General features: G+C 53.1%; 55 protein-coding genes (2 of these 55 cut by a window edge). 21 read left to right on the forward strand and 34 right to left on the reverse strand.

Annotated elements, in window-relative coordinates:
• The 6 genes from SGR01S_RS18385 to SGR01S_RS18410 all read left to right on the forward strand — a co-directional run.
• Nucleotides 1–386: the 3' portion of a sugar phosphate isomerase/epimerase family protein gene (locus tag SGR01S_RS18385; protein ID WP_061808228.1), read on the forward strand. Its footprint begins 367 nt before the window's first position; only the last 386 of its 753 coding nucleotides appear in the window; the start codon falls outside the window, past its left edge; its stop codon occupies nucleotides 384–386.
• 5 nt (nucleotides 387–391) lie between these two features.
• Nucleotides 392–1,351 (forward strand): sugar kinase, encoded by a 960-nt coding sequence (locus tag SGR01S_RS18390; protein WP_061808229.1) that lies wholly within the window; start codon nucleotides 392–394, stop codon nucleotides 1,349–1,351.
• A 97-nt stretch (nucleotides 1,352–1,448) separates the two neighbouring features.
• Nucleotides 1,449–2,717, forward strand: a complete 1,269-nt coding sequence (locus SGR01S_RS18395; protein ID WP_017891160.1) for an MFS transporter — start codon at nucleotides 1,449–1,451, stop codon at nucleotides 2,715–2,717.
• Nucleotides 2,718–2,883: 166 nt separating this feature from the next.
• The gene (ghrB, locus tag SGR01S_RS18400; RefSeq protein ID WP_061808230.1) at nucleotides 2,884–3,861 is read left to right on the forward strand and encodes a glyoxylate/hydroxypyruvate reductase GhrB; all 978 of its coding nucleotides are present in this window, start codon (nucleotides 2,884–2,886) and stop codon (nucleotides 3,859–3,861) included.
• Nucleotides 3,862–4,022: 161 nt separating this feature from the next.
• On the forward strand, nucleotides 4,023–6,089 hold the full coding sequence (locus SGR01S_RS18405; protein WP_061808231.1) for an alpha-amylase: 2,067 nt from the start codon (nucleotides 4,023–4,025) through the stop codon (nucleotides 6,087–6,089).
• A 134-nt stretch (nucleotides 6,090–6,223) separates the two neighbouring features.
• Entirely contained in the window at nucleotides 6,224–7,477 is a 1,254-nt protein-coding gene (locus SGR01S_RS18410) for a valine--pyruvate transaminase (RefSeq protein ID WP_061808256.1), read from the forward strand.
• Nucleotides 7,478–7,511: 34 nt separating this feature from the next.
• Here the strand turns inward: SGR01S_RS18410 and SGR01S_RS18415 are convergent, their stop codons facing one another.
• The 3 genes from SGR01S_RS18415 to ibpA all read right to left on the reverse strand — a co-directional run bounded on the left by SGR01S_RS18415 (nucleotide 7,512) and on the right by ibpA (nucleotide 10,413).
• Nucleotides 7,512–9,170, reverse strand: a complete 1,659-nt coding sequence (locus SGR01S_RS18415; protein WP_061808232.1) for a putative transporter — start codon at nucleotides 9,168–9,170, stop codon at nucleotides 7,512–7,514.
• Between the two features lie 168 nt (nucleotides 9,171–9,338).
• Complete coding sequence (gene ibpB / locus SGR01S_RS18420) at nucleotides 9,339–9,767, reverse strand: small heat shock chaperone IbpB (protein WP_037421171.1); 429 nt, start codon at nucleotides 9,765–9,767, stop codon at nucleotides 9,339–9,341.
• 232 nt (nucleotides 9,768–9,999) lie between these two features.
• The gene (gene ibpA, locus SGR01S_RS18425) at nucleotides 10,000–10,413 is read right to left on the reverse strand and encodes a small heat shock chaperone IbpA (RefSeq protein WP_037421174.1); all 414 of its coding nucleotides are present in this window, start codon (nucleotides 10,411–10,413) and stop codon (nucleotides 10,000–10,002) included.
• 304 nt (nucleotides 10,414–10,717) lie between these two features.
• On the opposite strand from ibpA, the gene SGR01S_RS18430 reads away from it, so the two are divergent.
• The gene (locus tag SGR01S_RS18430; RefSeq protein ID WP_061808257.1) at nucleotides 10,718–11,062 is read left to right on the forward strand and encodes a YceK/YidQ family lipoprotein; all 345 of its coding nucleotides are present in this window, start codon (nucleotides 10,718–10,720) and stop codon (nucleotides 11,060–11,062) included.
• Nucleotides 11,063–11,095: 33 nt separating this feature from the next.
• Here the strand turns inward: SGR01S_RS18430 and SGR01S_RS18435 are convergent, their stop codons facing one another.
• On the reverse strand, nucleotides 11,096–12,376 hold the full coding sequence (locus SGR01S_RS18435) for a YidR family protein (protein ID WP_037421177.1): 1,281 nt from the start codon (nucleotides 12,374–12,376) through the stop codon (nucleotides 11,096–11,098).
• Nucleotides 12,377–12,546: 170 nt separating this feature from the next.
• On the opposite strand from SGR01S_RS18435, the gene SGR01S_RS18440 reads away from it, so the two are divergent.
• The gene (locus SGR01S_RS18440; RefSeq protein WP_061808233.1) at nucleotides 12,547–13,515 is read left to right on the forward strand and encodes a threonine/serine dehydratase; all 969 of its coding nucleotides are present in this window, start codon (nucleotides 12,547–12,549) and stop codon (nucleotides 13,513–13,515) included.
• Nucleotides 13,502–14,443, forward strand: a complete 942-nt coding sequence (locus SGR01S_RS18445; RefSeq protein ID WP_061808234.1) for an ornithine cyclodeaminase family protein — start codon at nucleotides 13,502–13,504, stop codon at nucleotides 14,441–14,443. The genes SGR01S_RS18440 and SGR01S_RS18445 overlap by 14 nt, the downstream gene beginning before the upstream one ends.
• A gap of 45 nt (nucleotides 14,444–14,488) precedes the next feature.
• Here the strand turns inward: SGR01S_RS18445 and yidA are convergent, their stop codons facing one another.
• The 5 genes from yidA to dnaA all read right to left on the reverse strand — a co-directional run bounded on the left by yidA (nucleotide 14,489) and on the right by dnaA (nucleotide 21,603).
• Entirely contained in the window at nucleotides 14,489–15,304 is an 816-nt protein-coding gene (gene yidA, locus SGR01S_RS18450; RefSeq protein WP_061808235.1) for a sugar-phosphatase, read from the reverse strand.
• Between the two features lie 122 nt (nucleotides 15,305–15,426).
• A complete protein-coding gene (gene gyrB / locus SGR01S_RS18455) occupies nucleotides 15,427–17,841 on the reverse strand; it encodes a DNA topoisomerase (ATP-hydrolyzing) subunit B (RefSeq protein ID WP_037421188.1) in 2,415 nt (804 codons plus the stop codon).
• Nucleotides 17,842–17,859: 18 nt separating this feature from the next.
• Entirely contained in the window at nucleotides 17,860–18,945 is a 1,086-nt protein-coding gene (recF, locus tag SGR01S_RS18460; protein WP_061808236.1) for a DNA replication/repair protein RecF, read from the reverse strand.
• A 161-nt stretch (nucleotides 18,946–19,106) separates the two neighbouring features.
• Nucleotides 19,107–20,207 carry a DNA polymerase III subunit beta gene (gene dnaN, locus SGR01S_RS18465; RefSeq protein ID WP_037421192.1) on the reverse strand — a complete coding sequence of 367 codons (1,101 nt, stop codon included), beginning with the start codon at nucleotides 20,205–20,207 and terminating at the stop codon, nucleotides 19,107–19,109.
• A gap of 4 nt (nucleotides 20,208–20,211) precedes the next feature.
• On the reverse strand, nucleotides 20,212–21,603 hold the full coding sequence (gene dnaA, locus SGR01S_RS18470; protein WP_037421193.1) for a chromosomal replication initiator protein DnaA: 1,392 nt from the start codon (nucleotides 21,601–21,603) through the stop codon (nucleotides 20,212–20,214).
• 682 nt (nucleotides 21,604–22,285) lie between these two features.
• On the opposite strand from dnaA, the gene rpmH reads away from it, so the two are divergent.
• The 10 genes from rpmH to SGR01S_RS18515 all read left to right on the forward strand — a co-directional run bounded on the left by rpmH (nucleotide 22,286) and on the right by SGR01S_RS18515 (nucleotide 31,233).
• Nucleotides 22,286–22,426, forward strand: a complete 141-nt coding sequence (gene rpmH, locus SGR01S_RS18475; protein WP_003849659.1) for a 50S ribosomal protein L34 — start codon at nucleotides 22,286–22,288, stop codon at nucleotides 22,424–22,426.
• A gap of 18 nt (nucleotides 22,427–22,444) precedes the next feature.
• Nucleotides 22,445–22,804, forward strand: coding sequence for a ribonuclease P protein component (gene rnpA, locus SGR01S_RS23895; RefSeq protein ID WP_025123954.1), 360 nt, complete (start codon nucleotides 22,445–22,447; stop codon nucleotides 22,802–22,804).
• Nucleotides 22,768–23,025, forward strand: a complete 258-nt coding sequence (yidD, locus tag SGR01S_RS23900; protein WP_012004505.1) for a membrane protein insertion efficiency factor YidD — start codon at nucleotides 22,768–22,770, stop codon at nucleotides 23,023–23,025. Before rnpA ends, yidD begins: the two co-directional genes overlap by 37 nt.
• 2 nt (nucleotides 23,026–23,027) lie before the next feature.
• Nucleotides 23,028–24,665 carry a membrane protein insertase YidC gene (gene yidC / locus SGR01S_RS18485; RefSeq protein WP_061808237.1) on the forward strand — a complete coding sequence of 546 codons (1,638 nt, stop codon included), beginning with the start codon at nucleotides 23,028–23,030 and terminating at the stop codon, nucleotides 24,663–24,665.
• Between the two features lie 101 nt (nucleotides 24,666–24,766).
• Nucleotides 24,767–26,131, forward strand: a complete 1,365-nt coding sequence (mnmE, locus tag SGR01S_RS18490) for a tRNA uridine-5-carboxymethylaminomethyl(34) synthesis GTPase MnmE (protein ID WP_061808238.1) — start codon at nucleotides 24,767–24,769, stop codon at nucleotides 26,129–26,131.
• Between the two features lie 158 nt (nucleotides 26,132–26,289).
• Nucleotides 26,290–27,090, forward strand: a complete 801-nt coding sequence (locus SGR01S_RS18495; protein ID WP_037421204.1) for an MBL fold metallo-hydrolase — start codon at nucleotides 26,290–26,292, stop codon at nucleotides 27,088–27,090.
• 120 nt (nucleotides 27,091–27,210) lie between these two features.
• Nucleotides 27,211–28,524 (forward strand): lysine N(6)-hydroxylase/L-ornithine N(5)-oxygenase family protein, encoded by a 1,314-nt coding sequence (locus SGR01S_RS18500; RefSeq protein ID WP_061808239.1) that lies wholly within the window; start codon nucleotides 27,211–27,213, stop codon nucleotides 28,522–28,524.
• Nucleotides 28,525–28,620: 96 nt separating this feature from the next.
• Nucleotides 28,621–29,346 carry a 4'-phosphopantetheinyl transferase family protein gene (locus SGR01S_RS18505; protein WP_061808240.1) on the forward strand — a complete coding sequence of 242 codons (726 nt, stop codon included), beginning with the start codon at nucleotides 28,621–28,623 and terminating at the stop codon, nucleotides 29,344–29,346.
• A 174-nt stretch (nucleotides 29,347–29,520) separates the two neighbouring features.
• A complete protein-coding gene (locus SGR01S_RS18510) occupies nucleotides 29,521–30,087 on the forward strand; it encodes an NADPH-dependent FMN reductase (protein ID WP_037421212.1) in 567 nt (188 codons plus the stop codon).
• Nucleotides 30,088–30,180: 93 nt separating this feature from the next.
• Nucleotides 30,181–31,233: an alpha/beta hydrolase gene (locus SGR01S_RS18515; protein WP_061808241.1), complete on the forward strand. Its 1,053-nt coding sequence runs from the start codon at nucleotides 30,181–30,183 to the stop codon at nucleotides 31,231–31,233.
• A 191-nt stretch (nucleotides 31,234–31,424) separates the two neighbouring features.
• Here the strand turns inward: SGR01S_RS18515 and SGR01S_RS18520 are convergent, their stop codons facing one another.
• Nucleotides 31,425–32,762: an NCS2 family permease gene (locus SGR01S_RS18520; protein ID WP_061808242.1), complete on the reverse strand. Its 1,338-nt coding sequence runs from the start codon at nucleotides 32,760–32,762 to the stop codon at nucleotides 31,425–31,427.
• 224 nt (nucleotides 32,763–32,986) lie between these two features.
• On the opposite strand from SGR01S_RS18520, the gene yieH reads away from it, so the two are divergent.
• Nucleotides 32,987–33,655: a 6-phosphogluconate phosphatase gene (gene yieH / locus SGR01S_RS18525; protein ID WP_061808243.1), complete on the forward strand. Its 669-nt coding sequence runs from the start codon at nucleotides 32,987–32,989 to the stop codon at nucleotides 33,653–33,655.
• Here the strand turns inward: yieH and SGR01S_RS18530 are convergent.
• The 23 genes from SGR01S_RS18530 to asnC form a co-directional block, all read right to left on the reverse strand.
• Nucleotides 33,652–34,392: an amino acid ABC transporter permease gene (locus SGR01S_RS18530; protein ID WP_061808244.1), complete on the reverse strand. Its 741-nt coding sequence runs from the start codon at nucleotides 34,390–34,392 to the stop codon at nucleotides 33,652–33,654. The genes yieH and SGR01S_RS18530 overlap by 4 nt on opposite strands.
• Before the next feature lies 1 nt (nucleotide 34,393).
• Complete coding sequence (locus SGR01S_RS18535; RefSeq protein ID WP_037421224.1) at nucleotides 34,394–35,107, reverse strand: amino acid ABC transporter permease; 714 nt, start codon at nucleotides 35,105–35,107, stop codon at nucleotides 34,394–34,396.
• Nucleotides 35,108–35,185: 78 nt separating this feature from the next.
• Nucleotides 35,186–36,025, reverse strand: a complete 840-nt coding sequence (locus SGR01S_RS18540) for an ABC transporter substrate-binding protein (RefSeq protein WP_061808245.1) — start codon at nucleotides 36,023–36,025, stop codon at nucleotides 35,186–35,188.
• A gap of 168 nt (nucleotides 36,026–36,193) precedes the next feature.
• The gene (gene phoU, locus SGR01S_RS18545) at nucleotides 36,194–36,928 is read right to left on the reverse strand and encodes a phosphate signaling complex protein PhoU (RefSeq protein WP_037421229.1); all 735 of its coding nucleotides are present in this window, start codon (nucleotides 36,926–36,928) and stop codon (nucleotides 36,194–36,196) included.
• Between the two features lie 11 nt (nucleotides 36,929–36,939).
• Complete coding sequence (gene pstB / locus SGR01S_RS18550; protein WP_369804765.1) at nucleotides 36,940–37,710, reverse strand: phosphate ABC transporter ATP-binding protein PstB; 771 nt, start codon at nucleotides 37,708–37,710, stop codon at nucleotides 36,940–36,942.
• Nucleotides 37,711–37,764: 54 nt separating this feature from the next.
• Nucleotides 37,765–38,646, reverse strand: a complete 882-nt coding sequence (gene pstA, locus SGR01S_RS18555) for a phosphate ABC transporter permease PstA (RefSeq protein WP_370452820.1) — start codon at nucleotides 38,644–38,646, stop codon at nucleotides 37,765–37,767.
• A gap of 10 nt (nucleotides 38,647–38,656) precedes the next feature.
• On the reverse strand, nucleotides 38,657–39,613 hold the full coding sequence (gene pstC / locus SGR01S_RS18560) for a phosphate ABC transporter permease PstC (protein ID WP_037421236.1): 957 nt from the start codon (nucleotides 39,611–39,613) through the stop codon (nucleotides 38,657–38,659).
• 91 nt (nucleotides 39,614–39,704) lie between these two features.
• Nucleotides 39,705–40,745, reverse strand: coding sequence for a phosphate ABC transporter substrate-binding protein PstS (gene pstS, locus SGR01S_RS18565; RefSeq protein ID WP_037421239.1), 1,041 nt, complete (start codon nucleotides 40,743–40,745; stop codon nucleotides 39,705–39,707).
• Between the two features lie 336 nt (nucleotides 40,746–41,081).
• Entirely contained in the window at nucleotides 41,082–42,911 is a 1,830-nt protein-coding gene (gene glmS / locus SGR01S_RS18570) for a glutamine--fructose-6-phosphate transaminase (isomerizing) (RefSeq protein ID WP_037421242.1), read from the reverse strand.
• Nucleotides 42,912–43,200: 289 nt separating this feature from the next.
• Nucleotides 43,201–44,571 (reverse strand): bifunctional UDP-N-acetylglucosamine diphosphorylase/glucosamine-1-phosphate N-acetyltransferase GlmU, encoded by a 1,371-nt coding sequence (glmU, locus tag SGR01S_RS18575; protein WP_061808246.1) that lies wholly within the window; start codon nucleotides 44,569–44,571, stop codon nucleotides 43,201–43,203.
• Between the two features lie 296 nt (nucleotides 44,572–44,867).
• Nucleotides 44,868–45,287, reverse strand: a complete 420-nt coding sequence (locus SGR01S_RS18580) for a F0F1 ATP synthase subunit epsilon (protein ID WP_004950490.1) — start codon at nucleotides 45,285–45,287, stop codon at nucleotides 44,868–44,870.
• A gap of 20 nt (nucleotides 45,288–45,307) precedes the next feature.
• Complete coding sequence (gene atpD / locus SGR01S_RS18585; protein ID WP_012004485.1) at nucleotides 45,308–46,690, reverse strand: F0F1 ATP synthase subunit beta; 1,383 nt, start codon at nucleotides 46,688–46,690, stop codon at nucleotides 45,308–45,310.
• 32 nt (nucleotides 46,691–46,722) lie between these two features.
• Nucleotides 46,723–47,586 (reverse strand): F0F1 ATP synthase subunit gamma, encoded by an 864-nt coding sequence (gene atpG / locus SGR01S_RS18590; protein ID WP_012004484.1) that lies wholly within the window; start codon nucleotides 47,584–47,586, stop codon nucleotides 46,723–46,725.
• 58 nt (nucleotides 47,587–47,644) lie between these two features.
• Nucleotides 47,645–49,186, reverse strand: coding sequence for a F0F1 ATP synthase subunit alpha (atpA, locus tag SGR01S_RS18595; RefSeq protein ID WP_012004483.1), 1,542 nt, complete (start codon nucleotides 49,184–49,186; stop codon nucleotides 47,645–47,647).
• 12 nt (nucleotides 49,187–49,198) lie between these two features.
• Nucleotides 49,199–49,732, reverse strand: a complete 534-nt coding sequence (gene atpH, locus SGR01S_RS18600) for a F0F1 ATP synthase subunit delta (protein WP_037421248.1) — start codon at nucleotides 49,730–49,732, stop codon at nucleotides 49,199–49,201.
• A gap of 14 nt (nucleotides 49,733–49,746) precedes the next feature.
• The gene (gene atpF, locus SGR01S_RS18605) at nucleotides 49,747–50,217 is read right to left on the reverse strand and encodes a F0F1 ATP synthase subunit B (RefSeq protein WP_004950476.1); all 471 of its coding nucleotides are present in this window, start codon (nucleotides 50,215–50,217) and stop codon (nucleotides 49,747–49,749) included.
• A 57-nt stretch (nucleotides 50,218–50,274) separates the two neighbouring features.
• A complete protein-coding gene (gene atpE / locus SGR01S_RS18610; RefSeq protein WP_004093904.1) occupies nucleotides 50,275–50,514 on the reverse strand; it encodes a F0F1 ATP synthase subunit C in 240 nt (79 codons plus the stop codon).
• Between the two features lie 49 nt (nucleotides 50,515–50,563).
• Nucleotides 50,564–51,385: a F0F1 ATP synthase subunit A gene (atpB, locus tag SGR01S_RS18615; RefSeq protein ID WP_037421251.1), complete on the reverse strand. Its 822-nt coding sequence runs from the start codon at nucleotides 51,383–51,385 to the stop codon at nucleotides 50,564–50,566.
• A gap of 20 nt (nucleotides 51,386–51,405) precedes the next feature.
• On the reverse strand, nucleotides 51,406–51,789 hold the full coding sequence (gene atpI, locus SGR01S_RS18620; protein ID WP_037421253.1) for a F0F1 ATP synthase subunit I: 384 nt from the start codon (nucleotides 51,787–51,789) through the stop codon (nucleotides 51,406–51,408).
• A gap of 640 nt (nucleotides 51,790–52,429) precedes the next feature.
• Nucleotides 52,430–53,050 carry a 16S rRNA (guanine(527)-N(7))-methyltransferase RsmG gene (gene rsmG, locus SGR01S_RS18625; protein ID WP_061808247.1) on the reverse strand — a complete coding sequence of 207 codons (621 nt, stop codon included), beginning with the start codon at nucleotides 53,048–53,050 and terminating at the stop codon, nucleotides 52,430–52,432.
• A gap of 136 nt (nucleotides 53,051–53,186) precedes the next feature.
• Nucleotides 53,187–55,076 (reverse strand): tRNA uridine-5-carboxymethylaminomethyl(34) synthesis enzyme MnmG, encoded by a 1,890-nt coding sequence (gene mnmG, locus SGR01S_RS18630; protein WP_061808248.1) that lies wholly within the window; start codon nucleotides 55,074–55,076, stop codon nucleotides 53,187–53,189.
• 381 nt (nucleotides 55,077–55,457) lie between these two features.
• Nucleotides 55,458–55,898: an FMN-binding protein MioC gene (gene mioC, locus SGR01S_RS18635; RefSeq protein ID WP_012147574.1), complete on the reverse strand. Its 441-nt coding sequence runs from the start codon at nucleotides 55,896–55,898 to the stop codon at nucleotides 55,458–55,460.
• Between the two features lie 97 nt (nucleotides 55,899–55,995).
• Nucleotides 55,996–56,457, reverse strand: coding sequence for a transcriptional regulator AsnC (asnC, locus tag SGR01S_RS18640; protein ID WP_004950461.1), 462 nt, complete (start codon nucleotides 56,455–56,457; stop codon nucleotides 55,996–55,998).
• Nucleotides 56,458–56,612: 155 nt separating this feature from the next.
• On the opposite strand from asnC, the gene asnA reads away from it, so the two are divergent.
• A complete protein-coding gene (gene asnA / locus SGR01S_RS18645) occupies nucleotides 56,613–57,605 on the forward strand; it encodes an aspartate--ammonia ligase (RefSeq protein ID WP_061808249.1) in 993 nt (330 codons plus the stop codon).
• A 3-nt stretch (nucleotides 57,606–57,608) separates the two neighbouring features.
• Here asnA and viaA read toward each other — a convergent pair whose 3' ends face one another.
• Nucleotides 57,609–57,671: the final stretch of an ATPase RavA stimulator ViaA gene (gene viaA, locus SGR01S_RS18650; RefSeq protein ID WP_037421264.1), read on the reverse strand. Its footprint extends 1,401 nt past the window's final position; 63 of the gene's 1,464 nt are visible here — the last part of the coding sequence; the start codon falls outside the window, past its right edge; its stop codon occupies nucleotides 57,609–57,611.

Genomic DNA, 57,671 nt, shown 5'->3' on the forward strand with positions numbered 1-57,671 from the left:
AGCATCCGGTCAGCCTGGTGGTGGAAAATGACCAGACCCCGGACTGCGGCATTCTGTCACTGCTGAATGCCTTTTTCCACGCTGCAGAAGATAACCGTCTGCCGGTCAGCATGACTTTCGATATGGCCAACTGGCACTGGGTGGGGCAAGACGCCTTCGCCGCCGCCGAACGTCTGGCTCGCCACGTTAGCTATGTCCACGTTAAAGCCGCAACCCATGGTCTACGCGGTTGGCGCGCCGTAGCGCTGGACGACAGCGATGGCAGTTGGCGTGATCTGCTGACCCACTTACCACTGGATGTACCACGCGGCATTGAGTTCCCATTGCAAGGCGACAACCTGGAAGACGTCACCCGCTACTACGTTAACCTTCTGCGTGCGGAGTAAACACCATGACCATGCTAACAGCCACGCATAACGGGCAATTGGATGTCGTCACGCTGGGTGAAGCCATGGCGATGTTCGTGGCAACACAAACCGGTGATCTGGCGGACGTGGAAACCTTCACCAAACGCATTGCAGGGGCAGAGCTGAATGTGGCGATCGGCCTTGCACGTCTGGGGCTGAACGTTGGCTGGGTCAGCCGCGTCGGCAACGATACTTTTGGTCGTTTCACCCTGCAACAGCTGAAAAAAGAAGGCATTAACGCCCAGCAGGTTAGCGTAGACGGCAATTACCCGACCGGCTTTCAGATCAAATCTAAAACCACCGATGGTACCGATCCCAGTGTGGAGTATTTCCGCAAAGGCTCGGCGGCCAGCCACCTGTCGGTCGACGATTTCAACCGCGAATACTTTGGTTCCGCTCGCCATCTGCACCTGAGCGGCGTAGCGGCAGCCCTGTCCGGTCAGTCGCTGGCGCTGTGTCACCATGCCGCGCGGGAGATGCGTGCGATGGGCAAAACCATTTCGTTCGACCCTAATTTACGTCCGGTGCTGTGGTCCAGCCAGCAAGTGATGATCGAGCAATTGAATAAATTGGCGCTTGCCGCCGACTGGGTGTTGCCGGGGCTGAAAGAAGGACAAATCCTCACAGGCCAATCAACCCCAGAAGGCATTGCCGATTTTTACCTGGAACGCGGCGTGCAGGCCGTGATCATCAAAACCGGCCCGGACGGCGCCTGGTTTAAAACCGCCGCCGGCGACCAGGCGGCTGTAGCTGCTATTAAAGTCGACAACGTGGTGGACACCGTGGGGGCAGGCGACGGTTTTGCCGTCGGCACCCTTAGCGCCCTGCTGGAAGGCAAAACGCTGAAACAGGCGGTTCAACGCGGTAACAAAATCGGCTCGCTGGCGATCCAGGCCATCGGTGACAGCGAAGGTTTGCCGACCCGCGCGGCACTGGCTGAATAAATATAACAAACATAATCGGTTAACCGACTTCTCCACATGACGTGTACCTCTGGCCCTACAACCAGGACCCGTTGAGAGAACACTGAGGAATCTGAACATGAACAAAGCGACTATCGCGGCTAAACGCTGGTGGTACATCATGCCCATCGTGTTTATCACCTACAGCCTGGCCTATCTCGACCGCGCCAACTTCAGCTTTGCTTCGGCCGCCGGCATTAATGACGATCTGGGCATCACCAAAGGCATGTCATCGCTGCTGGGCGCGCTGTTTTTCCTCGGCTATTTCTTTTTCCAGATCCCCGGCGCTATCTATGCCGAACGCCGCAGCGTTAAAAAACTGATTTTCTGGTGCCTGATCCTGTGGGGAGCCTGTGCCTCGCTGACCGGCATGGTCAGTAATATCCCCATGCTGGCCGCTATCCGCTTTATCCTCGGCGTGGTGGAAGCCGCGGTCATGCCGGCAATGCTGATTTACATCAGCAACTGGTTCACCAAATCAGAACGCTCACGCGCCAATACCTTTTTGATCCTCGGCAACCCGGTAACGGTGCTGTGGATGTCGGTGGTTTCCGGCTACCTGATCCACGCCTACGGCTGGCGTGAAATGTTTATCTTTGAAGGCATTCCGGCGGTGATCTGGGCCTTCTGCTGGTGGGTGCTGGCCAAAGACAAACCCGCGCAGGCCAAATGGCTGAGCGACAATGAAAAGCAGGCGTTGCAGCAGCAGCTGGAAGAAGAACAAAAAGGCATTAAAGCGGTGCGTAACTACGGTGAAGCCTTCCGCTCACGCAACGTTATTCTGCTGTGCGCACAGTATTTTGCCTGGAGTATTGGTGTGTACGGTTTCGTGCTGTGGTTGCCTTCCATCCTGCGCAGCGGCATGCAGATGGGTATGGTGGAAGCCGGCTGGCTGTCGGCGGTGCCTTATCTGGCGGCGACTATCGCCATGATCCTAGTGTCCTGGGCTTCCGATAAAATGCAAAATCGTAAGCTGTTCGTCTGGCCACTGTTGCTGATTGGCGCGCTGGCTTTCTTCGGCTCTTACGCCGTCGGCGCCAACCATTTCTGGGTCTCTTACACTCTGTTGGTGATTGCCGGTGCCGCCATGTATGCCCCTTATGGGCCTTTCTTCGCCATCATTCCTGAAATGCTGCCGAAAAACGTCGCCGGTGGCGCTATGGCACTGATCAACAGCATGGGTGCGCTGGGCTCCTTCTTCGGCTCGTGGTTTGTCGGTTACCTGAACGGCGCTACCGGTAGCCCGGCAGCTTCTTATATGTTTATGGCCATTGCCCTGCTGGCAGCGGTTGTGCTGACGCTGGTAGTCAAGCCCGCTCGCAACGAGGCCCAACCACAGCTGGCTTAGTCTCGTTATAATTTATTTTTTGTTGAATATACCCAATAGATTTCAGGCTGCAGCTAGGCGACAAACGAACTTCCCCCAGGCGCTTACTTAAGTAAGTAACTGGGGGAAGTTCGAGCAGTTAACAACGCTGCAGTCTGAAAGACGAAGGGTATTGCTGGAGTTCGTGATGAAGCCTTCTATCGTTTTATACAAAAACATCCCTGCCGACCTGCGTGAACGACTGGAACAGCACTTCACCGTGCACGCCTTCGACGGCCTGACCCCGGATAACCGCGATGAGCTGCGCCAGGCGTTGCAACAGACGGAAGGGATCATCGGTTCCGGCGGCAAAATTGATGAGGCCTTCCTGCAACAGGCACCAAAACTGCGTGCGGCCTCAACCATTTCCGTCGGTTACGATAATTTCGACGTCGACGCGCTTAATGCTCATAACGTGCTGCTGATGCATACCCCCACCGTGCTGACCGAAACCGTCGCCGATACCATCATGAGTTTGGTGCTGGCGACAGCGCGCCGGGTGGTGGAAGTGGCTGAGCGGGTGAAAGCCGGCGAGTGGCAAGGCAGTATCGGGGCGGACTGGTTTGGCGTCGACGTGCACCATAAAACCATCGGCATTCTCGGTATGGGCCGTATCGGCCTGGCACTGGCGCAACGTGCACACTTCGGTTTTGGTATGCCGGTGCTGTACAACGCGCGCCGTACCCATGAAGAGGCCGAACAACGCTTTAACGCTCGCCGTTGTGATCTGGACACTCTGTTGGCCGAATCCGATTTTATCTGCATTACGCTGCCGCTGACTGATGAAACCTTCCATATGATCAGCCGTGACCAATTGGCGAAGATGAAAAAGAGCGGCATTTTGATCAATGCTGGCCGTGGTCCCGTCGTAGATGAAGCGGCACTGATCGAAGCACTGCAAAACGGAACCATCCACGCAGCCGGGCTGGACGTGTTTGAAAAAGAACCACTGCCGGTATCTTCGCCGCTGCTGTCGCTGCCAAACGTGGTGGCACTGCCGCATATCGGTTCTGCAACCCATGAGACTCGCTATGGCATGGCCGAATGTGCCGTCGACAACCTGATTGCCGCACTGACCGGCACGGTAACTGAAAACTGCGTTAATCCTCAGCTACTGAAAAAATAGTCATGATGGGTGGGGTTTCCCCGCCCATTTTCTTCCACTTATCTCCCCCTTCCTTCTCCTCCCAGAAAATAACCTGTTGGGATGAGGCGATCTTTTCAGCATTTGTCACACTGGGCATTACCCTACAATAAAAACGCTTCCTGCCACGCGTACGGAGAGCTATGAAAAATCTAACCCTACCCTTATTGATGCTGCTGTCACCGGCTGCCATGGCAAGCTGGACACTGCAAAGCTTCCCGGTGTTTGATGAATCCACCAGCGGCTTATTCACCAGCCACGCCACACTGCCCAAAGGCGAACTGCCACTGAAAATTTACCAAGGCCAACAGTGCTGGCAACCCACCACGGCGGCCAAGCTGAATCAAACACTGTCGTTACAACCTTGCGGCGACAGTCCATCGATCAACTGGCGACTTTTCCGCGCCGGTGAATACCAGGTGCGCATAGACACCCGCAGTGGCACACCAACATTACAGCTCAGCCTAAACACCGAGCCGGAAACTGCCGCCACGTCGGTGACACACACCTGTCAGCGTTGGGACGGCAAACCCGTTACCCTCGACGTGGCAGCCACCTTCGCCGAAGGCGAAACGGTACGTGATTTCTATTCCGGCCAAACGGTAAAAGTCAGCCAAGGAAAAGTCACCCTGCTACCCGCAGATGGCAGCGGAGGACTGCTGTTGCTGGAATCTGCCGACAACGAGAAGCCCGCACCTTTCAACTGGCACAACGCCACGGTCTATTTCGCCCTCACCGATCGCTTCGAGAACGGTAACCCTGCCAACGATCACAGTTATGGCCGTCGCAGTGACGGCATGCAGGAAATAGGTACCTTTCACGGCGGCGATCTGGCTGGCCTGACGCAAAAATTGGATTATCTACAACAACTCGGCGTCAACGCGCTGTGGATCAGTTCACCACTGGAGCAGATCCACGGTTGGGTCGGCGGCGGCACCAAGGGTGACTTCCCGCATTACGCCTATCACGGCTACTACGCGCTGGACTGGACCCGGCTCGATGCCAACATGGGCAACGAGCAAGATCTGCGTACGCTGGTTGAGCAGGCACACCAACGGGGTATCCGCATTCTGTTCGACGTGGTGGTGAACCACGTCGGTTACGCCACCCTGGCGGATATGCAGACCTTTCAGTTCGGCTCGCTGTATCTGAAGGGAGCAGAAATAGAAAAAACACTGGGTAAGAATTGGGGAGATTGGCGGCCGGGGGCAGGACAAAACTGGCACAGTTTCAACGATTATATCAACTTCAGCGACAAGGCCGGCTGGAGTCACTGGTGGGGCAAGAATTGGATCCGTACCGATATCGGCAACTATGACGCCCCGGGCTATGACGATTTCACCATGTCGCTGGCCTTCCTCCCGGACATCAAAACTGAAGCACCTGGCGTCAGTGGTTTACCGCTGTTTTATCGCCATAAACCCGACACTGCTGCGCGCGAAATTCCCGGAGCCACCACCCGTGACTACTTGACCATTTGGCTCAGCCAATGGGTACGCGACTACGGCATCGACGGCTTCCGTGTCGACACCGCCAAACACGTAGAGAAACCGACGCTGGCGCTACTGAAACAGCGTGCCACGGCAGCGCTGGCTGAGTGGAAAGCCGCTCATCCGCTACAGGCACTGGATAACGCCCCATTCTGGATGACCGGTGAAGCCTGGGGCCATGGCGTCATGAAAAGTGACTACTACCAGAATGGCTTCGACGCGATGATTAATTTTGATTTCCAGGACCAGGCGTCACAGGCGCTGAGCTGCTTTTCCAGCATCGACGCCACCTACCAACAGATGGCCGACAAACTTCAGGATTTCAACGTATTAAGTTATATCTCTTCGCACGATACCCGGCTGTTTTTTGCCAGTGATGCCAAAGGGTCGCTGGCGTTGCAGCAGCGCGCCGCCGATCTGCTGCTGCTAGCCCCCGGCGCGGTGCAAATTTACTACGGTGATGAAAGTGGCCGTCAACTTGGCCCGAGCGGTTCAGACCCGTTGCAGGGCACGCGTTCCGATATGAACTGGAATGAGCTACTGGGCGACAAAGCCCCACTGTTAGCGCACTGGCAGCGGCTGGGTCAATTCCGCGCCCGCCACCCGGCAATCGGTGCGGGTAACCAGCTGTCGCAACAGACCGCGCAATACTACGCCTTCAGCCGTCGGCTTGGCGACGATAGGGCTATGGTGGTGTGGGTCGGCGATCGGTCACATTAATTCAGATAAATATGCTGAGAAATAACCATCGGGCAAAGTTAACTCCCGGTGGTTATTTTATGAGCCGCATTGCGCCGGAAATTGTCAGGCGGTATGGTGGGGAATTACCTGCTAAAAACAATACAGCTGCACCTATGACTTTTTCACTTTTCGGCGACAAATTTACCCGTTACGCGGGCATTACCCGTTTAATGGATGACCTGAACGAAGGCCTGCGCACCCCCGGTGCCATCATGCTCGGCGGCGGTAATCCCGCGCAAATTCCAGAGATGGAAAGCTACTTTAAGCAACTGTGCCAGGACATGCTCGACCAGGGCAAACTGACCGAGGCACTGTGTAACTATGATGGCCCGCAGGGCAAAGACGCCCTGCTGAAAGCACTGGCCAATTTGCTGCACGATGAACTCGGCTGGCAGATCTCTCCACAGAATATTGCACTGACAAACGGCAGTCAGAGCGCGTTTTTCTACTTGTTTAACCTATTTGCCGGGCGCTATGCCGACGGCAGCCGCCGCCGCGTGCTGTTCCCGCTAGCCCCAGAATATATCGGTTATGCCGATGCAGGGTTGGACGAGGGCCTGTTTGTTTCGGCCAAACCCAATATCGAACTGCTGCCAGAAGGCCAATTCAAGTATCACGTTGATTTCGAACATCTGAATATTGGCGACGATATCGGCATGATCTGTGTGTCGCGCCCCACTAACCCAACCGGTAACGTAATCACCGACGAAGAGCTGATGAAGCTCGACCTGCTGGCGCAACAGCGCAATATTCCACTGGTGATCGATAACGCCTATGGCGTGCCGTTCCCTGGCATTATCTTCAGCGACGCAACGCCGCTGTGGAACCCTAACATTATTCTGTGCATGAGCCTGTCGAAACTCGGCCTACCCGGTTCGCGCTGCGGCATTGTGATCGCCGATGAAAAGACCATCAGCGCCCTGACCAACATGAACGGCATCATTAGCCTGTCCCCGGGCAGTATAGGCCCGGCAATGGCGACAGAAATGATCGAACGTGGCGACCTGCTGCGTTTGTCCAACGAGGTGATCCGTCCGTTCTACAAACAGCGTGTCGAGCACACTATCGAGATCATTCGCCGCTACCTGTCACCAGAGCGCTGTCTGATCCACAAACCGGAAGGGGCAATTTTCCTCTGGTTGTGGTTTAAGGACCTGCCGATCACTACCGAATTGCTTTACCAACGCCTGAAAAAACGTGGTGTGCTGATGGTTCCAGGGCATTACTTCTTCCCGGGGCTGGAGCATGAATGGCCGCATACCCACCAGTGCATGCGGATGAACTACGTGCCGGATCCGGAGAAGATTGAGCGCGGCGTGGCAATACTGGCGGAAGAGATCGAACGCGCTCACCAAGAAGCGAACTGATCATAACGATGGGGCGCACATGCGCCCCATCGTCTTATATTGCCCAGAATAACACCGCCAGCAACTGCGGTGACATGATGCGCAGGAACATCGCCAACGGATAAACCGTGGCATAGGACAGCGCAGCAGCGCCGCTGGTCGGGTGCAAGCCGTTAGCGAAGGCCAGCGCCGGGGGATCGGTCATTGACCCCGCCAGCATGCCAGACAGCGTCAGATAGTTCATCTTGCCCACCGTTCGCGCCAGTACGCCCACGCTAAACAGAGGAATCGCGGTAATCAGCGCGCCATAACCAATCCATGCCAGCCCTTCGCCATTAATCAGCGTATCGACAAAGTTACCGCCCGACTTCAGCCCGACCACCGCCAGAAACAGCACGATCCCCAGTTCCCGCAACGCCAGATTGGCACTGGGCGGCATAAACCAGTACAGCTTGCCGATGCTGCCGATACGCCCAAGGATCAGCGCCGCCACCAGCGGGCCACCGGCCAGCCCCAGACGCAATGCCGCCGGGAAACCCGGTATAAACAGCGGGATAGATCCCAACAGCACGCCCAGACCAATACCGATAAACACCGGCAGCATTTGCACCTGCTGGAGCTTCTGCTGGGCGTTGCCGACAATCGCCGCCACCGCCTCGATAGATTCGGGCCGCCCCACCAGGTTGAGGATGTCACCAAATTGCAGCGTCACATTGCTGCCGGCGACCAATTCAACCCCAGAGCGGTTGAGCCGTGAGATCACCACGTCGTATTTTTGCTTCAGGTTCAGATCGCGGATTTTACTGCCCAACACCTTTTCATTAGTCACTACCGCTCTCACCACCTGTAGCTCTGTACCGCGCGTTGACAGCGAGACGTCGACCTCTTCGCCAATCACCAGCCGGGCATTTTCCAGGCTTTCTCGTTTGCCCACCAGGTGCAGATAATCGCCCAGTTCAAGTTTCTCAAGCGGCGCCGGCACCATCAGTAAATCACCACGTTTCAAGCGTGAACAGATGATGTCCTCACCATTGAGCAGCGGTACATTTTTGATAGCCATCCCCTGCAGGTTAGGGTTGCGTACTGCCACGTTCATGGTATGCAGCAGCTCACGCTGGTTGCCCAGGCTGCTTTCAAACGCCTGCGCCTCTTGCTCGATATTAATGCGGAAAAACAGGCGTATCAGCCACATCACCAATAAAATGCCGCAGATACCAAACGGATAGGCCATGGCGTAACCCATCCCCATCCGATCAACCATTGCAGGGTCTGACCCTAAATCGGTAAGAATTTGCTGCCCGGCGCCGAGTGCGGGGGTATTGGTGACAGCCCCGGAGAACACGCCGAGAATGATCGGCAGTGGTACAGCAAACAGTTTGTGAACCACCGCCGCGACGAGCCCACCAACCAGCACCAGTAAAATGGCGAAGCCGTTGAGCCGCAGCCCGGACACCCGCAACGAAGAGAAGAAACCAGGACCGACCTGAATACCAATGGTGTAAACGAACAGGATCAGGCCGAATTCCTGAATAAAATGCAACATGTCGCCATTAAGATTAAGCTGCCAGCTCTGGGCGAAATGCCCAACGATGATACCGCCGAATAGCACCCCACCAATACCCAGTCCTACCCCGTAGATCTTCCAATTACCCATCCACAGCCCGAGAACGGCCACCAACGCCAACATACTGACGGTCAGGGCGATTTCGCTCATTGGTCACATCCTTGCCAGAAGTTTAACAACCGGTTTTGCGGTTAAATACGCACAATTAACAGGGATTTTGGCATAAGCGGGAAGGCACGACTGTGGGGTGCACCACAGAATGCAACGGGGGAAGCCCGTTTGGACTTCCCCCGTATAATTTAGCTGTTTTTCAGTCGGTTATTTTGATTCCAACCCCGGCGTGGTGCCGATAGCAATACGCTGTGGTTGCAGGGCTTCTGGAACCTGACGCACCAGATCGATATGCAGAAGGCCGTTTTCAAACTGGGCCTCTGACACCTGCAAATGCTCAGCCAGGGTGAAGGTCAACGTGAACTCTTTACACACCAGCCCTTGGTGCAGATATTCCACCTGTTTTTCTGGCGGTGTTGGTTTGCCGCGCACAGTCAGGCGTGGGCCTTCAACCTCAATATCCAGCTCACTTTGTTTGAACCCGGCCAGCGCCAGAGAAATGCGGTAATGGTTGTCGTCGCTTTTCTCGATGTTGTAAGGCGGGAAACCTTGCGGCTCCTGACCGCCCATTGAGCTTGCCAGTTTGTCAAAACCAATCCACTGACGCAGCAGCGGGGATAAATCGTAATTACGCATAGTATAAACTCCTTCTATGAAGCGAGATTTTACCCGTCGTCTTTCAAGCTACTGTGTTGTTACCTGCACTCATTCATCCCAGTCACTTATCAAGATAAGCGCAGTGGGTTAAATGAGCGGGCCCCTTACTGTACTTGAAATTCATAGGGTAAATTAAGCAGTGCCCCCTGACGGCAGGCACGTTAACTAACATTCATTACACCGGCGGTTCATTCCGCCGATGAAATAAGAATTATTTAATTTCTATCCGGCGCGGTTTTAATGTTTCTGGAACAATTCGTTCCATATCTATATACAACAAACCGTTTTCCAGCTTGGCGCCTTTAATTTTGATATGCTCGGCCAACTGGAATTTACGTTCAAAGTTCCGCTCAGCAATACCTTGATATAAGTAGGTTCTTTCCGCAGGTTCATTATTATGGGCGCCGCGTACAATCAGCAGATTATCTTGGGTAGTGATTTCCAGCTCCTGCTCGGCAAACCCAGCTACCGCGATCGCGATGCGGTAATGATTTTCATCCACCAGCTCAACATTATAAGGAGGATAGCCGCCATTACCCTGGCTCTGACCCGCCTCCAACGCATTAAATAAACGGTCAAAACCAATTGCGGAACGGTAGAGTGGAGAAAGATCGAAATTACGCATAAAACAGCCTCCTAAGGCACTTCAGCGAGGTTGAATAATTAAGCCTTCCATCATGGACAGGCTAAATAATCAGAATTCCCTTACGGCGAATTCTTAATTTGCTTCTGATAAGAAAATGGGGGTGGCTTTCACCATTTCAACCGCTGATGATCAAAAAAATGATAATCAGTGCAGCGAAAGTTTTTTTATCCCTTACAATAAACTGAGACGGCCGCCACAGAGCGGGCTCTTGCTCCTTTTAAAACATCCACAAGATGTTATAGATCAGCTGATTTTGGGGAACAGCACCCTGCAGGATGGAATAATGAAAACGATAAGAGTCATAGCAACCAGTTGCATGCTGTTAGCGACCAACGGCTGCTCCAGCGTGATGAGCCACACCGGCCCGAATCAGGGCTATTATCCGGGTACCCGTGCCAGCATGGATGTGCTGAGGGACGACAATACCAGTTGGGCGATGATGCCACTGGTGGCGCTGGATCTGCCATTCTCGGCGGTGATGGACACGGTGTTACTGCCTTACGACTATATGCGCTCCGGCAGTGACGGTACCGCAGACTCGCCAAGAGCGCGCATCTTGCATGGCGAAGAGCAGAATCTGGCCGCCAGCGGCGATCCTGCCCACGCAGCCGCCACCACCCCACATTAACGTATCAGACGCGGGCCACGCGCCCGCGGTTGATTACAGCTCAACCACAAAAATCTGGCTGAATCCGTCAATCTCACGCATAAACGCCACTTTGCTACCGTCCGGTGAGAACACAATAGCGTCCCCCGAAGGCGGCAGCGCAGTACGCTGTGTCAGGCGTTGCATACGGCCACTGGCGACCTCACATAGCATCAGGCTGTTATCACACACCAATGCGATCCTGCCCCCCTGTGGGTGCCAACTAAACGCCGATTGAATACCCTGTTCACCATGAGTGACCTGCCGCGGGTCACCGCCGTTGGGTGAGACAACCCACAACTGTACGACACCCGCATCATCCTTCATCAGACAGGCAATCATACTGCCATCGGGTGAGCTGCGCAGCCAGTGGCGGGGAGTCGTCACCACACCAGGGAAACGTCGCTGTCCGGTAAACGTCAGTCGCCGTTGGCGTATTCCCAACGGCGGTGCAGGTAAATGCCGTGCAGTGCCCTGTAGCGGCCTGGCTCCGGCTTTGGCGTAATCGGCATCATCCTGTGGCAAATCAACAATGAAAACCTCAGGCAACTTCTCACCACTACTGGAAAGTGTATCGCCGATAAATGCCAGCGCCCAACGCTGTTGCCGCCCATCGGATCGGGTATAACCACGTTGACCTATCCAGCCTTCTTCATAGGCACGGTTGATCTGGTCACTGCCTGGCTGCGGCTGCGGTGTCGTCTCGCTCACCAATACACAGTAATGGCTGCCATCATATTCACGCGGATGCTGCTTGGGAGGATTCACGCCCTGTAATGGCACGGCTACACCCACGTTGCGCAGATCCAGCGCCGGGTCCAGCTCATGCATCACATGGTCATTATAAGTAAAGCTCAGGCGGCTACCGTCCGGGCTAAAGACATGCACGTGAGTGCCGCCGCGCAGTGCGCCGGGAGTATAGGGCGCGGTAATATCCATCGCATCGAGGGTTATGGCCAACTCACGATCCGGCTCGCTGACGATCACCCCGCGACGGTGGTGAAAATCATAATGCCAAACGCTGTCCGGATACTCTGGGCCGTGAATAAAGGCATAGCGAGCTGGTGCATCCGGACTGACGGTCACCACACCAACATGAGCGCCGTGTTGTGCGCGATAGACCACCTCTACCACGCCGCTCTCTACGTTCACCCGCTCAATACTCAAGCCAGTAAATGAAGCACCATTCGGGCGTACGTCGTAAGCCAACCACTGGCTATCCGGCGTCCAGACGTTAATGTTGGTTAACTGATGTCCACGTGGATCAAAAGTCAGCTGTTGTTCCCGATGGCTCATGGCGGCTCTCCTGCATAGGCTGGTACTGAACAGCCATCTTACCGGAATGGGCATCGGGTTCACATTGCCCCTTGGCACACTTTGTCCACGTACAAATGAGGGTTTACATATAATACTAAAAAGTACACACTGGATTTTAAAGTCTACGAAACATTTCTACAGGAGCCCGTATGAGCAATTTATTCGACGCAATTGTTTCCGCCCATCAGCAATTGCGCCCACAGGTTCGCGTGACGCCGCTCGAACGCAGTGTTCTGTTGTCACAGCAACTGGGCTGTGAGCTATATCTGAAATGCGACCATCTGCAACATACCGGCTCTTTCAAATTTCGCGGTGCCAGCAACAAACTGCGGCTGCTGAATGATCAACAGCGCAGCCGCGGGGTAATAGCCGCCTCAACAGGCAATCACGGGCAGGCCGTTGCGCTGGCCGGCAAACTGATGGGTGTCAACGTGACGGTGTATGCTCCAGAAACGGCGGCCGCAATCAAACTGGAGACCATCCGTGCGCTGGGCGGCAAGGTAGAACTGGTACCGGGCGACGCACTGAATGCCGAACAGGCAGGGGAAAAGGCTGCCGTTGAGGAAGGTAAAGTCTATATCTCACCCTATAACGATCCACAGGTGGTTGCCGGTCAGGGCACTTGCGGCATGGAGTTGGTAGAGCAGCAAGCGGATTTGGATGCGGTGTTTGTCGCCGTGGGTGGTGGCGGCTATATTTCAGGAATTGGTACCGTTTTGCAGCAATTATCGCCGAAAACCCAACTTATTGCCTGCTGGCCGGAAAATGCCACCAGCATGTATAGCGCACTGCAGGCTGGCCACATCTATCCGGTGGAAGAACAGGATACCTTGTCAGATGGCACTGCCGGCGGCGTTGAGCCGGGTGCGATCACCTTCCCACTGTGCCAGCAGGTGATCGATCGCAAAGTATTGGTCAGTGAAGCGGAAATAAAACAGGCTATGCGCCAAATTGCCGCCAGCGACCGCTGGATTATTGAAGGTGCCGCCGGGGTCGCCTTAGCCGCCGCTATCAAACTCGCGCCCGAATTCCAGGGGAAAAAAGTGGCGGTGGTACTGTGCGGGAAAAACATCGTACTGGAAAAATACCTCAAGGCTATCTCCGATGAAAATCCTTAATAAACGGCAGATCCTTGACGCGTTCGATGCAGATGCTGTCACATTATTGCTCAAACAGGGATTTATTGCCTATTCCCAACAGCAGGTGCAACAACCGCCGGTGCAGCATTTCCTGTTTGAGCAAGCGGCAGGTGACTGTTGTATTAAATCGGCCTGGCTGGAGGGGGATGAACAATTTGTCGTCAAGGTTTCCTCTGGCTTTTACCGTAATCCGACGCAGGGGCTGGCCAGTAACCAAGGGCTGATGATGGCCTTCTCGGCGCAAACCGGTGAACCACAGGCATTGTTACTGGACGAGGGTTGGTTAACTGCATTACGTACCGCGCTAGCCGGGCGTATTGCCGCCGAACTGTGCGCACCAGCAGATATCCCAGCGATTGGCATCGTCGGCTGCGGCATGCAGGCCCAACTACAGTTACAACAGCTGAAAAACCAAATTTCCTGCCGTGAGGTTTGGGTATGGGGTCGCAACGAGCTGGCATTAGACACTTTCCGTCGCCAAGCTGAGGCGGAGGGATTTCGGGTGCAGACCACGCAAGATGCAGCGGAACTGGCGAGACACTGCCGGTTGATTGTCACCACGACCCCCAGTCGTGAACCCATTCTGCGGGCAGCAGATATTCAACCCGGCACCCACATCACCGCCGTCGGTGCAGACGCCCACGGCAAGCAGGAGTTGACAGCCGATCTGGTGGCCAGGGCGGATGTGCTGTTAGTGGATGCTTTGGCGCAATGTGCAGATTATGGTGAAATCGCCACCGCTTATCGGCAGGGTTTACTTAAATCGACGCCGATCGTCGAATTGGGTACGGCATTGGCTCGGGGGATAAAAGTGCGTAATGATGACCAGCAAATCACCCTCGCTGATCTGACCGGACTGGCGATTCAGGATGTGCAAATTGTGAAAGGTATTTTGGCACGGGTATAGGATGTCTTTAGGGGCGCAACTGCGCCCCTTTAATTCATCGCACTATCAGGCATTCAACACAAACTTCTCGATAGCACGTGCCACGCCGTCTTCAGTGTTGGTGGTGGTCACAAATTGCGCCACCGCTTTCAGTTCCGGGATAGCGTTACCCATTGCAACGCCAACGCCCGCATATTCGATCATCGCGGTATCGTTAGCCTGGTCACCCAACGTCATCACGTTTTCACGTGCAATACCGAGATGATCGGCCAGCATTTTCACGCCGGTTCCTTTATCTACATTTTTATGCAGGATCTCCAGGAAATACGGCGCGCTCTTCAGGATGGTGTATCGCTCCAGCGTTTCTGCCGGGATGCGCGCGATGGCGCGGTCCAACAGCTCTGGCTCGTCAACCATCATCAATTTCGGGAAAATAATCGAAGGGTCCATCTCTTCCACGCTGCGGTACTTCAGCGGAATACCGGTCATCTCCGACTCGTGCACGGTGTATTTGCCGATATCTTTGTTTGGGGTATACAGGGTATCGAAATCAAACGCCTGGTAATGGACACCAAACTCGCGCGCCATCTGCTCGAAGTAGAGATAATCCTCAAAGCCCAGTGTTTCTTGCAGGACGCAGGCGCCGTCTACCGCCTTCAAAACCAACGCGCCATTATAGGTAATACAAAAATCACCGGGGCCCTGAATGTCCAACTGACGCAGATAATCCTGCACGCCGACGTAAGGTCGCCCGGTGGCCAGCACCACATGCACCCCTTTGCGGCGTGCCTCGGTGATCGCCTGCTTTACCGCGGGCGTAATCTGGTGCTGCGGGTTGAGCAGCGTGCCGTCCATATCAATCGCAATCAGTTCAATAGCCATTCGATCTTCTCCCAGTGGTTTTTTCCCATGCTAACGCGTTTCAGCGTGCAATGTCAGCGCCAAAAAAGCGTAAAAAAATCCGTGCGGGTTGCCCGGCACGGATTTTCACAGCCATCAATGCGTTAGATATCGATATTTGCCGCTTTCAGGGCATTTTCTTCGATAAAGGCACGACGAGGTTCAACCGCATCACCCATCAGGGTGGTGAACAATTGGTCAGCGGCAATGGCGTCTTTCACGGTCACGCGCAGCATGCGGCGACTTTCCGGATCCATCGTGGTTTCCCACAGCTGCTCTGGGTTCATTTCACCCAGACCTTTATAACGCTGTACTGCCAGCCCACGGCGTGACTCTTTCACCAGCCACTCCAATGCCTGTTCGAAGCTTTCAACAGGTTGACGACGCTCACCACGTTCAATGAAGGCATCTTCTTCGATCAGGCCACGCAATTTCTCACCCAGCACGCAGATTTTGCGGTATTCACCACCGTGGATGAAGTCGAAGTCCAGCGCGTAATCGGTATCCACACCGTGGGTACGGATGCGCAGTACCGGCTCAAACATCTGGCGCTCACGGTTCTCAAAGATCACCGAGTCATAGCTGCTGCCGTGTTGTTCTTTGTCGTTCAGCAATTTCACCAGCGAATCAATCCAGGTTTTAACCTTGGCCTGATCGCTCAGATCGTCTTCCAACAAAGTTGGCTGGTAGATCAGGTTGTTCAGCAGTGCACGCGGGTAGCGGCGCTCCATACGACCTATCAACTTCTGCACGCTGTAGTGCTCGGCAACCAGTTTTTCCAATGGCTCACCGGCAAGCGCTGGGGCGCTGGCGTTGGTGTGCAGGGTTGCGCCGTCCATCGCGATGGCGATTTGGTACTGATCCATCGCTTCGTCATCTTTGATGTACTGCTCCTGCTTGCCTTTTTTCACCTTGTACAGCGGCGGCTGGGCAATGAACACGTGGCCGCGCTCAATGATTTCCGGCATCTGACGGTAGAAGAAGGTCAACAGCAGCGTACGGATGTGCGAGCCATCGACGTCGGCATCGGTCATGATGATGATGCTGTGATAACGCAGCTTGTCTGGGTTGTACTCATCACGGCCAATGCCGCAGCCCAGCGCGGTGATCAGCGTCGCCACTTCCTGCGAAGACAGCATTTTGTCGAAGCGGGCTTTCTCAACGTTGAGGATTTTACCTTTCAACGGCAAGATTGCCTGGTTCTTACGGTTACGCCCCTGCTTGGCAGAGCCGCCCGCTGAGTCCCCTTCCACCAGGTACAGTTCAGACAGTGCCGGGTCGCGTTCCTGGCAGTCCGCCAGTTTGCCCGGCAAGCCGGCCAGATCCAATGCGCCTTTACGACGGGTCATTTCACGCGCTTTACGCGCTGCTTCACGGGCACGTGCCGCATCGATGATTTTACCGACGACAATTTTCGCATCGCCCGGATTTTCCATCAGATAATCGACCAGCTTCTCGTTCATCAGCGTTTCAACCGCGGTTTTCACCTCGGAAGAAACCAGCTTGTCTTTGGTCTGAGAAGAGAACTTCGGATCCGGCACTTTTACTGACACAACGGCAATCAGACCTTCACGCGCATCGTCACCGGTAGCGCTGATCTTGGCCTTTTTGCTGTAACCTTCTTTATCCATGTAGCTGTTCAGGGTACGGGTCATCGCGGTACGGAAACCGACCAGATGGGTACCACCATCACGCTGTGGAATGTTGTTGGTAAAGCAGTAAATGTTTTCCTGGAAACCGTCGTTCCACTGCAACGCCACTTCCACACCGATGTCGTCTTTCACGGTAGAGAAATAGAATACGTTCGGGTGGATCGGGGTTTTGTTTTTGTTCAGGTACTCAACAAACGCCTTGATACCGCCTTCATAGTGGAAGTGGTCTTCTTTGTCGGTGCGCTTGTCTTTCAGGCGGATAGACACGCCAGAGTTCAGGAATGAGAGTTCGCGCAGGCGCTTGGCCAGAATGTCGTACTCAAATTCAGTATTATTGGTGAAGGTTTCGTAGCTCGGCCAGAAACGCACTGTGGTACCGGTCAGATCGGTTTCACCGACCACTTTCAGCGGTGCCAGTGGCTCGCCCATCGCATAGGTTTGCTCGTGTACCTTGCCTTCACGACGGATAACCAGTTCCAGCTTCTCGGACAAGGCGTTAACAACCGATACGCCTACACCGTGCAGACCGCCGGAAACCTTGTAGGAGTTGTCATCAAATTTGCCGCCGGCATGCAGCACAGTCATGATCACCTGTGCCGCAGAAACCCCTTCCTCTTCGTGAATACCGGTCGGGATACCACGGCCGTCATCCTGAACCGAAACAGAGTTGTCGGCATGGATAGTCACCTGAATGTCACTACAGTGGCCAGCGAGTGCTTCGTCGATAGCGTTGTCCACAACCTCGAATACCATGTGGTGCAGACCGGTGCCATCATCGGTGTCGCCGATATACATGCCCGGGCGCTTACGCACCGCGTCCAGCCCTTTTAATACCTTGATACTTGAGGAGTCATAAGAATTCGACATCAACGTTTCTCGCTCATTTTAGTCCTGTGGTTGAACCTCTATTTTACCTTGTTCCACGCGGAACATCTTGCCCTTTTCACCGGCCATGTCGGTCACTTGTTCAGCGCTAACAGCACTGACAAAGACCTGGGCCTGGGTGGCTTTCAGGCGATCGGCCAGCAACCGGCGACGGCCGGTGTCCAGCTCGGAGGCAAAATCATCAATCAGATACAGGCAACGCCGCCCGCTCTGCCGGGTGAGAAACTCACCCTGCGCTAAGCGCAACGCGCACATCAGCAACTTAAGCTGACCGCGCGATAACAAATCCTCTACCGGCGTGCCGTCGGCACGTATGCGAAAGTCCGCTTTATGCGGCCCCACCGCGGTATAGGTTAACGCCCTGTCGCGCTCAAACTGGCGCTCCAGTAGCTCTCCGTAGTCACTCTCTTTGTCCCAGCCACGCTGGAAAGAGAAACTCAGGGCAAATTCGGGCAAAAACTGCGCGCATGTCGCGGTAATATCCGCGGCAATCGCGTCGCTGTAAGCTGCCCGCCACTCACTGATACGCTCGGCCAAGGGGATCAATTCCTGATCCCAGGCACGGATCTGCGCATAGCGACTGACCTGGCGCAGCGCGGCATTGCGCTGCTTCAGTAACCGTTTCAGGTTGCTCCAGGCGGTGAAAAAACCGGGTTCGTTATGAAAACAACCCCAGTCCAGGAAGGCGCGCCGGAATTTCGGCCCGCCGTTTAGCAGGGTAAAACCTTCGGGGGTAATCAGTTGCATCGGCAATAACTGCGCCAGTTCAGCCACTTTGTGACCGTCACTGCCATCGATACGTACCTTGCTGTCCCCCTGACGGCTCTTGCTTAATCCTACGGATATTTCACGCTCTGCACCGTCAATGCGGCCGTGCAAAATGAATTCCGGCTGGTCGTGACGAATCACGCGCCCCGCCTGCAGGCTACGAAATGCCCGCCCGTGACCGAGGGTATACACCGCCTCAAGCACGCTGGTCTTTCCGCTGCCATTGGCACCCACCAGGAAATTGAACCCCGGCGCCAGTGCCAAATCCGCCGATTCAATATTGCGGAAATCTTTAATCAGTAAACGCGTTAATGCCATGCCAAATCCATCACCGGGAAATTACGCTCAATGCGAGGGCGTTATCAGCGCCGGCAGTTTACGTATGGACAGCGCACAGCAACCGGAGCGTACACAGAGTACGTGAGGATTGCGAGCACTGCCCAAGCGTAAAATGGCAAGCAAGATAGCCCGGATATCGATCACAAACGCATTGGCATGACGACATAGGCGGCAGACTTACTGGCACCGTCTTCGATCTGCACGCTGGAGACCGAATCAGTCAACAACAAGCGCACATCTTCACACTTGAGTGCATTCAATACATCCAGCACATAGCTGACGTTGAACCCAATTTCCATCTCAGTGCCGTCGTAGCTGACGTCGAGGATCTCTTCCGCTTCTTCCTGTTCAGGGTTGTTGGCGGTGATCTTGAGTTGGTTTTGGCTGACATACAGGCGCACACCGCGGAACTTTTCGTTCGACAAAATGGCCGCACGGGCAAAGGCCTGCTTAAGCAAGTCACAACCGGCTTCCAGCGTTTTGTCCGGGTTCTTCGGCAATACGCGACGATAATCAGGGAAACGACCGTCAACCAGCTTGGAGGTGAAGATAAAATCACCCACGTGCGCACGGATGTTGTTACTGCCGATCTGCAATTGCAGTAGCGTATCGCCACCGTCCAGCAGACGCACCAGTTCCATTACCCCTTTACGCGGCACGATCACCGAATGCGACGGTAATTGCTGGCCGATAGGCATCGAACACACCGCCAGACGGTGTCCATCGGTCGCCACGGTACGCAATTCTTCACCTTCGGTTTCGAACAGCATGCCGTTTAAGTAGTAGCGCACGTCCTGATGAGCCATCGAGAACTGCGTGGCTTCGATCAGGCGCTTAAGGGTCGCCTGCGGCAGAGAAAATTCAACTTCGCTCTGCCAGTCGTCCAGGTTCGGGAAATCTGCCGCCGGCAACGTAGAAAGAGAAAAACGACTGCGACCAGAACGCACCAGCATACGCTCGCCTTCCAACGTCACAGTGATCTCGGCCCCTTCAGGCAAGCCACGGCAGATATCAAATAATTTACGCGCGGGGACGGTAGTCGCGCCCGCCTCATGAGGTTGGGACAGGGCAACGCGCGCCACCATCTCCATCTCCAGATCGGTGCCGGTCAACAGCAGGCAGCCTTCCGTCACCTGCAACAGCAGGTTACCCAGAATTGGCAGCGTTGGGCGGCCGCCCAGCGGGCTGCTCACCTGTTGCAGCGGTTTTAGCAGATGCTCACGTTCAACGATAAATTTCATAGCGCTAGGAAGATAATGTTCTGATTAAATTGGAGAAATCTTCTTTGATGTCGTGACTTTCCTCACGCAACTGCTCGATCTTCCGGCAGGCGTGCAACACCGTGGTATGGTCGCGGCCACCAAACGCATCGCCGATTTCTGGCAGGCTGTGGTTGGTGAGTTCTTTCGCTAAGGCCATCGCCATTTGGCGTGGACGAGCAACGGAACGCGAGCGCCGCTTGGACAACAAATCTGCGATTTTAATTTTATAGTATTCCGCCACCGTCTTTTGAATATTATCGATGGTGACCAACTTTTCTTGCAGTGCCAGCAGATCGCGCAGCGCTTCACGCACGAAATCAATGGTAATGGCACGTCCGGTAAAGTTTGCGTTGGCGATCACGCGGTTTAACGCCCCTTCGAGCTCACGCACGTTGGAACGCAGGCGCTTGGCGATAAAGAACGCCACTTCGCCTGGCAGACGGATATTGTTCTCGTCAGCCTTTTTCATCAGGATCGCTACGCGGGTTTCCAGCTCCGGCGGTTCGATGGCAACCGTTAATCCCCAACCGAAGCGGGATTTCAGGCGATCTTCCACCCCGTTAATCTCTTTAGGATAACGGTCCGAAGTCAGGATAATCTGCTGATTGCCTTCTAACAGGGCGTTAAAGGTATGGAAGAACTCTTCCTGCGAACGCTCTTTGTTGGCAAAAAATTGGATGTCATCGATCAGCAGTGCATCGACCGAACGGTAATAACGCTTAAATTCTTCAATGGCATTGTTCTGCAACGCTTTGACCATGTCTTGCACAAAGCGTTCAGAGTGCATGTAGACCACTTTGGCGTTAGCTTTGCGCGCCATGATGCCGTTGCCCACCGCGTGCAACAGGTGAGTTTTACCCAGGCCGGTGCCACCATAAAGGAACAACGGGTTATAAGCACCACCTGGGTTATCCGCTACCTGGCGAGCCGCCGCGCGCGCCAACTGGTTGGATTTACCTTCAACAAAGTTATCAAAGGTATGCTTTGGGTTAACGTTGGAACGGTAAGAAAGCTCTGGCTGCGGCGCCGCGTTGTCCCAGCTTGGCCGGGTAGGCGCAGCAACGCGTACCACGGGTGCACTCGGGGCGCTAACACTGGCGGTGACAGTTTGGCTGATGATTTGGGAAAGCGGTTTGCTGCCCACTTCAAAACGCAACAATGGGGCATCCGTACCGCAGAAATCATTCAACAGGCCATTGATATTGTTTAAGTACTTATCGCGAACCCAATCCAGCACAAAACGATTGGGCGCATAAAGCGCCAGGGTGTTGTCACTCAGTTCCGCCTGCAATGGGCGTATCCACATACTAAATTCTGTGGCAGGTAACTCATCCTGCAATCGGGCAAGACACTGCTGCCAAAGCGAAAGTGACACGGCGGACTCCACTCGAACAAGATCAATAAAAGAAAAGAATCAGGCTACTTTTTTATAACTCATGATTTTTGACACATACCCGGCATCGGCAGTTTGCCTGTGGGGGATGCGAACCGCCTTTCACGGTTTATGTCCCTCACGATCCCCGCTTGAGAGATCGCGATCGGAATGACGGATCATAGCGCAATCCGCGCAAGAGATCCTCCCCTTCATCACAGATTAGATCCATTTTATCCACAGGCCCCGGCCTGCGGCGATCTTTTCACCAGTCACGCTAAATTGCAGGCAAAATCCCGTGTGAGTAACGGTATTTTTTACATTGTCAACCGGTTATACCCTGTTATCCACGCCGGATCCTGGGTTTTCGCTATAAGGATCGCATCGGGATCCTTGCGATTTACCCCTGAGTCCGTATAATCTTCGCCCTACGTGTGTACCTGGTTCCTTAATGGTGAGTCATTAACCGGACAGGATTCTGCGGTGACCACGGGCCAAGACCGGATTTTACTCCGTATTGGCAGACAACCAGGTAGGCTAGCGCAATGTGAATTGACTCAGGACTGTACAATTATTACAATCCCGCCTCTTTATATATTGCGATTGAGGCGTCGGTCGTCTTCACGCCGAGTAGCCAAACGCGTTTACTGATCAGTAATTATTTTAAGTTTAGGTAGAAATCGCCATGAAACGCACTTTCCAACCGTCCGTATTGAAGCGTAACCGTAGCCACGGTTTCCGTGCTCGTATGGCCACCAAAAATGGTCGTCAAGTTCTGGCCCGCCGTCGTGCGAAAGGCCGTTCTCGTCTGACTGTTTCTAAGTAATAAAAGCTAACCCGCTGAGTGGTTAAGCTCGCTTTTCCCAGGGAGTTACGTTTGTTAACTCCCACTCACTTCACTTTCGTCTTCCAGCAGCCACAACGGGCTGGCACGCCGCAAATCACCATCCTCGGCCGCCTGAACCAGCTGGGGCATCCCCGCATCGGTCTTACTGTCGCCAAAAAACACGTCAAACGCGCGCATGAACGCAATCGGATAAAACGCCTAACCCGCGAAAGCTTCCGTTTACTTCAGCACGAGTTACCGGCGATGGATTTTGTCGTAGTGGCCAAAAAAGGGATAGCGGATTTGGATAACCGCGCGCTGACGGAAGCTTTGGAAAAATTATGGCGTCGCCACTGTCGCCAGGCTCCCGCATCCTGATCGGGCTGGTGCGAGCTTACCAGCTCGTCATCAGTCCGCTGCTTGGGCCTCGTTGTCGCTTCCAGCCGACATGCTCTCATTACGCAATTGAGGCATTAAGCAGGTTTGGCATGATAAAAGGCAGTTGGTTAGCATTGAAACGCGTATTAAAATGCCACCCTTTGAACCCAGGTGGCGATGATCCCGTGCCGCCGAAACCCGACGATAACAGAGAACACTAACGATGGATTCGCAACGCAATCTTCTCCTCATCGCTCTGCTGTTCGTGTCTTTCATGATCTGGCAAGCCTGGCAAACGGACAATGCTCCGCAACCAGTCGCTCAGACCACGCAACAGACTTCGAACACTGCTACCGGTGATGCCGCAAGCTCAGCAGTTCCAGCCAGTGGCCTGGGTAAACTGATTACCGTTAACACTGACGTGCTGTCGCTGACCATCAACACCCGTGGTGGTGATATCGAGCAGGCTAAACTGTTGGCCTACCCGGACACTCTGGGTTCATCGACGCCATTCCAGTTGCTGGAAACAACACCGTCATTTGTTTATCAGGCGCAAAGCGGCCTGACCGGCAGAAACGGTCCGGATAACCCGGCAAACGGCGAACGTCCTCTGTTCCAGGCGGCGCAGGACAGCTATACCCTGCCAGAAGGCCAGGATGAGTTGCGCATTCCGCTGACCTTTACCGGTAAAGACGGTGCGATCTACACCAAGACTTTCGTGCTCAAGCGTAACCATTACGCAGTTGGCGTTGACTACAACGTTGACAACAAAGGCACAACTCCGCTGGAACTGACCCTGTTCGGCCAACTGAAGCAGACGACTGAGCTGCCTAAGCACCGCGACACCGGCAGCAACAACTTCGCTCTGCACACCTTCCGTGGTGCGGCGTATTCATCCAGCGATGACAAATATCAGAAGTATGCGTTCGATAAGGACGAGAACCTGAGTGTCACCACGCAAGGCGGTTGGGTTGCGATGCTGCAACAGTACTTCGCCACTGCCTGGGTACCGGCAACGCAGGGTAGCAACACCTTCTATACCGCCAAGCCTGGCGATAACCTGTCTACCATCGGCTTCAAATCTACGCCGGTAGTGGTACAGCCTGGTGCGCAACAACAGCTGAATGCGACCCTGTGGGTTGGCCCAGAACTGCAAGATCAGATGGCCCAACTGGCACCGCATCTGGATCTGACCGTGGATTACGGTTGGTTGTGGTTCATCTCCCAGCCGCTGTTCAAACTGCTGAAGTTCATCCACGGCTTTATCGGTAACTGGGGCTTCTCAATTATCATCATCACCTTCATCGTGCGTGGCATCATGTACCCGCTGACCAAAGCGCAGTACACCTCGATGGCGAAAATGCGCATGCTGCAACCAAAACTGCAGGCGATGCGTGAGCGTATTGGTGATGACAAACAGCGCATGAGCCAAGAAATGATGGCGCTGTACAAGTCTGAGAAAGTGAACCCGTTGGGAGGTTGTCTGCCGCTGGTTATCCAGATGCCAATCTTCCTGGCGCTGTACTACATGTTGATGGGTTCCGTTGAGCTGCGCCATGCGCCGTTCGCCCTGTGGATCCATGACCTGTCAGCGCAAGACCCGTACTACATCTTGCCAATCCTGATGGGCGTGACGATGTTCTTCATCCAGAAGATGTCGCCGACCACCGTGACTGACCCGATGCAGCAAAAAATCATGACCTTTATGCCGGTGATCTTCACAGTGTTCTTCCTGTGGTTCCCGTCTGGTCTGGTGCTGTACTACATCGTCAGTAACCTGGTGACCATCCTCCAGCAGCAGTTGATTTACCGCGGCCTGGAAAAACGTGGCTTACACAGCCGCGACAAGAAAAAGACCTAAGCGTAGTGTAAGGGTTCGGCACGCTGAACCCTTGCTGCGATAGAGAAGAGGCGGTCATTAAGACCGCCTTTTTGCATATTGAATTGTCAGAGAGAATCATTATGAGCACTACCGATACCATCGTAGCCCAAGCCACCCCGCCGGGACGCGGCGGCGTCGGCATTTTGCGCATTTCCGGCCGTGGCGCCAAAGACGTCGCCCAAGCGCTGCTCGGCAAACTGCCCAAGCCGCGTTACGCCGATTACCTGCCATTCCGTGATGCCGATGGTGCTACTTTGGATCAGGGTATTGCGTTGTGGTTCCCAGGCCCCAATTCGTTTACCGGTGAAGACGTGCTGGAACTGCAAGGCCACGGTGGGCCGGTTATCCTCGATCTGCTACTCAAACGTGTGCTGGCGTTGCCCGATGTGCGCATCGCACGGCCCGGTGAGTTCTCCGAGCGCGCATTCCTCAACGACAAGCTCGATCTGGCGCAAGCGGAGGCGATTGCCGACTTGATCGACGCCAGTTCAGAGCAAGCGGCACGTTCCGCAATGAACTCGTTGCAAGGGGCATTCTCTACCCGTATCCACCAGCTTGTGGAAGCACTCACTCACTTGCGAATCTATGTGGAAGCAGCGATCGACTTCCCTGATGAAGAAATCGACTTCTTGTCTGACGGTAAAATCGAAGCGCAACTCAACGGTGTCATGGCCGATCTGGACAGCGTGCGTGCCGAGGCGCGTCAAGGTAGCCTTCTGCGTGAAGGGATGAAAGTGGTCATCGCTGGGCGACCAAACGCCGGAAAATCCAGCCTGCTGAACGCATTAGCCGGCCGTGAAGCCGCGATCGTCACCGATATCGCTGGCACCACTCGCGATGTATTGCGTGAACATATTCACATCGACGGTATGCCACTGCATATCATAGACACCGCAGGCCTGCGTGAAGCCAGTGACGAAGTTGAACGTATCGGTATCGAACGTGCATGGAACGAGATCGAACAGGCGGACCGTGTACTGTTTATGGTCGACGGTACCACCACCGCGGCTACCGAACCGACAGAGATTTGGCCAGAATTTATGGCGCGTCTGCCACACAGCCTGCCCATCACCGTAGTACGTAATAAAGCCGATATCACCGGTGAGACGCTGGGTATGACCGAAGTAAATGGCCACTCACTTATTCGCCTGTCGGCGCGTACCGGCGAAGGTATCGATCTGCTGCGTGATCATCTTAAGCAGAGTATGGGCTTCACCAGTAATATGGAAGGCGGCTTCCTGGCACGCCGTCGTCACCTGCAGGCACTTGAGCAAGCAGCCCAGCATCTGGTTGAGGGCAAAGAACAGTTAGTGAGCGCTTACGCGGGGGAGCTGCTGGCCGAAGAATTGCGTCTGGCACAGCAAGCGCTGAGTGAAATCACCGGTGAGTTTACCTCCGATGATCTGCTGGGACGTATTTTCTCCAGCTTCTGTATCGGTAAGTAAGCCAAAAATACGGCCCAGGGCTGATTTTTCACCACCAGAGCGGGTAAATTATTTTACTTGCTCTCGGTGATTGATGCCTGAGCGGCCGGTCACAGCACCCTTCAGAGCCAACGCGATATACTGAGCGGCAAAGTATCCCCTCTCAGGAAAGAGCAGGCATGGCATTAACCCTCAGAGTGTTGCTGGAAAACCGACGCGCCGCCAGCGTGGACAAATCATTGCAGGCTAAAGCCGGGTTAAGCCTGTTGATTCAGGATGAAACCGACTTGGTTTTATTCGATACCGGCCCTGACGGCAGTTTTCTGCATAACGCGACGCTGATGGGCATCGACCTGTCCCGAATAACCGCCACCGTGCTGTCACATGGCCATTATGACCACTGCGGTGGCGTCCCCTGGTTACCCGATAACAGCCGTATCATCTGCCATCCGCAAATCGCCGACGAGCGCTACGCAGCCATGAAGCTACTTGGCCGCACCCAAAAAATAAAAAAACTGTCGCTGGATATTGATTACTCGCGCCATCGCATGGAGTACAGCCGTCAGCCACTGCAGATCAGCGAACGCTTTATGTGGTCAGGAGAGATCACGGTTGCCAAACCGAAGGCCTATGGCGTGATCGGTGGCAAAACTGAGGCGGTGGATTATGTTATCGACGAAGGCGTGCTGATTTATAAGTCCGAACGCGGGCTGGTGATTATTACCGGCTGTGGGCATCGCGGGATCATTAACATCGTGCGTCACTGCCAAAAGATCACCGGGGTCAGTAAGATCCATGCGTTGATCGGCGGATTCCATCTGCGCTGTGCATCGCCGCGCCGGATATGGCAGGCTCGACAGTTTCTGAATCAGCAAAAGCCAGAAAAACTCATGGGCTGCCATTGTACCGGTACCTGGGGGCGGCTGTGGCTACCGGAGATGATATCACCGGCAACGGGAGACACTTTCGTTCTGGAATAATACGCCAACAAGTACATTGGTTTTCCCCGCCGAACGATTGAACAAGGTCCAGATCCCCCCACCTTGCCAAAATTCACCTAAGCTTATCTCAGCCATTTTTGTCGGGAGAGATAAGAAAAAATGAATGAACCACTGGATTTACTGGGTGTCGGCCTTGGCCCCTTCAATCTCAGCCTGGCCGCGCTGGCCTATGAAAGTGGTGACATCAATTACACTTTTCTCGATCGAAACGCCAGCTTCCGCTGGCATCCCGGTATGCTACTGCCTTCCGCCTATATGCAGACCTATGTACTGCAGGACCTGGTTACGGCGGTAACACCCCGTAGCCAATTCTCCTTTATCAACTATCTGGTCGAGCAGAAAAAAATTTATCGATTTTTGATCACCGAACAGCAAATTATCAGCCGTGAAGAGTTCTCCGACTACTTGAGTTGGGCCTGCGATAGATTAGATGGACTACAGTTTTCACAGTCGGTTGAAAGTATTGATTTTGACGATGACAAGCAGCTGTTCGAGGTGCGCACTATCAACCAGACTTTGTGGGCGAAGAATATTTGCCTGGGTACCGGTCACGCCCCTTGGTTACCGGCGGAGTTTTATCCGATGCTGGGAGAAAACTGCCTGCATGCTGCCGAAATCGCCATTCGTAATCCGGACCTTAGGGGCAAACGCGTAACCATTGTCGGAGGAGGCCAAAGTGGTGCAGATATTTTCCTGAACGCGCTACGCGGCCATTGGGGAGAAACAGCACAGCTAGACTGGATTTCCCGTCGCCCTAACTTCCAACCGCTGGACGAGTCCGCCTTTACCAATGAATATTTCACCCCGGAATACGTCGACTATTTTTATACTCTGCCGCAGGATATTCGTGAACGCGAGATAAAGGCTCAGAAGTTACCTGCGGACGGTATCAGTAATCATACGCTGCGTACGCTGTACCGTGAGTTGTACATGCGTTTCGACGTCATGCATCAGCCGCGTAATGTACGTCTTTTACCGCACCGTACGCTGCTGGCAATCGAACCAACGGACAGAGGCTATCAATTACGAACCCGCCACGGTTTGGAGAATCGCCAGGAAGGATTTCACGCCGACGTCGTCATTTTAGCAACAGGTTACCGCCCTTCACTCCCATCCTACCTAAAGCCACTGTTACCGCGCATACCTTTCGACGACCAGCAACACTTGCCACTGCTACCGGATTTTAACCTTGAGTGGCAAGGACCTGAACAGAATCGCATTTATGCGGTGAATGCCGGTATACATAGTCACGGCAGTGCCGAAGGGGGCCTTAGCCTGATGGCTTGGCGCTCTGCCCGCATTCTCAATCATCTACTCGGCAAACCCCATTTTGATTTGACGCCGAACGCATCGATGATCCAATGGTGGAGCGACGCCCCTCCAGACAACGATATTACAAAGTCCAACAAATAGGATAAAACGCATACTGTTTTTTAATGATAAATCCTAGACTTATGCTTAATCTAATCCTCCTGCGTTTTCAGCGACCCCTCTGTCATGGAGTGAATAATGGCGTGTCATTTTGCCCGATGGATCCCCACATCCACCGTATTGGATACCCGTCGCCTCTCCACCGACGTGATTGCTGCAACCACTGCTTTTTCCGTTAAACGCCGTCAGCGATTCCTGCAAGGGCGTATCCTGCTCGCAGAAATGATGTTTTATCTTTACGGGCTACCAACACTCCCCACTATTGCCACAACCCCTACCGGACGTCCTTGTTTTGTCGACAATCATCTGCCCGACTTCAGTCTGGCCTATGCCAGTAATACGGTGGGTGTCTTACTCAGCGAAGAAGGCAAGGTTGGCCTGGATATTGAAGTGATGCGTGCACGTGGCGGACAACATAAACAACTTCAGTACCAATACCTTACGCCGGCTGAAAGCGCCTGGATAAGCGCGCAATACGATCGACTGGAGGCGGAAACCCAACTGTGGAGCATCCGCCAGAGTGTGTTGAAGCTTTCCGGTCAGGGCAACAGCGGGCAATCAACTCTACGTCTGCATCCGTTTTCCGGCCACCTGCGTTCCAGCACCACACCTGACGTCCATGTGATGAGCGATGCCGATGAGTACCTGAGCTGGGCCTGTGCCCGCACTCCCGGCCTGGAACGTTTGATGTGCTGGCAATATACAGAACAGCAAGGCCTGCAAAAAGACGGCGAGATATCACCGCGCAGCCCAGCCACTTCAACTCGCTTCGTCAAGCTGACCAGCCTGGCAACGCCTGGTTAAAAACGGCGGCTCTGGCGCAAAAACTAAGATAAAACTTTCTTTAACGCATAAATTTCTGCATAAAAATGTAAAGTCAGCTAAATATTCAGCAATCGTCTATTCTCTCCGCACGCTTTGCCCTACTATCTTCAGGTGTTCTAAGCTGAATCTGTTCATTCGAAAGGGAGAATCACCATGTCAGACCAAGCATTAAAAATCGTCACTCTGCTCGGTAGCCTGCGCAAAGGCTCATACAACGCCATGGTTGCGCATGCCCTGCCAGGCCTTGCGCCGCAAGGCGTCACCATCGAAGCGCTGCCTTCAATCCGTGATATCCCGTTATACGATGCCGATATGCAACAGGAAGAGGGTTTCCCTGCTACGGTGGAAGCCATTGCCGAGCAAATTCGCCAAGCTGACGGTGTGATCATCGTAACCCCGGAATATAACTATTCGGTACCGGGCGGATTAAAAAACGCTATCGACTGGCTTTCTCGCCTGCCAAATCAACCATTAGCCGGTAAACCAGTGGCCATTCAGACCAGTTCCATGGGACCGATTGGCGGAGCACGCTGCCAGTATCACCTGCGCCAAATTCTGGTGTTCCTCGATGCTATGGTGATGAATAAGCCGGAATTTATGGGTGGCGTGATCCAAAATAAAGTGGATGCGCAGACGGGTGAATTGATCGATCAAGGCACGCTGGATTTCCTGACCGGCCAACTGTCTGCGTTCAGCGATTATATCCGCCGCGTGAAGTAACTGCTTTTTGACGCCTTCAACAGAAAAGCGAACGAGGGCGTCACTCTAATGAGAGAACCATTGCCAACCCATTAAAAATAAAGTCATAACATTATGTATTTTTTCATTTTAGCCATATTACTGGCTTTCATCACCAGACCACTATTAGCCACAGAAATGCGTTACCCCGCCGGAGAAGAGCCCATCGAGCTACCGGTACATAGCCCACTGAATGCTCAACTGCCGCGTACAACTCAGAGCCAGGAAGATAAAAAAATTGCGGCCATGTCGTTATATCTGACGCTTATGCGAGAAGACGGGCGCAACATCTGGGCCCCCTACCAGTTGGCGGCTTCCTCAGCGGAAAAAGGCCAAACCGAACTGGCGGAACGTTATCTGCAACTGAGCGCCGATCGCGGGTTATGGTATTACTACAACCTGCTGGAGGATGACGCCTTCAATAGCATTCAGCACGGCAGCACCTATCAGTCAATCTTGGCCGTTACCAAAGCCCGTTATATACAGCATGCTCATTGGTTCGAGGGCAAAGCCAGCTACGCTATCCCGGATGGCGAGCCGCCACCTGGAGGCTGGCCAACGGTGGTATACCTGCACGCCTATGGTAAGAGTGCAGGTATCTCCCCCGAAGAGCGCGTGTTATTTAGTGAAATGGGCGTCGCCTATATAGAAGTGAATGGCACTCAGATGCTGTCGGAAAACAGTTTCCGCTGGTCAAATTACAGTGACGAGAGCACCCAGAGCGCCATTCAACAAGCTCTGCAACCGCTAATAGCAGAATTAAAACTCAACCCACAGCAGGTCTACCTGACCGCTCGTGGTCAGGGAGCGCTGCATGCCGCCAATCTGTTGGCCAAGTATCCGCAGCTGTATGCTGGCGCGTTGTTAATCGCTCCTCACGGCGGGATTAAACAGGCACAGCAATCTCTGGCAAAAAATAAGCGGATGGTTGTGGCGTATTACGATCGGCAAAAATTTAGCGATCAAGCGCTGGCAATGCACTTTGCCAATCTGTTCAGCGAGGATAATCAGGTTGAGGCACTGCATTTTGCACAGGGAGAGAACCCAGATGCAGGCTGGCAGGCGCGTTTCAAACGGCCGTTACAGTGGATGTTGCATCAGGCACCCGACGCAACGCCGGGAGCCTAAGATTACAGGGCCGACAAATGTCGGCCCTGAGTTTGATGACAAAGTTGTCTTTGAATCCGAGATACCCGGGCCTAGCGCACCGAGGGGCACTCCGGCGGGCAAGCCGCTACGCCCCCTTCGGCACGCTCTCCCTAATAACGGGCTTTATCAGTAGTCTGAGGGCCGACATTTGTCGGCCCCTTTCTTGCGTATCAGTGACCGTCGACAAAGACAATCTTCAGCACAAACAGCAGCGCGACAACCACCACGCATGGGCTGATTTCACGCCAGCGACCGGTACCCAACTTCATCACACAGTACGAAATAAAGCCGAGCGCGATACCTTCGGTGATAGAAAAACTGAACGGCATCATCACCGCCGTCACAAACGCCGGTACGGCTTCGGTCAGGTCATCCCACTTCACTCGTGCCAGGCTGGATGTCATCAACACGCCAACGTAAATCAACGCACCAGCGGCAGCATAAGCCGGTACCATACCCGCCAACGGCGACAGGAAAATCACCAACAAGAACAGAATGCCAGTAACCACGGCAGTCAGGCCGGTACGGCCACCGACAGAAACCCCGGCAGAACTCTCAATGTAGGCAGTAACGGAAGACGTGCCGACAAACGAGCCGGCTACCGAGCTGATACTGTCGACATACAGAGCCTGCTTCATCCGCGGGAACTTGCCTTTGTCATCAGTCAGCCCGGCCTTATCAGTCACACCGATCAACGTACCGGAGGAGTCGAACAGGTTCACCAGCATGAAGGAGAAAATCACCCCAGCCAGACCAATGTTCAGCGCGCCCGTCAGGTCAACCTGACCCACGACAGAAGTAATGTTCGGTGGCATAGAGAACAGGCCGCCGTATTTCACGTCGCCCAATGCCCAACCGATCAGGGTAGTCACCACGATAGAAACCAATACCGCCGCGTGGAAGTTACGCGAGGACAGCACAGCGATGATAAAGAAACCCAGCGCACCCAGCAGTACGTTATGCGAGGTCAGACTGCCGATGGTCACTAACGTGTCCGGGTTAGCCACCACGATACCGGCATTTTTTAGTCCCATCATGCCGATAAACAGACCGATACCACTGGTAATCCCCACCCGCAGGCTCATGGGAATGTTGGCAATCATCCAATAGCGGATACGGAAAATGGTCAGCAACAATAAACCGACCGCGCCCCAGAAAATGGCGCCCATGCCAACCTGCCATGAAATGCCCATTGCGCCCACAACCACAAAGGCGAAGAACGCATTGAGGCCCATCGCTGGTGCCAGCGCAACCGGCAGGTTTGCTAACAAGCCCATCAAAATACTGCCGAAAGCGGCAATCAGGCAGGTCGTTACAAACACTGCCTGCGTATCCATGCCCGCCGCGCCCAGAATTTGGGGGTTAACGAACACGATATACACCATGGTCAAAAAGGTAGTAATACCGGCAATCGTTTCCGTACGCGCCGTGGTTCCATGTTGCTTGAGTTTAAACACACGCCCAAGCAAGCCTTGCTCAACGTCAAGGCCAGATACTGGTTTGCTCATTATCAGAATTCCGAAGAAGGGAATGGACAGTCGCCGGCTATCCTATAACAAAATGTAGGGGTTTTGACGCCGCTCACAGGTTTTTTTCGCCGTCTTTACGGCTATATGCCTCAACAGATTGTATTTACTGAAATTGATAGGCAAATCGAGATTCAGAGATCGCAATCTTGGCCGATGCGGTTAAAGTGGCAGTATCGCCGCTTAACTGAAGGACACTGACGCTGATGAACCAGGTTGACTGTATTTTGTTTGATTGTGACGGCACGCTGGTGGATAGCGAAGTGCTGTGCAGCAAAGCCTATGTGCACATGTTTGCTCACTACGGTATTCATCTTTCACTGGATGAGGTGTTCAAAAAATACAAAGGGGTGAAACTGTACGAAATCATCGAACAGGTTAATGCGGAGCACGGCGTCGTCTTAGCAAAGGAAGAATTGGAGCCTTTATACCGCCAGGAAGTCGCCCGTCTGTTTGACAGCGAACTGCAACAGATTGCCGGTGCGCGCGAGCTACTGGCACAGGTGACAGTACCAATATGTACCGTGTCTAACGGCCCGGTCAGCAAAATGCAGCACTCGCTCGGTCTGACCGACATGCTGCACTATTTTGATGACCGGTTGTTCAGTGGCTATGACATCCAGCGCTGGAAACCAGACCCGGCAATCGTATTCCACGCGGCAGAAAAAATGCAGGTGCCCGTAGAACGTTGCATCCTGGTGGACGACTCCGCCGCTGGCGCCCAGGCCGGGATCGCCGCCGGGATCCCGGTATTTTACTTCTGCGCCGATCCGCACAATAAGCCGATCAATCACCCATTGGTTACCGCATTCGACGATCTGACGCAGCTGCCCACGCTGTGGCGTGAACGAGGTTGGCAGCTAACTGCAGATTAACTGGCCGGTAGCGGCGGTTTATTACGCCACCAGCGCCATGAACGTTTCAGCGCTCGGGTCTGCGGGCTAAAGCGGCGGTTGACCGCATTGGCCAGCAGATCCAACGCCAGACAAAACACGAAGTACACCAATGCGACAAACAAGAACACCTCCATCGGGTACACCATACTGCGGTTATTAACCTGGGTTGCCAGGAAAGTCAGTTCTCCGACACCGACGATATAAGCCAGGGAGGTGTCTTTGATCAACGAAATCCATTGGTTGATAAACGACGGCACCATCATGCGCAGCGCCTGCGGGAGTACGATCATACGCAGCGTTTGCCAACGGGTCAGCCCTAACGACAAACCGGCTTGCCACTGCCCTGCACCGATAGCGACGATGCCGGCCTTCACCGCATGGGCCAAATACGCGGAGGCGATCAACGCAAGTGCGCATACCACGGTGGTGATTTCCGGGATATCGACGCCAAACACCATCGGCAATAAAAAATAGGTCCAGAAAATCAGCATGATCACCGGAATGGCGCGAAAGAAACCCAACACCGCCGCCAGTAAGCCAGCCGCCACACCGCGCGACATTGCCAGTGCCACGCCCAGCAACGTACCGAGAATGGCCGAGGCCACACCAGCCATCAGGCTGATCGCCAGCGTCAGCGCCGCACCACCCAACGGCCCGTCAGGCCAGGTTCCCCACAGCAAATAGCTCAGGTTGTCATGAATAATGCTGAAATCCATTTTAATGCCCCCTCAGCGGCTTGCGTTGCTGTCGCCACATTCCCCAGCCTTCCAGCAACGCAATGATGGCGATATACAGCACCGTTGCCACACCAAATGCCTGGAAGGTACGCAGTGTCTCGGTTTCCACCTGACGCGAAGCATAAGACAATTCAGCCACGCCGATCGCCATCGTCAATGAGGAGTTCTTTATCACGTTCATATACTGGCCCAGCAGCGGAGGCATGGCGATTTTCAGTGCCTGCGGCAGCACCACATGGCGCATGGCCTGCCAGCCAGTTAATCCCAGGGCATTGGCCGCATATTTTTGCCCACTGGCAACACCACGAATACCGGAGCGGATCTCTTCGGCGATAAAGGCGCTGGAATACAATGTCAGGCCAAAGAAACCGGCAAGAAACTCAAACGACGGCCACTCAAGCGGACCAATTTGATGTGAAGTGTTAAGCCATTGCATGGTGGCTGAAGGCAGGATCTGCCCGGCGGCGAAATACCAGAAAAAGAGCTGTACCAGCAGCGGTGTATTGCGAAATAACGAACTGTAGCCCATCGCCAGCCATCGCAACGGACGCAGGTGGCTGTCACGCATCGTAGTCAGTAAAAAGCCCAACAACGTGGCGGCCAGGCTCGCACAGGCAGAAAGCCATAGCGTCAACAGAAACCCCTGCCACAGCCAGCTTAGGTATTGCGGCGCCAGCAGCCAGTCCAGATTCATGGTCAATCCTTGTCTTACAAAATGCGTCAGGGGCGCAGCACGCTGCGCCCCTACAAACAGATCTCAGCCCCGCCAGAATCAGGCCTTTGGCTGTTGATCCAAAGGCGCGATTTTAAAATCACCGCGCGGCTGGGCCGATTTGGTTTCCGGGCCGAACCAGCGATCGTAAATTTTCACCGCCTCACCGTCTTTTTCCAGCGCGATCAGCGTGTCGTTGACAGTGGCAGTCAGGCGATCTTCACCTTTAGGGATCCCCACCCCTTGATATTCTTTGGTGATGCTGAACGGCGATATTTCGAAGTCCGCTTTCTGCGCTGCCGGCAGGTTACCGAGCAAGCCGACCAGCTTGGCGTCATCTTGGGTGATCGCCTGCACGTTGCCGTTACGCAGTGCTACGAACGCCAGCGGAGTGTCATCGTAAGAGATCACTTTGGCCGTCGGATAATGCTCACGCAGAGTGATTTCCTGCACTGTCCCCTTGTCTGCGCCGATGCGCAGTTTTTTGATATCTTCCGGGGTTTTCAACACGCCTTTATGGGCAATAAATTTTTGGCCTGTCGCGAAATAGGGCACGCTGAAGTTCACTTCCTTCGCACGCTCATCAGTAATGGTAAAGTTGGCAGCAATCAAATCGACTTTTTTCGAGACCAATAAAGGAATGCGGTTAGCTGGATTGGTTGCTCGCAGTTCCACCTTTACACCCAGCGCTTTACCGATCGCATCAGCCACATCAACGTCATAACCCACCAGCTTTTTAGTTTGCGGATCGATATAACCGAATGGTGGATTACTGTCGAACACCGCGATACGCACTACACCGGCTTTCTTGATGTCGTCGAGTTTGTCCGCATGTGCGGCACCGGTAGCGAGGCTAGTCAGGCTGGCTAACAAAGTTAAGGCCAAAACGCGATGTTTCATGGGAAGCTCCTAAGGGGTTGATGTCCTGCTGGTTGCTAAGCTAGCAAGACCCACTTAGGTCAGGAAATAATATAAAAAGCTATATTTATAACCATTTTGTATTTAAGGGCTTTAAACAGCATAAAGGCGCAGTTTCCTGCGCCTTTAAGGGGTAACTCGTGGGAAGAATTACTCTTTTTTCTCTTCTTTACCGTCGGAGGACAACAGTTTTTCCAGAGCATCACCACCAATATGGCGGAAGTCCTGGCCTTTTACGAAGTAGAAGATGAATTCGCAAATATTCTGGCAACGATCACCGATACGCTCGATAGAACGTGCGCAGAACAAGGCAGTCAACACGCTTGGAATAGTGCGTGTGTCTTCCATCATGTAGGTCATTAACTGACGCACAATGCCTTCGTATTCCTGATCGACTTTTCTGTCTTCGCGATAAATTCGGATCGCTTCATCCAGATCCATACGAGCAAAGGCATCCAGCACATCATGCAACATCTGCACGGTGTGGCGGCCCAGCGACTCCAGGCTGACCAACAGCGGCTGGTGCTGGTGCGAGAATTTCTCCAGTGCTGTGCGACAGATTTTGTCTGCCACATCACCGATACGCTCCAGTTCAGAAATGGTTTTGATGATCGCCATTACCAAACGCAAGTCGCTGGCGGTCGGCTGGCGTTTGGCAATAATCCGCACGCAGGCTTCGTCGATCGCCACTTCCATCATATTGACCTTGGCGTCACCTTCGATCACGCGTTTGGCCAGCTCACCGTCCTGATTGTGCATCGCGGTAATGGCATCGGTCAGTTGCTGTTCCACCAGCCCACCCATGGTCAATACCTGGGTGCGGATGTGCTCAAGTTCTGCGTTAAACTGGCCGGAAATATGTTTATTTAAATTCAGGTTATCCATGATGCATCCTATCAACCATAACGGCCAGTGATGTAGTCTTCGGTCTGTTTTTTCTGTGGCGCGGTGAACAGGGTGTCAGTATCACTGAACTCGATCAGTTCGCCCAGATACATAAATGCCGTGGAGTCAGAACAACGCGCGGCCTGCTGCATATTGTGAGTTACGATCACCACGGTGTAGTCAGACTTCAGTTCGCTGATCAGCTCTTCGATTTTACCGGTGGAAATCGGATCCAGTGCCGAGCAGGGCTCATCCAGCAATAAAACGTCCGGACGAATAGCGATGCCGCGGGCGATACACAGGCGCTGCTGTTGCCCGCCTGACAGGCTATAACCGCTCTGGTGCAGTTTGTCCTTGGTCTCGTTCCACAACGCTGCCTTGGTCAAGGCCCACTGCACACGCTCATCCATATCGGCGCGAGATAGTTTTTCAAACAGACGCACACCAAAGGCGATATTGTCGTAAATCGACATCGGGAACGGCGTCGGTTTCTGGAACACCATGCCAACCTTGGCACGCAGCAAGGCGATATCCGAGTTATCCGTCAGAATATTTTGCCCATCCAGCAGAATGCCGCCTTCAGCACGCTGCTCGGGGTACAACTGATACATCTTGTTGAAGGTGCGCAGCAGGGTAGATTTGCCGCAGCCGGACGGACCGATAAACGCGGTGACCTTGTTCTTGGCGATATCCAGCGTGATGTTTTTCAGCGCATGGAATTTGCCATAGTAGAAGTTCAGATCGCGTACCTGAATTTTGCTGCTGGAAGCGTCAGTAACCATACTCATCAAGACTTCTCTCTTTTCATCAGCGCCGCCATGGCAGCGCTCAAAATTTTATGAATGCTTTTGCTTGGCGAAAACCACACGGGCCAAGATATTCAGTAGCAGTACACACAGGGTAATCAACAGTACCCCTGCCCAGGCCAGTTCTTGCCATTCGGCAAACGGGCTCATGGCGAATTTGAAAATAGTCACCGGTAAGTTGGCGATCGGCTGCATCAGGTCTGTGCTCCAGAACTGATTCGACAGCGAGGTAAACAGCAATGGTGCTGTTTCCCCGGCAATACGCGCTATCGCCAGCAACACGCCGGTGATGATGCCAGATACCGACGCTTTCAACGTGATGGCAGAAATCATGCGCCATTTCGGTGTACCCAGCGCGTAAGCGGCCTCACGCAGCGTATCCGGTACCAACTTCAGCATATTCTCGGTGGTTCGAATCACGATCGGCACCTGCAACAACGCCAGCGCGATAATCCCAGCCCAGCCGGAGAAGTGCTGCATCTTCGCCACCACGATGGTGTACACGAACAGGCCCACAACGATCGACGGTGCTGATAACAGAATGTCGTTAATAAAGCGGATAACTTCTGCCAGCCAGGATTTACGGCCGTATTCCGCCAGGTAAATGCCAGCCATAATGCCCAACGGCGTACCAAACACGGTAGCCCACAGGATCAGCAGACCGCTACCGGCGATGGCGTTAGCCAGACCACCGCCCGCAGTGTTCGGTGGCGGCGTCATTTCGGTGAACAACGCCAGCGACATGCCATCAATGCCTTTGGTGACGGTAGAGAACAGGATCCACACCAGCCAGAACAGGCCAAAGACCATGGTCGCCATCGACATGAACAGCGCCAGCCGGTTCTTCTGACGGCGCCATGCCTGCATTTTGCGGCGGCTTTCTAACAGCGCCTGGTCGTTTTGCATTTCCATAGTCGCCACGTTAGCGTCCCTCATTCTTGGCCAGACGCATCACCATCAACTTCGACAGCGCCAGGACGATAAAGGTGATAACAAACAGGATCAGCCCCAGCTCCATCAGCGCTGCGGTGTGCACCCCTGATTCTGCTTCAGCGAATTCGTTGGCCAGTGCCGAGGTGATACTGTTACCCGGCATATACAGTGAAGCACTGTCGAGCTGGTAGGTATTACCGATGATAAAGGTCACCGCCATGGTTTCACCCAGCGCACGGCCCAAGCCGAGCATCACGCCACCAATCACACCATTCTTGGTAAATGGCAGCACGATACGCCAGATCACTTCCCAGGTTGTGCAGCCGATGCCGTAGGCCGATTCTTTCATCATCACTGGGGTTTGTTCGAACACGTCGCGCATAACCGCGGCGATGTAAGGAATAATCATAATCGCCAGGATCACCCCAGCAGCCAGAATACCGATACCAAATGCCGGGCCAGAGAACAGCTCACCGACAATAGGAATACCCGACAGCACGTCGCCGACCGGGGTCTGGAAATATTTGGCAAACAGCGGGGCAAACACAAACAGGCCCCACATGCCGTACACAATACTCGGGATTGCCGCCAGCAATTCAATGGCGATACCCAGCGGGCGTCTCAACCAGTTAGGTGCCAGCTCGGTCAGGAACAACGCAATACCAAAGCTGACAGGCACGGCGATAATCAGAGCAATCAGCGAGGTGACGACAGTACCGTAGATGGGCACCAGTGCACCGAATTGCTCAGCAGGTGCATCCCACTCTTTGGTCCACAGGAAGGAGAAGCCGAATTTCTGCATGCTCGGCCAGGAGGCAAAGATCAGTGAAACAATAATGCCGCCCAGCAACAATAGGGTAATCAGCGCTGCCAGTTTTACCAGCGCGCTGAAGATAACGTCACCATTTTTACTCGGTGCTTTAATGGTCGGCTTGTACTCAGCCATAGATCACTCTCTGTTTTAACCCTGGCAGGCCCAACATGGGTTAGACCCTGAAAACTGAGTGGGGCGCGCTTAAACACGCGCCCCTGCGTTGTTAGTACAGCGCTTTACCTGAACTGTCTTTTACGTTGGTTTTCCATGCTGCACGCACCTGCTCGATAACTTCTTTCGGCAGAGTGGCGTAATCCAGGTCATTAGCCTGCTTGGCACCAGTTTTGTACGCCCAGTCAAAGAACTTCAGGACTTCAGTGCCCTGAGCCGGGTTTTTCTGCTCTTTGTGCACCAGGATGAAGGTGGTGGAGGTGATTGGCCAAGCGTTATCGCCTTTCTGGTTAGTCAGATCCTGAGCGAAGGTTTTGCTCCAATCCACACCTTTAGCGGCAGCACTGAAGCTCTCTTCTGTCGGGCTAACGGCTTTGCCATCAGCAGAAATCAGCTTGGTGTAAGCCAGGTTGTTCTGCTTAGCGTAAGCGTATTCTACGTAGCCGATAGAGCCTGGCAGACGTTGTACGAAGGCTGCGATGCCGTCGTTACCCTTGCCGCCCAGACCCGTTGGCCAGTTAACGGTAGAGCCTGCGCCGATTTTCTCTTTCCACTGTGCATTCGCTTTAGACAGGTAGCTGGTGAACACGAACGAGGTGCCTGAACCGTCAGCACGACGGACAACGGCAATGTTCTGATCCGGCAGCTTAACGCCTGGGTTCAGTTTGGTGATCGCCGGGTCGTTCCATTTCTTCACGTTACCCAGGTAGATATCACCCAGGGTTTTGCCGTCCAGGGTCAGTTCACCGGATTTGATACCCGGGATGTTAACCGCCAGTACAACGCCACCGATCACGGTAGGGAACTGGAACAGACCATCAGCAGCCAGTTTTTCGTCAGTCAACGGCGCATCAGAAGCACCAAAGTCAACGGTGTTGGCAACGATTTGCTTCACGCCGCCAGAAGAGCCGATGCCTTGATAGTTAACTTTGTTGCCAGTTTCTTTCTGATAAGAATCTGCCCACTTGGCATAAACCGGAGCGGGGAATGTCGCACCTGCACCGGTCAGGCTAGCAGCAGCGAACGCGGACACGGCGGTCAGGGAGAAAGTCGCTGCCACAATACTGGCGACGGTGGTACGCATCAGTTTCATAATCCCTCCTAATGGGATATTCAAAAATCGACTTCAAATCGTTTTCATCAGAGTAAGTATTGCTGCAGGAGGGAAAATAGGACAGTTTGGTGACAGTAAAATGTACGAAATATGACAGTTATATTACAACACAAGAGACAACACGGTAATTAAATATAAATCAGTCAGTTAAAGACAAAAACACACAATAATTAATCAATAAAAAAACACGTCCTATCTCATCTATCCGCTTGAATATGACAACTTTTATCCCTGCTGTCGCACCATTGTCATATTTTATCCAACCATAAAAAAAGCCGGCGCAGTGACCGGCTTTTAGAGGTTAACAGCAGCGAGTTACTCTACTGTGACAGACTTTGCCAGGTTACGCGGCTGGTCAACGTCGGTGCCTTTGATCAGCGCCACGTGGTAAGACAGCAGCTGCAACGGCACGGTGTAGAAGATCGGTGCCACGATTTCTTCGACGTGCGGCAACGGGATGATGGTCATGCCTTCGCTACTGACGAAACCGGCATCCTGATCGGCGAACACGTACAGCTGGCCGCCGCGTGCGCGCACTTCCTCAATGTTGGACTTCAGCTTTTCCAGCAGTTCGTTATTTGGCGCGACCACGATCACTGGCATATCAGCGTCGATCAATGCCAGCGGCCCGTGTTTCAGCTCACCGGCGGCATAGGCCTCTGCGTGTATATAGGAGATTTCTTTCAGCTTCAGTGCGCCTTCCATCGCGATCGGGTACTGATCGCCACGGCCAAGGAACAGGGCATGATGCTTGTCGGAGAAACCTTCCGCCAACGCTTCAATGTTCTTATCCATCGACAGCATCTGTTCGATACGTGCCGGCAACGCCTGTAAGCCATGTACGATGTCATGCTCAACGCTTTCTGCCATGCCTTTCAGACGGCCCAAACGTGCCACCAGCATCAACAACACCGCAAGCTGGGTGGTGAAGGCTTTGGTAGAGGCAACACCGATTTCAGTACCGGCTTTGGTCATCAGTGCCAGATCGGACTCACGCACCAGTGAAGAACCGGCCACGTTACACACTGCCAACGACCCGAGGTAACCCAGCTCCTTCGACAAGCGCAGTGCCGCCAGTGTATCTGCGGTTTCACCGGACTGCGATAGTGTGATGATCAGGCTGCCTGGACGTACGGCAGACTTGCGGTAACGGAATTCGGATGCAATTTCGACATCGCAAGGGACGCCGGCCAGGGATTCGAACCAATAACGTGCAACCATGCCGGAATGGTAAGACGTCCCACAGGCGATAATTTGCACGTGCTGAACCTTCGCTAGCAGTTCGTCGGCACGCGGGCCCAGCTCGCTTAGGTTGATTTGGCCATGGCTGAAACGCCCTTCAAGGGTGTTCTTCAGCGCCAGTGGCTGTTCGTAGATCTCTTTTTGCATGTAGTGACGGTAAGCGCCTTTATCACCAGCATCGTACTGCACCTGGGATTCGATCTCAGGACGCTCAACGGCGTTACCCTGCTTATCGAAAATGCTCACGGTGCGACGGGTCATTTCCACCACATCACCTTCTTCCAGGAAGATAAAGCGACGGGTTACCGGCAACAGTGCCAGTTGATCGGAAGCCAGGAAGTTCTCACCCACGCCACGGCCGATAACCAACGGGCTGCCGGAGCGCGCTGCCACCAGCACGCTGGGATCACGGCTGTCCATCACCACGGTGCCGTATGCGCCACGCAGCTGAGGGATCACGCGCTGAACCACTTCCAGCAAAGTGCCACCCTGACGCTGCTCCCAATGCACCAGGTGAGCAATCACCTCGGTGTCAGTTTCAGAACTGAAGTGATAACCACGTTCAATCAGCAGTTCACGCAGCGGTTCGTGGTTTTCGATGATGCCGTTATGCACCACCGTAATGTAATCAGAAACATGCGGGTGCGCGTTAGCTTCGGTAGGTTCACCGTGCGTTGCCCAGCGGGTGTGAGCAATACCGGTGCCCCCATGCAATTCATGTTGTTCCGCGGCTTCGGCCAGTTTATTCACTTTGCCTACGCGGCGTAAACGGTTGACGTTGCCTTCCGCATCCACCACCGCCAAACCGGCTGAGTCGTAGCCACGGTATTCAAGACGGCGTAACCCTTCCAACAGAATCTCTGCTATATCACGTTGCGCTACTGCGCCTACAATTCCACACATCAGTTGTATTCCTAATTAAACGCCTTTCGGGGCGCTTTCGATGTCTTGACCTGATTTTGCCGGTTTTACCGTGCGTCCCCGAGCCTGTAGAGAATGGGGATTATTATGTTTTGTATTGGGCTCTACATTGGAGCGCAATACAAAACATATTCTTTTAATGCCTGCTTTCGCCCAATAGATTTCGGGTTGCAGCTAGGCGGCAAATGTCAGAATCCCCAGGAGCTTACTCAAGTAAGTGACTGGGGTTCTGTCGTGAAGCCAACAACGCTGCAGCTCGAAAGATGAAGGGCTATATCTTTTTCACCGGACGTTGCCAGCCCTGGATATGTACTTGTTTGACACGGCTCAGTACCAATTCGTCCTCGCCGATATCACGTGTCACCGTAGTGCCTGCGGCGATGGTGGAACCTTTGCCAACAGACACTGGCGCCACCAGCTGGGTGTCGGAACCGACAAACACGCCGTCGCCGATAATGGTTTTATGCTTATTGGCGCCATCATAGTTACAGGTGATGGTACCAGCACCAATATTCACATCATCGCCAATCTCGGCATCGCCCAGATAACTCAGATGACCCGCTTTCGAGCCTTTGCCCAAACGCGCCTTTTTCATTTCGACGAAATTGCCAACATGGGCACCCACCGCCAGCTCAGCGCCAGGACGCAAACGAGCAAAAGGACCCACGGTGCATTCCGCTGCCAGCACGGCATCTTCTAGCACGCTGTACGGGCTGATTTCGCAGTCATCGCCGATCACGCAGTTTTTCAACACGCAGCCGGCACCGATTTTCACCCGATCCCCGAGCTTGACCGTGCCTTCAATAATGACGTTGGCATCAATAGAGATGTCGCGACCGTGCACAAGTTCCCCGCGCAGGTCAAAACGCGCCGGATCCAGCAGCATTACGCCGGCCAACAGCAATTTTTCAGACTGTTCTGCCTGATAGATGCGCTCAAGACGAGACAGTTGCAGACGGTTATTCACGCCTTCCACTTCACTCAGACGTGACGGATGCACGGCTTCAATTTTCTTGCCGTCGGCATGGGCCAGCGCAATGATATCGGTGATGTAGAATTCACCCTGTGCGTTGTCGTTATTCAGCATCCCCAGCCAACGCTTGAGATCGCGGCCGTTGGCCACCAGGATACCGGTGTTGATTTCATTGATTTGTCGCTGGGCTTCGTTGGCATCTTTATGCTCAACAATCCCCACCACCTGGTCATTCTCACGCACGATACGACCGTAACCGCTTGGATCAGTCAGCTTCACCGTCAGCAGGCCAATACCGCCCTGTGGCTTCGCGGCCATCAGACGCTGCAAAGTATCGACAGAAATCAGCGGGACGTCGCCGTACAGCATCAGCACGTCTTCATCATCGGCAAAATGCGGGGCCGCCTGCTGCATGGCATGGCCGGTACCTAATTGCTCGGCTTGCAGCACCCAATTCAGTGCGCTATCGGTCAGGGTGTTTTTCAGCAAGTCACCGCCATGGCCGTACACCAGATGGACGTTTTTCGCGCCCAGTTTCATCGCGGCATCAATGACGTGCTGCACCATTGGCTTGCCGGCCAACGGATGTAACACCTTGGGAAGATCGGAATACATGCGTGTTCCCTTGCCCGCGGCGAGGATCACCACACTCATTGCGCTGTTCGACATAAGCAACCTGATAACTCCATTTTAATAGACGAAAGTAGAACCCTTTAGTGACGATATTACTACATATTTCTCTGCACGAACCCAGCTCAGGCCTTGGGGCACTAAGCGCGCCGAAGTTAACGCCCCAGTAACCCGACTGTGGGGATAACTGTCGGCGATCGGCGACATTTCCAGCCACTATTAAAGGTTATACCTCACAATGCCTGCCAGGCTGATACGCTTATTTTAAAACAAAAAAAAAGCGACCCAATAGGCCGCTTTCTTAATTTTGGCTGCGTTATGCACGCGCCAAAATATTACATCGATCTTCTGGTGAGCTCGATAACGCGCAGTTTTGCGATCGCTTTCGCCAGTTCTGCAGATGCCTGAGCATAGTCGACATCGCCATGAGAGCTACTGATATGTTCTTCAGCTTTACGCTTAGCTTCCAGCGCTCTCGCTTCGTCGAGGTCCGTTCCACGGATAGCAGTGTCAGCCAGCACGGTGACCACGCTCGGTTGTACCTCAAGGATACCGCCGGACAGGTAGATGAACTCTTCTTCACCGTGTTGTTTAACAATACGCACCATGCCAGGCTTGATGGCAGTCAGCAGCGGCGCATGACCAGGGAAAATCCCCAGTTCGCCTTCGCTACCTGTCACCTGGATCTTTTGCACCAGGCCGGAAAACATATGTTTTTCCGCGCTGACTACATCCAGATGGTAAGTCATAGCCATATCACCCTCCTCTCAAGACGTTACAGTTTCTTGGCTTTTTCCACTGCTTCTTCAATGGTGCCAACCATGTAGAACGCTTGTTCAGGCAGGTGGTCATAGTCGCCGTCCATAATGCCTTTGAAACCACGGATGGTGTCTTTCAGCGATACGAACTTGCCCGGAGAACCGGTGAAGACTTCTGCCACGAAGAACGGCTGAGACAGGAAGCGTTGGATTTTACGCGCACGGGATACGACCAGTTTGTCTTCTTCAGACAGCTCGTCCATACCCAGGATTGCGATGATATCTTTCAGTTCCTGATAGCGTTGCAGAATGGACTGCACGCCACGCGCTACATCGTAGTGCTCCTGGCCAACTACCAGCGGATCCAGCTGACGGCTGGTAGAGTCCAGCGGGTCAACGGCCGGGTAGATACCCAGAGAAGCGATATTACGGCTCAGTACCACAGTTGCATCCAAGTGAGCAAAGGTGGTGGCTGGTGACGGGTCAGTCAAGTCATCCGCAGGGACGTAAACGGCCTGTACGGAGGTGATTGAACCAGTCTTGGTAGAGGTGATACGTTCTTGCAGAACACCCATCTCTTCCGCCAGCGTTGGCTGATAACCTACCGCCGATGGCATACGGCCCAGAAGTGCGGACACTTCGGTACCGGCCAGGGTATAACGGTAGATGTTATCAACGAACAGCAGAACGTCACGGCCTTCGTCACGGAATTTCTCAGCCATGGTCAGACCGGTCAGAGCAACGCGCAGACGGTTACCCGGTGGCTCGTTCATCTGGCCGTAAACCAGGGATACTTTGTCCAGTACGTTGGAGTCGTTCATTTCGTGGTAGAAGTCGTTACCCTCACGAGTACGCTCACCCACGCCCGCAAACACAGAATAACCGGAGTGCTCGATCGCGATGTTACGGATCAGCTCCATCATGTTTACGGTTTTACCAACACCCGCACCACCGAACAGACCGACTTTACCACCCTTGGCGAACGGGCAGATCAGGTCCATTACCTTGATACCGGTTTCCAGCAGATCCTGGGAGTTGGCCAAATCTTCGTAGCTTGGCGCCGGACGGTGAATCGCCCAACGTTCTTCTTCGCCGATATCGCCCTTCATGTCGATTGGTTCACCCAATACGTTCATGATACGGCCCAGAGTAGCTTTACCTACCGGTACTTCAATTGGGTGGTCCAGGTCTGTGACTTTCAGACCGCGACGCAGACCATCAGAGGTCCCCATTGCGATACAGCGAACCACGCCACCGCCCAACTGTTGCTGAACTTCCAGCACCAGCTTATTGGCACCGTTTTCTACCTCAAGAGCGTTGTACACTTTTGGTACGGCATCCTGAGGGAACTCGACGTCCACTACGGCGCCGATTACCTGGATAATCTTTCCAGTAGCCATCTTGAATCCTCTACGTAATTCGTAAACCTAGCTTAAACCGCGGAGGCTCCCGAAACGATCTCGGTGAGTTCCTGAGTGATGCTGGCCTGACGAGCCTTGTTGTATACCAACTGCAGCTCTTTGATCAGGCTACCGCCGTTATCGGTTGCGGCTTTCATCGCTACCATTCGTGCGGCCTGCTCGCTGGCCAGGTTTTCCACGACGCCCTGATAAACCTGAGATTCCACATAGCGACGCAGCAAGGTATCAAGCAGCACTTTTGGATCGGGTTCATACAGGTAATCCCAAGATTTTTTCTTCAGCTCACCGTCTTCGGCAGGCGGCAACGGCAGCAGCTGAACGATCTGTGGTTCTTGGGACATCGTATTGATAAATTTGTTACTGACAATGTACAGCTTGTCCAAACGACCTTCGTCGTAGGCTTGCAGCATCACTTTCACCGGTCCGATCAGCTCCGACAGGGAAGGGTTATCCCCCATGCCGGTGACCTGGGCAACCACGTTGCCGCCCACGGAACCAAAGAAAGAAGCCGCTTTAGAGCCAATCAGTGCCAAATCTGTTTCGACACCTTTTTCGGACCAGCCTTTCATCTCTGCCAACAGCCGCTTGAACAGGTTAATGTTCAAGCCACCACAGAGACCACGGTCAGTAGACACCACCAGATACCCGACGCGCTTAACATCACGCTCATCCAGGTACGGGTGCTTATATTCCAGATTACCCAACGCAAGGTGACCAATCACTTTGCGCATGGTCTCTGCATAAGGACGGCTGGCCGCCATGCGTTCCTGCGATTTACGCATTTTGGAGGCGGCGACCATTTCCATCGCTTTAGTGATCTTTTGCGTGTTTTGCACGCTCGCGATCTTACTACGTATCTCTTTTGCGCCGGCCATGTCTGCTTCTCCTCATTGCCAGACGGCCTGCTGTCTTTCAACTGCAGGCCGCTGAGCGTTACCAGGACTGGGTTTTCTTGAAGGTCTCGAGGATGCCTTTCAGCTTGCCCTCGATCTCATCGTTGAAATTGCCAGTTTGGTTGATGTGGTTCAGCAACTCGGCATGCTCGCGATCTGCGTAAGCAACCAGCGCGGCTTCGAAGCTCACGACTTTCGCGACTTCAACGTCGTTCAGGAAGCCACGTTCTGCGGCAAACAGCACCAGAGACTGTTGTGCGACGGACATCGGCGCATACTGTTTCTGTTTCAGCAGCTCGGTCACTTTCTGACCGTGGCTCAGCTGTTTGCGGGTCGCATCATCCAGATCGGAAGCGAACTGAGAGAACGCAGCCAGTTCACGATACTGTGCCAATGCGGTACGAATACCACCGGACAGTTTTTTCATGATCTTGGTTTGCGCTGCACCGCCCACACGGGATACGGAGATACCCGGGTTAACTGCCGGACGAATACCGGAGTTAAACAGGTTGGATTCCAGGAAGATCTGACCATCGGTAATCGAGATTACGTTGGTCGGAACGAACGCGGAAACGTCACCCGCCTGGGTTTCAATGATTGGCAGAGCAGTCAGTGAACCGGTTTGGCCTTTGACTTCACCTTTGGTGAAGGCTTCAACGTATTCGGCGTTAACACGCGCAGCACGCTCCAGCAAACGGGAGTGGAGATAAAATACGTCGCCTGGGTAAGCTTCACGACCTGGTGGACGACGAAGCAGCAGGGAGATCTGACGGTAAGCAACGGCCTGTTTGGACAGGTCATCATAAACAATCAGCGCATCTTCACCGCGGTCACGGAAGTATTCACCCATCGCACAACCAGCATACGGAGCCAGGTATTGCAATGCAGCGGATTCAGACGCGGTAGCAACCACAACGATGGTGTTTGCCAGTGCACCGTGTTCTTCCAGCTTGCGCACCACGTTAGCGATGGTGGACGCTTTCTGGCCGATAGCCACGTAAACACATTTGATGCCTGAATCGCGTTGGTTGATGATCGCATCGATTGCCAGCGCAGTTTTACCTGTCTGACGGTCACCGATCACCAGCTCACGCTGGCCACGGCCGATTGGGATCATGGCGTCAACAGATTTGTAGCCAGTTTGAACCGGCTGATCTACAGACTGACGCTCGATAACACCAGGGGCAATAGCTTCAACCGGGGAGAAACCGTCGTTATCAACCGGGCCTTTACCATCAATAGGTGCGCCCAGGGTGTTAACTACACGGCCCAGCAGGCCACGGCCAACCGGAACTTCCAGAATACGGCCAGTACATTTTACCTTCATGCCTTCGGCCAGATCCGCGTACGGACCCATAACCACGGCACCTACGGAGTCGCGCTCCAGGTTCAATGCGATTGCGTAACGGTTGCCTGGCAGTGCGATCATTTCGCCCTGCATAACTTCGGCCAGACCGTGTACGCGGATGATCCCGTCACTGACGGAAACAATAGTACCTTCATTGTGAGCTTCGCTCACCACATTGAACTGAGCAATGCGCTGCTTGATCAGTTCGCTGATTTCGGTGGAATTCAGTTGCATGCTCCAGTCCCCTTAAGACTGCAAGACGTCTGTCAGGCGTTCAAGACGACCGCGAACGCTGCCATCAATCACCATATCGCCAGCACGGATAATTACGCCGGCCAGTACAGACTTGTCAATTTTGCAATTCAGCTTAACTTTGCGTGACAGACGTTTTTCCATCGCAGCGGCAATATTTGCCTGCTGTTTGTCGCTCAGTGCGCTCGCAGAGAGCACGTCGACTTCGACGGTGGATTCCAGCAAGGCGCGCAGTTCGGTGAACTGCTGCAGCACGGCAGGAAGAACCAGTAAACGTCCATTTTCGGCCATTACACGGATAAAGTTCTGGCCATGTTCGTCGAGTTGATCGCCACAAACCGCGATGAACGTCTTGGACAGCGTCTCTGGCGCGATAGCGCCAGACAGCAGTTCAGAAATCTGTTCATTGCGAGTGACATCAGCAGCAAACGCCAGCATATCCTGCCAGCGCTCTACGCTTTGATGCTCAACGGCAAAGTCAAAAGCTGCTTTGGCGTAGGGGCGAGCTACAGTTACAAATTCAGACATCAGCCCCTCCCTCCTTACAGTTCAGCGACCAGTTTATCAACGATGTCGCTGTTAGCAGCTTCATCCACGGAACGTTCGATGATCTTCTCGGCGCCGGCAATTGCCAGCATCGCGACTTGCTTACGCAACTCTTCACGAGCGCGCTTACGTTCGGCTTCGATCTCAGCCTGAGCCTGCGCCACGATTTTGTTACGTTCCTGCTCGGCTTCGGCTTTCGCTTCATCCATGATCTGAGCTTTGCGTTTGTTTGCTTGCTCGATGATCACCTGAGCTTCTGCTTTAGCAGTTTTCAGCTGGTCGGTCGCATTGGCTTGCGCTAAGTCCAAATCTTTTTTGGCACGTTCTGCAGAAGCGAGACCGTCAGCAATTTCTCCCTGACGCTTCTCGATGGCTGCCATAATCGGCGGCCATACGTACTTCATACAGAACCAGACAAACAGAACGAACGCGATGGCCTGGCCGAGGATTGTTGCGTTAAGATTCACAGCACAATGCCTCTTTAAAAGTTAATAGTGTGGTTTCAGTGTAGAGAAATTCTCTACTTACGCGACAGCAAACATCACGTACAGACCCAGACCAACAGCGATCATCGGGATGGCGTCAACCAGACCCATAACGATAAAGAACTGTGTACGCAGCAGAGGAATCAGGTCAGGCTGACGTGCAGCGCCTTCCAAGAATTTACCACCCAGGATGCCGATACCGATCGCAGCACCGATTGCCGCTAAACCCATCATCACAGCGGCAGCCATGTACAGCAGATCCATACTCAGGTTTTCCATGACAGTCTCCAGTTTGTTTCAGTTTAAAAGTGCAAGTGTTTTAAGAAAATCAGTGCTCTTCAGATGCCATCGAAAGATAGACAATCGTCAGAACCATGAAAATAAAGGCTTGAAGCGTAATGATCAGTATGTGGAAAATGGCCCAAGGCACATTCAGTAGCCACTGTGACCACCACGGCAACAAACCGGCAATCAGGATGAAGATCAACTCACCCGCATACATGTTGCCGAACAGTCGCAGGCCCAGTGAAACAGGCTTGGACAGCAGGCTGACACCTTCAAGAATCAGGTTGATTGGAATGAATAACGGATGGTTGAACGGCTGCATGGTTAACTCTTTAACGAACCCACCAATGCCTTTCATTTTGATGCTATAGAACAGAATCAGGATAAATACGCCCAACGCCATCGACAGCGTAATACTTACGTCTGCGGTAGGAACAACACGCAATGCCGGCAAACCAAACACATGTTCGCCAATAAACGGCAGCAGATCGATTGGCAGCAGATCCATCATGTTCATCAGGAATACCCAGACAAACACGGTCAGCGCCAGCGGAGCAATAACCTTGCTCTTGCCGTGATACATATCACGAACGCTACTGTCGACGAAGCCCATGATGAGTTCGACGGCAGTTTGAAGTTTCCCCGGTACACCGCTGGTGGCTGTATTTGCTACTTTCTTGAAGATAAACAAGAACAGCGCGCCCAACACCACAGAGAAGAACAATGAGTCAATGTTCAACGTCCAGAATGTCGGGTTACCAGAGTGTGGTTCAACTAACTGAAAAGTACGCAGATCCAACTGAAGGTTATTCAGATGGTGGCTGATATAGTCCTTTGCAGTCCCATTTTCTCCAGATGCAGACATGATGCCTCTTACCCTTTTAGTTAAGTTCGGTAACTGTTAATCACGGCCGGTGCCACTATCTGCACCACTAACACCGCTAAATAGGTCAGGCCAAGCGGTATAAACGCCGCTTTAAACACCCCAAGCGCCACGATCAACAAAACTATGGTGATCAAGACCTTCAATCCCTCGCCGATGGCGAACGACCAGGCAACCCGACCGGGTGCCGGCGTCTGCGCCTGATGGCGCAAGGCAAACAGCATAAACATGGTACTCGGCAACCAGGCAGCGAGACCGCCTGCCAGTGCCGAACCGCTCCATTCCAGGCTTTTTAGGCCGAAAGCAGCGCTGATCAGAACAAAAGTCATTAACTGCAGAAACAGCAATTTGCGAGCAACTTTTCCGCTGTAAAGGGACACAGACATGACGTTTGTTCTCTCCGTACCCCAGAGTGGGTATGCTGAGTGACGTATAAAACTGTCTTTGCTGCTCTGAGTCAAGCTGCAAAAAACGAGCAAATTATACGGGGCATACCAACGAATTCAATCGATAAGTAGCGAAAAGGTGAACAATTATTTAAATTTCCCCATTTGAGGCTATTTTCACAAGAAAACAGTCGGAATAATAGGGCTCATTTAATTGTCTGATTATTCCAGTGTTACAGTAAGAAACGTGGTACTGCTCACAATAATACCTATTTCTGATTTATATCCCATCAAAAGTAAAAGCGTCTTTAGCAAATTGGGCGATCAAAAAGATATTATAAATCAAAATATTACAAGTTAACTGTTCAAAAACAACCCGTATACCTGATAAAAACCTTTTATTGACAGCTTCGGGGATAATATTACAACAGACAATTAACATTAGCAGCAAAGCAGGATCCTTCACTTATCGTTGCTAACGTAACTATTACGATCTGCAATTACCTCATTGTCGCTAATTGCCAGCTATTTTTGTGTTAATAAAAAGTAAATTAACTAAAAAAACCACCATTTAATTAGCCTGCTTATCTTACCTGTTGCCACTATCTTTTAATTCACGCTTATTTGATCAAAAACAAACTCAGTTTGCCTTAAGGATGACCAAGTGGCGTTCACCTTCAAGTTCCGGTACCTGCAGACGCACCACTGATTCCAGTTGAATGCCTTCTGGCAACTGTGCCAGTTCTTCGTCCGGACGCACCCCTTTCAGCGCATAGAAACGCCCCTGCCCTTTTGCCGGCAGATGGTGACACCAGGACAGCATATCTTGCAGAGAAGCAAAGGCACGGCTGATAACACCGTCAAACGGCGGCTCAGCGGGGAAGTCTTCGACACGACTTTGCACCGGCTCAATATTGGTCAGGCCAAGCTCATGTTGCACCTGACGCAAGAAGCGCACGCGCTTGCCCAAACTATCGAGTAAGGTGAAGTGAGCATCAGGACGAACGATCGCCAGCGGAATGCCTGGTAAGCCAGGTCCGGTGCCAACGTCGATGAAACGAGAACCTTGGAGATGTGGATTTACCACAATGCTGTCGAGAATATGACGTACCAGCATTTGCTGCGAATCGCGCACTGAAGTGAGGTTGTAAGCTTTGTTCCACTTGTCCAACATACCAACATAACCCAGCAACTGCTGTTTTTGCTGATCGGGAAGCGCAATGCCTGCTGCTGACAGCAGCGAGTCTAATTTTTTCTGCACAACGTGTCCTCTGACAGACGCGGAACGGCAAGCCGATTAGGGCTGGCCAAGAAGGCGACTATGATAATTCAGGGTTGGGATGATGTCAGCGCTCGTTTGTTTATCAAGTAAACAAACGAGCGCCTAAAAGCAGGATTTATGCGCTGCGGCGCAGCAGTCCCTGCTTTTTCAGCCAAATCAGTAGAATTGAGATCGCCGCAGGGGTAATGCCAGAGATACGTGAAGCCTGGCCGATCGAGTTCGGCTTATGGTCATTCAGTTTGGCAATCACTTCATTCGACAGACCGGAAACTTGCTGATAATCGAGATCCAACGGCAGCACCGTGTTTTCATTGCGCTGTTGTTTTTCGATCTCTTCCTGCTGACGAGCAATGTAACCTTCGTATTTTACCTGGATCTCAACTTGCTCAGCCGCTTGGACATCAGCCAGCGGTGGTGCGAATGCCGCGACAGAGGTCAGTTGTGTGTAATCCATTTCTGGACGACGTAGCAGCTCTTCACCATTGGCTTCACGTGATAACGGTGCCTTTAGCAGTGCGTTGACCTGATCGACGTTCTCAGCATGCGGATGCATCCAAATATCGCGCAGGCGTTGGCGTTCTTGTTCGATACGCTCGAGTTTTTCGCTAAAGCGTGCCCAACGGGTATCGTCAACCAAGCCCAGCTCGCGGCCCTTTTCGGTCAGACGAAGATCAGCATTGTCTTCACGTAACATCAGGCGATATTCGGCACGTGAAGTGAACATACGGTACGGTTCTTTGGTACCCAGTGTGCTGAGATCGTCCACCAAAACGCCAAGGTAAGCTTGATCGCGGCGTGGTGACCAACCTTCATCTTCGTTGGCATAACGACCAGCATTCAGACCTGCCAACAAACCTTGAGCAGCAGCCTCTTCATACCCGGTGGTACCGTTAATCTGGCCAGCGAAGAACAGACCCTGGATAAATTTGCTTTCCAGCGTAGGTTTCAGATCGCGTGGATCGAAGAAATCATACTCGATGGCATAGCCTGGTCGAATGATTCGGGCATTTTGCATCCCTTCCATCGAGCGGACGATCTGCATCTGTACGTCAAACGGCAAGCTGGTGGAAATGCCGTTTGGATAAATCTCATTGCTGGTCAGGCCTTCCGGCTCGAGGAAGATCTGGTGTGCGTTACGATCGGCAAAACGCATCACTTTGTCTTCGATCGACGGGCAGTAACGTGGACCGATCCCTTCGATGATCCCGGCATACATCGGGCTGCGATCGAGGTTATTGCGGATCACATCATGCGTTTTTTCGTTGGTATAGGTGATGTAGCACGCCATTTGTTCTGGGTGCTGTTCAGCATTGCCCATAAACGAGAATACGGGGATTGGGGTATCACCGTGTTGCGGTGCCAATACGCTGAAATCGATAGTCCGGGCATCGATACGTGGAGGTGTGCCAGTTTTCAGACGATTAACACGCAAAGGTAATTCGCGCAGACGTTGTGACAATGAGATCGACGGAGGATCGCCGGCCCGACCACCGCTGTAGTTTTCCAGGCCAATGTGGATCTTGCCGTCCAGGAAGGTCCCTACGGTCAGTACCACCGCTTTGGCGCGGAATTTCAGCCCCATTTGGGTTACAGCACCGACAATGCGATCGTTTTCCACAATCAGATCTTCAACGGGCTGCTGGAAGATCATCAGGTTTGGTTGGTTTTCCAGGGCAGTGCGTACCGCTTGGCGATAGAGCACACGGTCTGCCTGAGCACGAGTAGCTCGTACTGCAGGGCCTTTGCTGGCGTTTAGTATCCTAAACTGGATGCCTGCATGATCGATCGCCGTTGCCATTAGGCCGCCAAGTGCATCAATTTCCTTAACCAGATGCCCCTTACCAATACCGCCAATCGCCGGGTTGCAAGACATTTGCCCCAGCGTATCGATATTGTGAGTCAGTAATAAAGTCTGACGTCCCATACGTGCCGCAGCCATAGCGGCTTCGGTACCGGCATGGCCACCACCGATGATGATGACGTCAAATTGCTCTGGATAAAACATGGAACTGCACCTCGTCGTATTGCGAACGATCGTTGTTTGCCCTGGGATGGAGGATTCTACTCAAGTTTAGTCGATCGACCAAGTGGTCAGGATCCTTGAGTAATTAAAAGAAGATCTTTTTATTTAAAGATCTCTTTATTAGATCTCTTATTAGGATCGCGATCTTCTGTGGATAAGTGGTTATTCGTGATTGAGATCAGCAAATTAAGGAGGATCGTTAGCTGTGAATGATCGGTGATCCTATTGCTTATAAGCTGGGATCTAAATGGCATGTTATGCACAGGACAAAAAGCGACCTACGGTTTTTATTGGGATAACTACTGGTTTTACCCTGCTTTTAAGCTTAGTTATCCACAATCGTTCGGGTGATCTTTGAACAAATTAGAGTAAATTAATCCAATTTTTCACCCATTCCTCTGCTGGATCCTCAGGAATTTCGTGTTCAGTCACGTCGATCTCAAGCCGATCACCGATCCTTTTCGCACCACGAGCGATCAGAAGATCGTCGATCCGTTGGATCGCACCACAGAAAGTATCGTATTCAGAGCTACCCAAACCGACCGCACCGAACTGCACCTGGGATAAGTCAGGAAGCTGTTCTTCTATTTGTTCCAGCAGCGGTTGCAGGTTATCCGGTAAATCACCAGCGCCGTGGGTAGAAGACACCACCAGCCAACGCCCGGACAGGGTCAGTTCATCTAATTCAGGGCCATGCAGAGTCTCAGTCGTAAAACCCGCCGCTTCCAGCTTTTCAGCCAGGTGCTCGGCTACGTATTCAGCACTACCAAGGGTACTGCCACTGATCAGAGTAATGTCTGCCATGAAATGAATGATCCCAACCTTCTCAAAGTGGCAGCATTGTACGCTGTGAATCGGCTGGGATCTACCTGTGGATAATATGGGTATAGTAAATAATTGGCTAAGGAGTGATGGTACGCATGATGGGGTTCTGCAGCGAGATCAGGGTTTCAGTAGACTGGATCTCATCAATCGTCTGAATCTTGTTGATAAGTACTTGTTGCAACGCATCTATCGAGCGGCACATTACCTTAATGAACACGCTGTAATGGCCGGTGGTGTAGTAAGCCTCGACCACTTCCTCCAGGCTTTCGAGTTTTTTCAGCGCGGAAGGATAGTCTTTAGCACTCTTTAATATAATGCCGATAAAACAACAGACGTCGTAACCCAATCGTTTGGGATTTACGTCTACCCGTGCACCGGTGATGATGCCGGCTTGTTTCATTTTTTCTACCCGCACATGAATAGTGCCTGGGCTGACGGCAAAATTCTTCGCCAGTTCGGCATAGGGCGTGCGCGCGTTCTCCATCAAGGCATTAAGGATGCCGCGATCGAGATTATCGATCTGATAATTTTCAGCCATTTAATCCCCCACTAATTGCTGATTATTGAATTATTACCGTATCAAAATGAATGATTAAAAGTGAAAAGGCAATATTGATTAGCGGATATTGAATTGTCGTGCTGTTCTGTTGCTTAATCAGTGGCAACAGAGACAGATTTATAAGAGATGCGGCAATGAAAAAACAGTTTATCCAAAAACAACAACAAATCAGCCTGGTTAAATCCTTCTTCTCTCGCCAATTAGAACAGCAGCTGGGTTTGATCGAAGTGCAAGCACCGATCCTCAGCCGCTTGGGTGATGGTACTCAGGATAACCTGTCTGGCAGCGAGAAAGCCGTGCAGGTAAAGGTAAAAACATTGCCGGATGCGACCTTTGAAGTGGTGCATTCACTGGCCAAGTGGAAGCGTAAAACGCTAGGTAGCTACGACTTCGGTGCCGGTGAGGGCCTGTATACCCATATGAAAGCGCTGCGCCCAGATGAAGATCGTCTGAGTGCGATCCATTCAGTCTACGTTGATCAATGGGACTGGGAGCGGGTGATGGGCGATGGCGAACGTAGCCAGGATTACCTCGAAAACACCGTGCGCAGCATTTATGCGGCAATTAAAGCGACGGAAGATGAAGTCAGCCGCGAATATGGCTTAACGCCGTTCCTGCCAGAGCAAATCCATTTTGTGCACAGTGAAACCCTGCTGCAGCGTTACCCCGAATTGGATGCCAAGGGCCGTGAGCGAGCGATTGCCAAGGAGCTGGGTGCTGTATTCTTGATTGGTATCGGGGGCCAACTGTCGCACGGCAAATCACACGATGTGCGAGCACCGGATTATGATGACTGGACGACTCCAGCGGCTGATGGCCTGGCCGGTTTGAACGGTGATATTCTGGTATGGAACCCGGTTCTGCAGGACGCTTTTGAACTTTCATCCATGGGGATTCGTGTTGATGCCAGTGCACTGAAACGTCAGTTGGCGCAGACCGGTGATGAAGATCGCTTAGCACTGGAATGGCACCAATCACTGTTGCGTGGCGATATGCCACAAACCATCGGTGGTGGTATTGGTCAGTCGCGTCTGGTGATGTTGCTGCTGCAACTGTCTCATATCGGTCAGGTGCAGTGTGGTGTGTGGTCACCGCAAGTACGTGAGTCGGTCGACGGGCTGTTGTAACTCTCAGCGTCGCCAGCGGCGCATCAAACGGCTTTTTAACCCGGTATCAAAGCGCCAGATGTGATC

Source organism: Serratia grimesii NBRC 13537 (assembly GCF_001590905.1).
Lineage (GTDB): Bacteria > Pseudomonadota > Gammaproteobacteria > Enterobacterales > Enterobacteriaceae > Serratia > Serratia grimesii.

What these genes read in the sequence shown, in the direction of transcription:
- SGR01S_RS18390 (WP_061808229.1), top strand. Translation starts at nt 392, where the DNA reads ATGACCATGCTAACAGCCACGCATAACGGGCAATTGGATGTCGTCACG.
- SGR01S_RS18395 (WP_017891160.1), top strand. Translation starts at nt 1,449, where the DNA reads ATGAACAAAGCGACTATCGCGGCTAAACGCTGGTGGTACATCATGCCC.
- ghrB (WP_061808230.1), top strand. Translation starts at nt 2,884, where the DNA reads ATGAAGCCTTCTATCGTTTTATACAAAAACATCCCTGCCGACCTGCGT.
- SGR01S_RS18405 (WP_061808231.1), top strand. Translation starts at nt 4,023, where the DNA reads ATGAAAAATCTAACCCTACCCTTATTGATGCTGCTGTCACCGGCTGCC.
- SGR01S_RS18410 (WP_061808256.1), top strand. Translation starts at nt 6,224, where the DNA reads ATGACTTTTTCACTTTTCGGCGACAAATTTACCCGTTACGCGGGCATT.
- SGR01S_RS18415 (WP_061808232.1), bottom strand. Translation starts at nt 9,170, where the DNA reads ATGAGCGAAATCGCCCTGACCGTCAGTATGTTGGCGTTGGTGGCCGTT.
- ibpB (WP_037421171.1), bottom strand. Translation starts at nt 9,767, where the DNA reads ATGCGTAATTACGATTTATCCCCGCTGCTGCGTCAGTGGATTGGTTTT.
- ibpA (WP_037421174.1), bottom strand. Translation starts at nt 10,413, where the DNA reads ATGCGTAATTTCGATCTTTCTCCACTCTACCGTTCCGCAATTGGTTTT.
- SGR01S_RS18430 (WP_061808257.1), top strand. Translation starts at nt 10,718, where the DNA reads ATGAAAACGATAAGAGTCATAGCAACCAGTTGCATGCTGTTAGCGACC.
- SGR01S_RS18435 (WP_037421177.1), bottom strand. Translation starts at nt 12,376, where the DNA reads ATGAGCCATCGGGAACAACAGCTGACTTTTGATCCACGTGGACATCAG.
- SGR01S_RS18440 (WP_061808233.1), top strand. Translation starts at nt 12,547, where the DNA reads ATGAGCAATTTATTCGACGCAATTGTTTCCGCCCATCAGCAATTGCGC.
- SGR01S_RS18445 (WP_061808234.1), top strand. Translation starts at nt 13,502, where the DNA reads ATGAAAATCCTTAATAAACGGCAGATCCTTGACGCGTTCGATGCAGAT.
- yidA (WP_061808235.1), bottom strand. Translation starts at nt 15,304, where the DNA reads ATGGCTATTGAACTGATTGCGATTGATATGGACGGCACGCTGCTCAAC.
- gyrB (WP_037421188.1), bottom strand. Translation starts at nt 17,841, where the DNA reads ATGTCGAATTCTTATGACTCCTCAAGTATCAAGGTATTAAAAGGGCTG.
- recF (WP_061808236.1), bottom strand. Translation starts at nt 18,945, where the DNA reads ATGGCATTAACGCGTTTACTGATTAAAGATTTCCGCAATATTGAATCG.
- dnaN (WP_037421192.1), bottom strand. Translation starts at nt 20,207, where the DNA reads ATGAAATTTATCGTTGAACGTGAGCATCTGCTAAAACCGCTGCAACAG.
- rpmH (WP_003849659.1), top strand. Translation starts at nt 22,286, where the DNA reads ATGAAACGCACTTTCCAACCGTCCGTATTGAAGCGTAACCGTAGCCAC.
- yidD (WP_012004505.1), top strand. Translation starts at nt 22,768, where the DNA reads ATGGCGTCGCCACTGTCGCCAGGCTCCCGCATCCTGATCGGGCTGGTG.
- yidC (WP_061808237.1), top strand. Translation starts at nt 23,028, where the DNA reads ATGGATTCGCAACGCAATCTTCTCCTCATCGCTCTGCTGTTCGTGTCT.
- mnmE (WP_061808238.1), top strand. Translation starts at nt 24,767, where the DNA reads ATGAGCACTACCGATACCATCGTAGCCCAAGCCACCCCGCCGGGACGC.
- SGR01S_RS18495 (WP_037421204.1), top strand. Translation starts at nt 26,290, where the DNA reads ATGGCATTAACCCTCAGAGTGTTGCTGGAAAACCGACGCGCCGCCAGC.
- SGR01S_RS18500 (WP_061808239.1), top strand. Translation starts at nt 27,211, where the DNA reads ATGAATGAACCACTGGATTTACTGGGTGTCGGCCTTGGCCCCTTCAAT.
- SGR01S_RS18505 (WP_061808240.1), top strand. Translation starts at nt 28,621, where the DNA reads ATGGCGTGTCATTTTGCCCGATGGATCCCCACATCCACCGTATTGGAT.
- SGR01S_RS18510 (WP_037421212.1), top strand. Translation starts at nt 29,521, where the DNA reads ATGTCAGACCAAGCATTAAAAATCGTCACTCTGCTCGGTAGCCTGCGC.
- SGR01S_RS18515 (WP_061808241.1), top strand. Translation starts at nt 30,181, where the DNA reads ATGTATTTTTTCATTTTAGCCATATTACTGGCTTTCATCACCAGACCA.
- SGR01S_RS18520 (WP_061808242.1), bottom strand. Translation starts at nt 32,762, where the DNA reads ATGAGCAAACCAGTATCTGGCCTTGACGTTGAGCAAGGCTTGCTTGGG.
- yieH (WP_061808243.1), top strand. Translation starts at nt 32,987, where the DNA reads ATGAACCAGGTTGACTGTATTTTGTTTGATTGTGACGGCACGCTGGTG.
- SGR01S_RS18530 (WP_061808244.1), bottom strand. Translation starts at nt 34,392, where the DNA reads ATGGATTTCAGCATTATTCATGACAACCTGAGCTATTTGCTGTGGGGA.
- SGR01S_RS18535 (WP_037421224.1), bottom strand. Translation starts at nt 35,107, where the DNA reads ATGAATCTGGACTGGCTGCTGGCGCCGCAATACCTAAGCTGGCTGTGG.
- SGR01S_RS18540 (WP_061808245.1), bottom strand. Translation starts at nt 36,025, where the DNA reads ATGAAACATCGCGTTTTGGCCTTAACTTTGTTAGCCAGCCTGACTAGC.
- phoU (WP_037421229.1), bottom strand. Translation starts at nt 36,928, where the DNA reads ATGGATAACCTGAATTTAAATAAACATATTTCCGGCCAGTTTAACGCA.
- pstB (WP_369804765.1), bottom strand. Translation starts at nt 37,710, where the DNA reads ATGGTTACTGACGCTTCCAGCAGCAAAATTCAGGTACGCGATCTGAAC.
- pstA (WP_370452820.1), bottom strand. Translation starts at nt 38,646, where the DNA reads ATGGAAATGCAAAACGACCAGGCGCTGTTAGAAAGCCGCCGCAAAATG.
- pstC (WP_037421236.1), bottom strand. Translation starts at nt 39,613, where the DNA reads ATGGCTGAGTACAAGCCGACCATTAAAGCACCGAGTAAAAATGGTGAC.
- pstS (WP_037421239.1), bottom strand. Translation starts at nt 40,745, where the DNA reads ATGAAACTGATGCGTACCACCGTCGCCAGTATTGTGGCAGCGACTTTC.
- glmS (WP_037421242.1), bottom strand. Translation starts at nt 42,911, where the DNA reads ATGTGTGGAATTGTAGGCGCAGTAGCGCAACGTGATATAGCAGAGATT.
- glmU (WP_061808246.1), bottom strand. Translation starts at nt 44,571, where the DNA reads ATGTCGAACAGCGCAATGAGTGTGGTGATCCTCGCCGCGGGCAAGGGA.
- SGR01S_RS18580 (WP_004950490.1), bottom strand. Translation starts at nt 45,287, where the DNA reads ATGGCTATGACTTACCATCTGGATGTAGTCAGCGCGGAAAAACATATG.
- atpD (WP_012004485.1), bottom strand. Translation starts at nt 46,690, where the DNA reads ATGGCTACTGGAAAGATTATCCAGGTAATCGGCGCCGTAGTGGACGTC.
- atpG (WP_012004484.1), bottom strand. Translation starts at nt 47,586, where the DNA reads ATGGCCGGCGCAAAAGAGATACGTAGTAAGATCGCGAGCGTGCAAAAC.
- atpA (WP_012004483.1), bottom strand. Translation starts at nt 49,186, where the DNA reads ATGCAACTGAATTCCACCGAAATCAGCGAACTGATCAAGCAGCGCATT.
- atpH (WP_037421248.1), bottom strand. Translation starts at nt 49,732, where the DNA reads ATGTCTGAATTTGTAACTGTAGCTCGCCCCTACGCCAAAGCAGCTTTT.
- atpE (WP_004093904.1), bottom strand. Translation starts at nt 50,514, where the DNA reads ATGGAAAACCTGAGTATGGATCTGCTGTACATGGCTGCCGCTGTGATG.
- atpB (WP_037421251.1), bottom strand. Translation starts at nt 51,385, where the DNA reads ATGTCTGCATCTGGAGAAAATGGGACTGCAAAGGACTATATCAGCCAC.
- atpI (WP_037421253.1), bottom strand. Translation starts at nt 51,789, where the DNA reads ATGTCTGTGTCCCTTTACAGCGGAAAAGTTGCTCGCAAATTGCTGTTT.
- mnmG (WP_061808248.1), bottom strand. Translation starts at nt 55,076, where the DNA reads ATGTTTTATCCAGAGCAATTTGACGTCATCATCATCGGTGGTGGCCAT.
- mioC (WP_012147574.1), bottom strand. Translation starts at nt 55,898, where the DNA reads ATGGCAGACATTACTCTGATCAGTGGCAGTACCCTTGGTAGTGCTGAA.
- asnC (WP_004950461.1), bottom strand. Translation starts at nt 56,457, where the DNA reads ATGGCTGAAAATTATCAGATCGATAATCTCGATCGCGGCATCCTTAAT.
- asnA (WP_061808249.1), top strand. Translation starts at nt 56,613, where the DNA reads ATGAAAAAACAGTTTATCCAAAAACAACAACAAATCAGCCTGGTTAAA.